Source organism: Nocardia sp. NPDC055029, from assembly GCF_053608525.1.
On sequence record NZ_JBSGVQ010000004.1, the window covers coordinates 222,038 to 278,352 of the forward strand.

At 68.2% G+C, this 56,315-nt stretch carries 52 protein-coding genes, 4 tRNA genes and 1 pseudogene (1 of these 57 cut by a window edge); 33 read left to right on the forward strand and 24 right to left on the reverse strand.

Translation table 11 applies throughout. The annotated features are described in order from the left end of the window. From ACWF9G_RS05925 to ACWF9G_RS05945, 5 genes are all read left to right on the forward strand, one after another. Nucleotides 1-662, forward strand: partial view of a PLP-dependent cysteine synthase family protein gene (locus ACWF9G_RS05925; RefSeq protein ID WP_452513962.1) — the 3' portion only. The gene continues 424 nt to the left of window position 1, outside the view; the window shows 662 of its 1,086 coding nt (coding positions 425-1,086); its start codon lies beyond the left edge, outside the window; it ends in the stop codon at nucleotides 660-662. A 57-nt stretch (nucleotides 663-719) separates the two neighbouring features. Then, complete coding sequence (locus ACWF9G_RS05930) at nucleotides 720-1,262, forward strand: dihydrofolate reductase family protein (RefSeq protein ID WP_452513964.1); 543 nt, start codon at nucleotides 720-722, stop codon at nucleotides 1,260-1,262. Nucleotides 1,263-1,318: 56 nt separating this feature from the next. Next, entirely contained in the window at nucleotides 1,319-1,540 is a 222-nt protein-coding gene (locus tag ACWF9G_RS05935; RefSeq protein WP_189025545.1) for a helix-turn-helix domain-containing protein, read from the forward strand. Further along, the gene (locus ACWF9G_RS05940) at nucleotides 1,540-2,115 is read left to right on the forward strand and encodes a Clp protease N-terminal domain-containing protein (protein WP_452513966.1); all 576 of its coding nucleotides are present in this window, start codon (nucleotides 1,540-1,542) and stop codon (nucleotides 2,113-2,115) included. The genes ACWF9G_RS05935 and ACWF9G_RS05940 overlap by 1 nt, the downstream gene beginning before the upstream one ends. 63 nt (nucleotides 2,116-2,178) lie before the next feature. Continuing rightward, on the forward strand, nucleotides 2,179-2,574 hold the full coding sequence (locus tag ACWF9G_RS05945) for a phage holin family protein (protein WP_189025549.1): 396 nt from the start codon (nucleotides 2,179-2,181) through the stop codon (nucleotides 2,572-2,574). A 39-nt stretch (nucleotides 2,575-2,613) separates the two neighbouring features. Here ACWF9G_RS05945 and ACWF9G_RS05950 read toward each other — a convergent pair whose 3' ends face one another. Together ACWF9G_RS05950 and ACWF9G_RS05955 are read right to left on the reverse strand one after the other, a co-directional pair. Next, on the reverse strand, nucleotides 2,614-3,483 hold the full coding sequence (locus tag ACWF9G_RS05950) for a 1,4-dihydroxy-2-naphthoate polyprenyltransferase (protein WP_379308958.1): 870 nt from the start codon (nucleotides 3,481-3,483) through the stop codon (nucleotides 2,614-2,616). Nucleotides 3,484-3,511: 28 nt separating this feature from the next. After that, nucleotides 3,512-3,970: an SRPBCC family protein gene (locus ACWF9G_RS05955; protein ID WP_452513968.1), complete on the reverse strand. Its 459-nt coding sequence runs from the start codon at nucleotides 3,968-3,970 to the stop codon at nucleotides 3,512-3,514. Nucleotides 3,971-4,080: 110 nt separating this feature from the next. On the opposite strand from ACWF9G_RS05955, the gene ACWF9G_RS05960 reads away from it, so the two are divergent. Then, complete coding sequence (locus ACWF9G_RS05960) at nucleotides 4,081-7,743, forward strand: AfsR/SARP family transcriptional regulator (RefSeq protein WP_452513970.1); 3,663 nt, start codon at nucleotides 4,081-4,083, stop codon at nucleotides 7,741-7,743. Between the two features lie 30 nt (nucleotides 7,744-7,773). Here the strand turns inward: ACWF9G_RS05960 and ACWF9G_RS05965 are convergent, their stop codons facing one another. The 5 genes from ACWF9G_RS05965 to ACWF9G_RS05985 form a co-directional block, all read right to left on the reverse strand. Next, nucleotides 7,774-8,598, reverse strand: coding sequence for an ABC transporter permease (locus tag ACWF9G_RS05965; protein WP_452513972.1), 825 nt, complete (start codon nucleotides 8,596-8,598; stop codon nucleotides 7,774-7,776). Then, nucleotides 8,595-9,581, reverse strand: a complete 987-nt coding sequence (locus tag ACWF9G_RS05970) for an ATP-binding cassette domain-containing protein (RefSeq protein ID WP_452513974.1) — start codon at nucleotides 9,579-9,581, stop codon at nucleotides 8,595-8,597. Before ACWF9G_RS05970 ends, ACWF9G_RS05965 begins: the two co-directional genes overlap by 4 nt. A 66-nt stretch (nucleotides 9,582-9,647) precedes the next feature. Beyond that, nucleotides 9,648-10,781: an o-succinylbenzoate--CoA ligase gene (gene menE, locus ACWF9G_RS05975; protein ID WP_452514025.1), complete on the reverse strand. Its 1,134-nt coding sequence runs from the start codon at nucleotides 10,779-10,781 to the stop codon at nucleotides 9,648-9,650. Between the two features lie 279 nt (nucleotides 10,782-11,060). Next, nucleotides 11,061-11,453: a VOC family protein gene (locus tag ACWF9G_RS05980; protein ID WP_378849927.1), complete on the reverse strand. Its 393-nt coding sequence runs from the start codon at nucleotides 11,451-11,453 to the stop codon at nucleotides 11,061-11,063. Nucleotides 11,454-11,469: 16 nt separating this feature from the next. Beyond that, nucleotides 11,470-12,363, reverse strand: a complete 894-nt coding sequence (locus tag ACWF9G_RS05985) for a 1,4-dihydroxy-2-naphthoyl-CoA synthase (RefSeq protein ID WP_316576188.1) — start codon at nucleotides 12,361-12,363, stop codon at nucleotides 11,470-11,472. Nucleotides 12,364-12,504: 141 nt separating this feature from the next. On the opposite strand from ACWF9G_RS05985, the gene ACWF9G_RS05990 reads away from it, so the two are divergent. The 3 genes from ACWF9G_RS05990 (at nucleotide 12,505) to menD (ending at nucleotide 15,476) form a co-directional block, all read left to right on the forward strand. After that, complete coding sequence (locus ACWF9G_RS05990) at nucleotides 12,505-12,951, forward strand: DUF6918 family protein (protein WP_379308952.1); 447 nt, start codon at nucleotides 12,505-12,507, stop codon at nucleotides 12,949-12,951. Nucleotides 12,952-13,340: 389 nt separating this feature from the next. Further along, on the forward strand, nucleotides 13,341-13,619 hold the full coding sequence (locus tag ACWF9G_RS05995) for a hypothetical protein (RefSeq protein WP_379309060.1): 279 nt from the start codon (nucleotides 13,341-13,343) through the stop codon (nucleotides 13,617-13,619). Nucleotides 13,620-13,844: 225 nt separating this feature from the next. Next, the gene (gene menD / locus ACWF9G_RS06000; protein WP_452513977.1) at nucleotides 13,845-15,476 is read left to right on the forward strand and encodes a 2-succinyl-5-enolpyruvyl-6-hydroxy-3-cyclohexene-1-carboxylic-acid synthase; all 1,632 of its coding nucleotides are present in this window, start codon (nucleotides 13,845-13,847) and stop codon (nucleotides 15,474-15,476) included. A 71-nt stretch (nucleotides 15,477-15,547) separates the two neighbouring features. Here menD and ACWF9G_RS06005 read toward each other — a convergent pair whose 3' ends face one another. Beyond that, on the reverse strand, nucleotides 15,548-15,793 hold the full coding sequence (locus ACWF9G_RS06005; protein WP_379309058.1) for a hypothetical protein: 246 nt from the start codon (nucleotides 15,791-15,793) through the stop codon (nucleotides 15,548-15,550). Between the two features lie 158 nt (nucleotides 15,794-15,951). Between ACWF9G_RS06005 and ACWF9G_RS06010 the strand changes: the two genes are divergently transcribed. After that, nucleotides 15,952-16,551 carry a TIGR03086 family metal-binding protein gene (locus ACWF9G_RS06010; protein ID WP_452513979.1) on the forward strand — a complete coding sequence of 200 codons (600 nt, stop codon included), beginning with the start codon at nucleotides 15,952-15,954 and terminating at the stop codon, nucleotides 16,549-16,551. Between the two features lie 70 nt (nucleotides 16,552-16,621). Here ACWF9G_RS06010 and ACWF9G_RS06015 read toward each other — a convergent pair whose 3' ends face one another. Next, the gene (locus ACWF9G_RS06015; RefSeq protein WP_452513981.1) at nucleotides 16,622-17,233 is read right to left on the reverse strand and encodes a TetR/AcrR family transcriptional regulator; all 612 of its coding nucleotides are present in this window, start codon (nucleotides 17,231-17,233) and stop codon (nucleotides 16,622-16,624) included. Between the two features lie 82 nt (nucleotides 17,234-17,315). Between ACWF9G_RS06015 and ACWF9G_RS06020 the strand changes: the two genes are divergently transcribed. Further along, a complete protein-coding gene (locus tag ACWF9G_RS06020) occupies nucleotides 17,316-18,359 on the forward strand; it encodes an aldo/keto reductase (RefSeq protein ID WP_379309055.1) in 1,044 nt (347 codons plus the stop codon). Nucleotide 18,360: 1 nt separating this feature from the next. On the opposite strand, the gene ACWF9G_RS06025 is transcribed toward ACWF9G_RS06020, so the two are convergent. From ACWF9G_RS06025 to ACWF9G_RS06040, 4 genes are all read right to left on the reverse strand, one after another. After that, nucleotides 18,361-22,602, reverse strand: a complete 4,242-nt coding sequence (locus ACWF9G_RS06025; RefSeq protein ID WP_452513984.1) for a molybdopterin-dependent oxidoreductase — start codon at nucleotides 22,600-22,602, stop codon at nucleotides 18,361-18,363. 185 nt (nucleotides 22,603-22,787) lie between these two features. After that, nucleotides 22,788-23,501, reverse strand: a complete 714-nt coding sequence (locus ACWF9G_RS06030) for a demethylmenaquinone methyltransferase (protein WP_452513986.1) — start codon at nucleotides 23,499-23,501, stop codon at nucleotides 22,788-22,790. Nucleotides 23,502-23,527: 26 nt separating this feature from the next. After that, nucleotides 23,528-24,670, reverse strand: a complete 1,143-nt coding sequence (locus tag ACWF9G_RS06035) for a glycosyltransferase family 4 protein (RefSeq protein WP_452513988.1) — start codon at nucleotides 24,668-24,670, stop codon at nucleotides 23,528-23,530. Between the two features lie 72 nt (nucleotides 24,671-24,742). After that, nucleotides 24,743-25,183 carry a DUF3592 domain-containing protein gene (locus ACWF9G_RS06040; protein ID WP_379309052.1) on the reverse strand — a complete coding sequence of 147 codons (441 nt, stop codon included), beginning with the start codon at nucleotides 25,181-25,183 and terminating at the stop codon, nucleotides 24,743-24,745. Nucleotides 25,184-25,222: 39 nt separating this feature from the next. On the opposite strand from ACWF9G_RS06040, the gene ACWF9G_RS06045 reads away from it, so the two are divergent. Further along, entirely contained in the window at nucleotides 25,223-25,720 is a 498-nt protein-coding gene (locus ACWF9G_RS06045; protein ID WP_452513990.1) for a DUF2505 domain-containing protein, read from the forward strand. Nucleotides 25,721-25,771: 51 nt separating this feature from the next. Here the strand turns inward: ACWF9G_RS06045 and ACWF9G_RS06050 are convergent, their stop codons facing one another. Next, entirely contained in the window at nucleotides 25,772-27,037 is a 1,266-nt protein-coding gene (locus ACWF9G_RS06050; RefSeq protein ID WP_379309050.1) for a geranylgeranyl reductase family protein, read from the reverse strand. 145 nt (nucleotides 27,038-27,182) lie between these two features. Here ACWF9G_RS06050 and ACWF9G_RS06055 point away from each other — a divergent pair, with 145 nt between their 5' ends. Beyond that, nucleotides 27,183-28,205, forward strand: coding sequence for a polyprenyl synthetase family protein (locus ACWF9G_RS06055; RefSeq protein WP_452513992.1), 1,023 nt, complete (start codon nucleotides 27,183-27,185; stop codon nucleotides 28,203-28,205). A 248-nt stretch (nucleotides 28,206-28,453) separates the two neighbouring features. Beyond that, complete coding sequence (gene htpX / locus ACWF9G_RS06060; RefSeq protein ID WP_452513993.1) at nucleotides 28,454-29,317, forward strand: zinc metalloprotease HtpX; 864 nt, start codon at nucleotides 28,454-28,456, stop codon at nucleotides 29,315-29,317. A gap of 15 nt (nucleotides 29,318-29,332) precedes the next feature. On the opposite strand, the gene ACWF9G_RS06065 is transcribed toward htpX, so the two are convergent. After that, nucleotides 29,333-29,824 carry a YajQ family cyclic di-GMP-binding protein gene (locus ACWF9G_RS06065; RefSeq protein ID WP_379309046.1) on the reverse strand — a complete coding sequence of 164 codons (492 nt, stop codon included), beginning with the start codon at nucleotides 29,822-29,824 and terminating at the stop codon, nucleotides 29,333-29,335. A 177-nt stretch (nucleotides 29,825-30,001) separates the two neighbouring features. On the opposite strand from ACWF9G_RS06065, the gene ACWF9G_RS06070 reads away from it, so the two are divergent. The 10 genes from ACWF9G_RS06070 to rplA all read left to right on the forward strand — a co-directional run bounded on the left by ACWF9G_RS06070 (nucleotide 30,002) and on the right by rplA (nucleotide 35,126). Next, a tRNA-Tyr gene (locus ACWF9G_RS06070) sits at nucleotides 30,002-30,084 on the forward strand. Nucleotides 30,085-30,435: 351 nt separating this feature from the next. Then, nucleotides 30,436-30,508: transfer RNA gene (locus tag ACWF9G_RS06075), tRNA-Thr, on the forward strand. 58 nt (nucleotides 30,509-30,566) lie between these two features. Then, a tRNA-Met gene (locus tag ACWF9G_RS06080) sits at nucleotides 30,567-30,642 on the forward strand. Between the two features lie 36 nt (nucleotides 30,643-30,678). Further along, on the forward strand, nucleotides 30,679-30,849 hold the full coding sequence (gene rpmG, locus ACWF9G_RS06085; RefSeq protein WP_019049401.1) for a 50S ribosomal protein L33: 171 nt from the start codon (nucleotides 30,679-30,681) through the stop codon (nucleotides 30,847-30,849). A 145-nt stretch (nucleotides 30,850-30,994) separates the two neighbouring features. Beyond that, nucleotides 30,995-32,062 (forward strand): fused (3R)-hydroxyacyl-ACP dehydratase subunits HadA/HadB, encoded by a 1,068-nt coding sequence (locus tag ACWF9G_RS06090; protein WP_452514027.1) that lies wholly within the window; start codon nucleotides 30,995-30,997, stop codon nucleotides 32,060-32,062. A gap of 197 nt (nucleotides 32,063-32,259) precedes the next feature. Next, a tRNA-Trp gene (locus ACWF9G_RS06095) sits at nucleotides 32,260-32,332 on the forward strand. Nucleotides 32,333-32,363: 31 nt separating this feature from the next. Further along, complete coding sequence (gene secE, locus ACWF9G_RS06100) at nucleotides 32,364-32,741, forward strand: preprotein translocase subunit SecE (RefSeq protein WP_379309045.1); 378 nt, start codon at nucleotides 32,364-32,366, stop codon at nucleotides 32,739-32,741. Between the two features lie 113 nt (nucleotides 32,742-32,854). Beyond that, complete coding sequence (gene nusG, locus ACWF9G_RS06105; RefSeq protein WP_379309061.1) at nucleotides 32,855-33,661, forward strand: transcription termination/antitermination protein NusG; 807 nt, start codon at nucleotides 32,855-32,857, stop codon at nucleotides 33,659-33,661. A gap of 238 nt (nucleotides 33,662-33,899) precedes the next feature. Continuing rightward, nucleotides 33,900-34,334, forward strand: a complete 435-nt coding sequence (rplK, locus tag ACWF9G_RS06110) for a 50S ribosomal protein L11 (protein ID WP_019049397.1) — start codon at nucleotides 33,900-33,902, stop codon at nucleotides 34,332-34,334. Between the two features lie 78 nt (nucleotides 34,335-34,412). Then, entirely contained in the window at nucleotides 34,413-35,126 is a 714-nt protein-coding gene (rplA, locus tag ACWF9G_RS06115) for a 50S ribosomal protein L1 (protein WP_336084266.1), read from the forward strand. A gap of 78 nt (nucleotides 35,127-35,204) precedes the next feature. Here the strand turns inward: rplA and ACWF9G_RS06120 are convergent, their stop codons facing one another. Further along, nucleotides 35,205-36,803, reverse strand: a complete 1,599-nt coding sequence (locus ACWF9G_RS06120; protein ID WP_452513996.1) for an MFS transporter — start codon at nucleotides 36,801-36,803, stop codon at nucleotides 35,205-35,207. Nucleotides 36,804-37,207: 404 nt separating this feature from the next. Here ACWF9G_RS06120 and rplJ point away from each other — a divergent pair, with 404 nt between their 5' ends. The 5 genes from rplJ to ACWF9G_RS06145 all read left to right on the forward strand — a co-directional run bounded on the left by rplJ (nucleotide 37,208) and on the right by ACWF9G_RS06145 (nucleotide 47,611). Continuing rightward, on the forward strand, nucleotides 37,208-37,738 hold the full coding sequence (gene rplJ, locus ACWF9G_RS06125; protein ID WP_189025604.1) for a 50S ribosomal protein L10: 531 nt from the start codon (nucleotides 37,208-37,210) through the stop codon (nucleotides 37,736-37,738). Between the two features lie 60 nt (nucleotides 37,739-37,798). Next, a complete protein-coding gene (gene rplL / locus ACWF9G_RS06130; RefSeq protein ID WP_379309043.1) occupies nucleotides 37,799-38,185 on the forward strand; it encodes a 50S ribosomal protein L7/L12 in 387 nt (128 codons plus the stop codon). Nucleotides 38,186-38,413: 228 nt separating this feature from the next. Continuing rightward, nucleotides 38,414-39,499: an ABC transporter ATP-binding protein gene (locus tag ACWF9G_RS06135; protein WP_379309042.1), complete on the forward strand. Its 1,086-nt coding sequence runs from the start codon at nucleotides 38,414-38,416 to the stop codon at nucleotides 39,497-39,499. A 556-nt stretch (nucleotides 39,500-40,055) separates the two neighbouring features. Then, entirely contained in the window at nucleotides 40,056-43,556 is a 3,501-nt protein-coding gene (gene rpoB, locus ACWF9G_RS06140; protein ID WP_379309041.1) for a DNA-directed RNA polymerase subunit beta, read from the forward strand. 101 nt (nucleotides 43,557-43,657) lie between these two features. After that, nucleotides 43,658-47,611 (forward strand): DNA-directed RNA polymerase subunit beta', encoded by a 3,954-nt coding sequence (locus tag ACWF9G_RS06145; protein WP_379309040.1) that lies wholly within the window; start codon nucleotides 43,658-43,660, stop codon nucleotides 47,609-47,611. A 76-nt stretch (nucleotides 47,612-47,687) separates the two neighbouring features. Here ACWF9G_RS06145 and ACWF9G_RS06150 read toward each other — a convergent pair whose 3' ends face one another. Further along, nucleotides 47,688-48,515, reverse strand: a complete 828-nt coding sequence (locus tag ACWF9G_RS06150) for a formate/nitrite transporter family protein (RefSeq protein WP_452513998.1) — start codon at nucleotides 48,513-48,515, stop codon at nucleotides 47,688-47,690. Nucleotides 48,516-48,671: 156 nt separating this feature from the next. Between ACWF9G_RS06150 and cynS the strand changes: the two genes are divergently transcribed. Then, on the forward strand, nucleotides 48,672-49,121 hold the full coding sequence (gene cynS, locus ACWF9G_RS06155; RefSeq protein WP_452514000.1) for a cyanase: 450 nt from the start codon (nucleotides 48,672-48,674) through the stop codon (nucleotides 49,119-49,121). A 1-nt stretch (nucleotide 49,122) separates the two neighbouring features. On the opposite strand, the gene ACWF9G_RS06160 is transcribed toward cynS, so the two are convergent. Next, nucleotides 49,123-50,121, reverse strand: a complete 999-nt coding sequence (locus tag ACWF9G_RS06160; RefSeq protein ID WP_452514002.1) for an EamA family transporter — start codon at nucleotides 50,119-50,121, stop codon at nucleotides 49,123-49,125. Nucleotides 50,122-50,159: 38 nt separating this feature from the next. Between ACWF9G_RS06160 and ACWF9G_RS06165 the strand changes: the two genes are divergently transcribed. Then, complete coding sequence (locus tag ACWF9G_RS06165; protein ID WP_452514004.1) at nucleotides 50,160-50,690, forward strand: CGNR zinc finger domain-containing protein; 531 nt, start codon at nucleotides 50,160-50,162, stop codon at nucleotides 50,688-50,690. Here the strand turns inward: ACWF9G_RS06165 and ACWF9G_RS06170 are convergent. The 3 genes from ACWF9G_RS06170 to ACWF9G_RS06180 form a co-directional block, all read right to left on the reverse strand. After that, nucleotides 50,687-51,373, reverse strand: a complete 687-nt coding sequence (locus tag ACWF9G_RS06170) for a hypothetical protein (RefSeq protein ID WP_452514006.1) — start codon at nucleotides 51,371-51,373, stop codon at nucleotides 50,687-50,689. The two genes, ACWF9G_RS06165 and ACWF9G_RS06170, sit on opposite strands and share 4 nt — an antisense overlap. Before the next feature lie 68 nt (nucleotides 51,374-51,441). Then, entirely contained in the window at nucleotides 51,442-52,086 is a 645-nt protein-coding gene (locus tag ACWF9G_RS06175) for a hypothetical protein (RefSeq protein ID WP_452514008.1), read from the reverse strand. A gap of 164 nt (nucleotides 52,087-52,250) precedes the next feature. Next, nucleotides 52,251-53,507, reverse strand: a complete 1,257-nt coding sequence (locus tag ACWF9G_RS06180) for an FAD-dependent oxidoreductase (protein WP_452514010.1) — start codon at nucleotides 53,505-53,507, stop codon at nucleotides 52,251-52,253. 125 nt (nucleotides 53,508-53,632) lie between these two features. Between ACWF9G_RS06180 and ACWF9G_RS06185 the strand changes: the two genes are divergently transcribed. Beyond that, entirely contained in the window at nucleotides 53,633-53,965 is a 333-nt protein-coding gene (locus ACWF9G_RS06185) for an ArsR/SmtB family transcription factor (protein ID WP_452514011.1), read from the forward strand. Then, nucleotides 53,962-54,441 (forward strand): SRPBCC family protein, encoded by a 480-nt coding sequence (locus ACWF9G_RS06190; protein ID WP_452514013.1) that lies wholly within the window; start codon nucleotides 53,962-53,964, stop codon nucleotides 54,439-54,441. The genes ACWF9G_RS06185 and ACWF9G_RS06190 overlap by 4 nt, the downstream gene beginning before the upstream one ends. A 36-nt stretch (nucleotides 54,442-54,477) precedes the next feature. On the opposite strand, the gene ACWF9G_RS06195 is transcribed toward ACWF9G_RS06190, so the two are convergent. From ACWF9G_RS06195 to ACWF9G_RS06205, 3 genes and pseudogenes are all read right to left on the reverse strand, one after another. After that, on the reverse strand, nucleotides 54,478-55,467 hold the full coding sequence (locus ACWF9G_RS06195) for a pirin family protein (protein WP_452514015.1): 990 nt from the start codon (nucleotides 55,465-55,467) through the stop codon (nucleotides 54,478-54,480). Further along, nucleotides 55,464-55,799, reverse strand: coding sequence for a GNAT family N-acetyltransferase (locus ACWF9G_RS06200; protein WP_379029928.1), 336 nt, complete (start codon nucleotides 55,797-55,799; stop codon nucleotides 55,464-55,466). Before ACWF9G_RS06200 ends, ACWF9G_RS06195 begins: the two co-directional genes overlap by 4 nt. 15 nt (nucleotides 55,800-55,814) lie before the next feature. After that, nucleotides 55,815-56,276, reverse strand: a pseudogene (locus ACWF9G_RS06205) (carboxymuconolactone decarboxylase family protein); the annotation flags it as partial. Nucleotides 56,277-56,315: the final 39 nt, after the last annotated feature.

Consider the following 56,315-nt stretch of genomic DNA (forward strand, 5'->3'; position numbering starts at 1 on the left):
AGCGCCTCGCCGCCGAGACCGGCGGGCATTTCATGGACCAGTTCACTCACGCCGAGCGCGCCACCGACTGGCGCGGCAACAACAACATCGCCGAATCCATCTTCGAGCAGCTGGCGCTGGAGACCCACCCGGTGCCGGAGTGGATCGTGGTCGGCGCAGGCACCGGCGGCACCAGCGCCACTATCGGCCGCTACATCCGTTACCGCAGGCACGCGACGCGCCTGGCCGTCGTCGACCCCGAGTACTCGGCGTTCTTCGGCGGTTACGAGACCGGTGACGCGGGCTACGAGACCGGAATGCCGTCGCGGATCGAGGGAATCGGCCGTCCGCGGGTCGAGCCGTCCTTCGTCGGGCAGGTGGTCGACCGGATGATCGTCGTGCCGGACGCGTCCTCGGTCGCCACCGCGCGCCACGCCAGTACCGTCCTCGGCCGTCGTGTCGGCGGCTCGACCGGCACCAATCTGTGGGGCGCTTTCCACCTCGTGTCCGAACTGCTGGGTGAGGGTCGCAGCGGCAGCATCGTCACCCTGCTGTGCGACGGCGGCGACCGCTACGCGGGCACCTATTTCGACGACGCCTGGGTCGACGGCCAGAACCTCGACCTGACCGGTCCGACCGCTGTCCTCACCGAATTCGCCGCGACAGGTCGCTGGAACGGCTGATTCTCGTCGGCGAAACCTGACCGGGGCTGTCAGGTTTCGCTGTCAGGATCGGTCTCCATGACGACCAGCTACTACACCGCCACCAGCCTCGACGGCTATATCGCCGACCCCGACAACTCGCTGGATTGGCTGATGGCCGTCCCCGACGCCGACCCCGCGACAGGCGATGTGGGGGAATTCCTGCTCGGCGTCGGCGCCCTGTGCCTCGGGTCGACGACCTACGAGTGGATGGCAGCCAACAATCCGCCCGAGACCTGGTACGAGAACTACGGCGACCGTCCGACCTGGGTTTTCACCCACCGTGAACTGCCCGAGTTGCCCGGGGCGAACGTGCGTTTCGTCGCGGGTGAGGTCGCGGCGGTGCACGAACAGATGGTCGCCGCCGCCGCTGGACGAGACATCTGGATCATCGGCGGCGGCGACCTCGCCGGACAGTTCGCCGATGCCGGACTGCTCGACGAGGTGATTGTCGGCATCGCCCCGGTGACTCTCGGTGGCGGCGCGCCCCTGCTGCCGCGCCGCATTCTCGCCGATCGGATGCGCCTGGTCGACGTCGGGCGCATGGGTCAATTCGCCAAACTCGTCTACCGATTGAGCTGACGTCTGGCGTCAATTTTTGTTGACAAAACCCGAAGTCGTCAACCAAAATTGACGCCATGACCGATGCAACAACGCTCGCCTCGGCGGCGGGGAATCCCGATCCGGCGGTCGGTCTGCGCGCGGTGCTCGCCCTGCGCAGGCTGGCCGACCGGCTCGAATCCATCCAGGTGGCCAATGCCAGGGCCAACGGCTGGTCGTGGCAGGCGATTGCCGAAGCGCTCGAGGTCAGCAAGCAGGCGGTGCATCAGAAACACAATCGGAAGGGCGGAACCCGCTGATGTTCGAGAAATTCACGCGCCATGCCAGAGTGGCGGTGGTGAGCGCCCAGGACGACGCCAAGGAGCTGGGCGCCAAGCAGATCGGGCCGGAGCATGTGCTGCTCGGCGTGGTGGCCAACGCCGAACCCGGCCTGCGCGCGGTGCTCGACGCCCGCGGCATCACCGCCGACGGTGTGCGCACCGCTCTCGCCGAACGCGCGAGCGTGACGCCGCTCGGCGCCGACGACGCCGAGGCGCTGCGCTCGATCGGCATCGACCTGGATGCGGTGCAGGCCAGCATCGCCGAGAACTTCGGCCCGAAGGCTTGGGATCGGGCCGAACCGGAGGTCAAGCGCGGCGTCTTCGGCCGGCTGCTCGGCGCGGGGCACATCCCGTTCACCGGCACGGCCAAGAAGACGCTCGAACTCGCCCTGCGCGAGGCGATTCACCGCAAGGATCGCGAGATCTCCACGGCCTACCTGCTGCTCGGCATTCTGCGTGCCGCCGACCCGGCCACCACCGACCTGCTCGGCGGCCGCGACGGAGCCTCCGCACTGCGCACCGACATCTACGGGATGCTCGACCGCGCGGCGTGAATTCCGTGTCGGGTGTGTGTCAGTCTCGCCGCATTGTCCGATTTCGCGCCTAGCATTGCGCGTATGCAGCTAGCAATACGGTTGGTCATCAACGCCATAGCCATCTGGGCCGCGGCCGCGTGGATCGACAAGATCGATATCTACGTGCCGCCAGAGTGGTCGTCCGAGTGGGGGAACTGGGGTAAGGCGCTGGTCCTGCTCATCGTCGCCCTCGTGTTCACGGGCGTCAACGCCGTGATCAAGCCGATCGTGAAGCTCCTGTCGCTGCCGTTCGTGATCCTCACGCTCGGCCTGTTCCTGCTGCTGGTGAACGCGGCGATGCTGTGGCTCACCGCCAAGATCACCGAGATCACCGACTACGGCCTGCGCGTCGACGGCTTCTGGGCAGCCCTGTGGGGTGGTGTGATCATCACGCTGGTCAACTGGGTACTGGGCATCCTGGTACCGGACGGCGACTAGCAGGCTCTGCTCGGGCTCCGCTGAAGTGCCGGACGGCGACTAGCCGAGTCCGACGGCCAGCGCGCTCAGTGCCGACCAGGCCAGCAGCGCCAGCCCGGAATCGCGCAGGGCGGGAATCAGTTCCAGCCCGCCCTTGCCCGTACGCACGGGGGCGTTGGCCCGGATCGCCAGCGGCAACGCCAGCAGTCCGGCCAGCGCCAACGGCGTGCGGGCGATCAGCGCGAGGCTGATCACGAACGGCGCGGCGAGCAGCACCAGATGCAGGGTACGGGTGCGCGCGTCGCCGAGTTTCACCGCCAGGGTGACCTTCCCGGCTTCGGTGTCGGTGGGGATGTCACGCAGGTTGTTGGCCACCAGCACCGCGCTGGAGAACGCGCCGACTCCGATCGCCAGCAGCAACCCGACCCAGTCGACCCGCAGTGCCTGCACGTACTGGGTGCCGAGCACCGCGATCAGACCGAAGAACACGAACACCGCGATCTCACCGAAACCGCTGTAGCCGTAAGGCTTGCTGCCGCCGGTGTAGAACCAGGCGCCCGCCAGGCACAGCGCGCCGACGAGTACCAGCCACCACGCGGTCGTGACGGCCAGCACGAGCCCGGCGACCGCGCCGATCGCCAGGCTCAGCACGGCGGCATTGCGGACAGCGGTGGGGGAGGCCAGTTTCGAGCCGACCAGCCGCAGCGGGCCGACCCGCACGTCGTCGGTGCCGCGGATGCCGTCGGAGTAATCGTTGGCGTAGTTCACCCCGACGATCAGTGCCAGCGAAACCAGCAGCGCCAGTATCGCCTTCCACCAGACGGCCCCGTCGATCGATGCGGCGGCGCCGGTACCCGCGAGTACCGGCGCGATCGCGTTGGGCAGCGTCCGCGGCCGGGCGCCCTCGATCCATTCCGCTGCTGTAGCCATGGATCGAAGCCTAGCCCCGGTGAACCTGCTAGGCGGATTCGGCGATCGTCTTGAGGCGGGCCAGGCCCTTGTCGAAGTCCTTGCCGATCAGATTGTCGATCGGGAAGACCTTGCCGAGCACGCCCATCATGCCCGAATGCTTTCCGGTCATCTGCCAGGTCACCTCGGTGCCGCCCGCCGTCGGAGCGAGGCTGAAGGTGACGAAGTTGGTGGCCTTGAACGGCTTCTCGAAGGCCAGCTCGATGCCGATCTCACGCGCGGCGTCGGCCTTGATCTCCATCGCGCCGGCACCGGCCTTGCGATTGCCGCGCCAGGTGTAGCGTGCGCCGACGCCGGATTCGGGCCCGGTGTAGGTGCGCGCGAGCTGCGGATCGGAATCCTCCCAGGGCGACCACAGTCGCCACTGGCGGAAGTTGTCGATGAAGCCGTGGATGCGTGCGGGTTCGGCGGCAATGGTTGTGCGCCGGGTCACCTCGAAGTCGCCCATGCGCGTCAGCCTAAGCCGACGTACCGACAATTTCGCGGCGTGCGTCCGTGGTGTCGCGTCCCGCGGGAAACGGGAGCTCGTCGCCGCGCTCGCCTACGATGTCTTGCGGCATGTCTGCACAGCATCTCGGCCCGGACGGGCCACCTCCCACCGTCGCGGTGGCCGCCTCCCCCCTCGTCGTGGGGGTGCTCGGCGTGATCGCGATCCGGCGTGACGGCGCCCTGCTCGCGCTGCCGGGCGCCCGGGCGCGTTTGCTGCTCGCGGCACTCGCCGTGCGACCTGGCCGGGCCCGCAGCGCGCAGTCGCTGGTCGACGAGGTCTGGGGTGATCAGCCGCCGCGCGCCCCGATGAACGCCCTGCACACGCAGGTCTCCCGGCTGCGCGCGGTGCTGCCCGACGGCGCGCTGGAGATCGGCCCCGCCGGCTATCGGCTGACCCTGCCCGCCGACAGCGTCGACCTGACCGCGGTCACCGCCCTGGCCCGCCGAGCGGACGACCTCCTCGCGACCGGGGAGACCACGGCGAGCCTCGCCGCGATCACCGCGGCCCGGGCGATGTGGCGCGGCGAACCGGGCGCCGACCTGCCCGATTCCGGCCCCGCCGACGACCTGCGCGCCGCCGCCGGTCAGCTACATCGCGATCTGGACCGCACCGAACTCGCCGCCCACACCCACCGCGGCGACTTCTCCGCCGCGATCCCACTGGCCGCCGCCGCAGCCGCGGCACACCCTTTGGACGAGTCCGCCCACACCACACTCATCCGCCTGCTCGCCGCCGCGGGCCGCTCCGGCGACGCGCTGGAAACCTTCGCCGCCTACCGACTGCGCCTGATCGAAGAACTCGGCGCCGACCCTGGCCCGACCTTGCTCGCCCTCAACACCGCTGTGCTCCGGGGCGAACCGATCGAACTCCCGGGCGTCCGATCTGCCCCGCATCGTGCGGTCGAGTCGCGCCCCTCTGCGGATCGTTCGGCCGAGGTCCACCCCTCCCCACACGGTGTCGCGGATGCATCGACCACCGATCGGGGCGTTCGCGGTGGCAACGGTCAGGGGCCGGATGCTGTCGACAGTGCGGCGTCCGGTTCCCCCGCGCTCGCGGAGCCGGCACGAGGTCCGCAGGCGAGTGTTGCGGGCCGAGCCCGTAATCCGGCGTCGGGCAGGCCGGATGCCACGACCGACGGCCGGCCCACGCCACCCGCCGCATCGGACAGCGTCGGTGATCCGTTCGATCGGCCGAATGGGCAACAGCACAACCGCCCGTCCACCGCGGTCGGTCTCCGCGCCGCGCCCAACGAATTGCTCGGTCGCGCCGCCGATCTCGACGCGATCGCCGAGCTCGTGCACCGCTCGCGGGTGACCACCGTGCTCGGCCCCGGCGGCACCGGCAAGACCAGGGTGGCCAACGCGGTCGGTGAACGGCTCACCGGCACGCTGCCGGTGGTGCTGGTCGAGCTGGCGCCGGTGCAGGCCGAAGCGGCGGGGTCGAAGACGCGCGTCGAGATCGAGGCGGCGATCGGGCACGTGATGGGGCTTGGCGAGGTGATGCGCGAGCCGGGTGGACTGCGTCTGGCCCGGCAGGTCGACGCGCGCAGACGGTTACGCGAGGCGCTCGACGCACGCCCGATGCTGCTGATCCTGGACAACTGCGAGCACGTGATCGAGTCGGCCGCCGAGCTGGTCGCCGATCTGGTCGGCAGCTGCGGCCAGCTGACCGTGCTCACCACCAGCCGGTCGCCGTTGGCGATCACCGCCGAATCGGTCTATCCGCTGGCGCCGCTGGCTGTCGACGCGGCGGGCTCGCCCGCGACGGACCTGTTCGCGGCGCGTGCGCGCGCGGTGCGGCCCGACGCGCGACTCGACCCCGACATCGTGGCCCGGCTGTGCCGCACCCTCGACGGCTTGCCGTTGGCGATCGAACTGGCCGCGGCGCGGGTCCGCACGATGAGCGTCGCCGAGATCGAGTCCAGGCTCGAACATCGGTTCGCGTTGCTGCGCAGCGGCGATCGCGCCGCGCCGCAGCGGCATCGGACGCTGCACGCGGTGATCGCCTGGAGCTGGAATCTGCTCGATCCCGACCAGCAGGTCGTGCTGCGCAGACTGTCGCGGTTCCCGGCCGGATTCACCCTGGCCGCGGCGGAAGTCGTCGCGGCGGGAGACGACGTCGCCGCGGCGATCGACGGCCTGGTCGGCCAGTCGCTGCTCACCGTCCTCGACGACCCCGACGGCACCGGCATCCGCTACCGCATGCTCGAGACGGTGCGCGAGTTCGGCGCCGAACAGCTCGCGGCCGTCGACGCCGCGACAGGGGACGCCGAGACCGCGCTGGTACGTGACCGGATGGCCAGGTGGGCACGGGAATTCGCGACCGATGCCGTCCGCGATTATCGCGCGGGCCACCAGGTGCCGATGGTGCTGGCGGTGACCGCCGAGCTCGACAATCTGGTCGCGATCCTGCGCACGGCCACCGCGCACGGCGACGCGAACACCGTGTACACGGTGTTCCCGGTGACCGCGACGGTGTGGGTGATGCGCGGCGCGCACCTGGAGTTCATCGGCTGGGCGGTGCTCGTGGTCGCGATCGCGCCCCCGGCGCCGGTGTCGAGCGAGGACGTCGACCTCCAGATGGTCACGCACATGCTGACCTGCCTGCACCTGATGTTCCACAGCGGCGGCGACATGCGACCGGTCGCGCTGGCCCGGCTGCGGGCCCGGCGGCTGCTCGCCCACCCCGGCCTCGACCCAGCTCTGCGTCTGCTCGGCAGGCTGATCACCGCGCGGCCCGACGGCTTCCGCATCGGCCGGTTGTTCGCCGACGGCGTCCGCTCGGCGGACCCGACCGAGCGGGTCGCAGCCCTGGTCGGCCGTGCCAACTTCTGGGAGAACGCGGGCAACGTGCCAGGCTCGGTCCGCGACTCGCTACGCGCGCTGGCCGATCTGGAGACCGGGGACGTCTGGGGTACATCGATGGTGTACCAGCACCTCGCCCAGCTGTCCGGCCAGTCCGCCCGCTACGACGAGGCGGTGACGTACTACCGCAGGGCGCTGGAGCAGATGCACCGCTTGCGCGTCCACGACGAGATCCTGGAGAGCCGGTGCTTCCTGGTCGCCGTCCTGCTCGGCAGCGGCCGCCGCGAAGAGGCGCGGGCGGAACTGGCGTTGGTCCTGCGTTCCGACGCTGCGGGGGTGGGCCAGGTCGACGACCCCACCGTCCGCCGCAATCACCGGCTCTCGACCGTCGCGGCCGCGGTGGCCGAACTGGAACTGGCCGACGGCGACGTCGATGCCGGGCTCCGGCATTACCACCGGGCGCTCGATCTGCTCGGCTGGCCCGAGTTCGAACTCAGTCCCGGCCCCGGCGCGATGATGGTGTCGGCCGCCGCGGTCGGCGCCCACGTGCTGCACGGGAGAGCCGACGCCGCCGCCGAACTGGTCGCCCAGATCGTCGCGACGACCGAGCAACGCTCGTCGCAGTACCTCGACCTGCCGCAGATCGGCGCGGTCGCCTGCGCTGTCGGTTCCTACCTGCTGGCGACCGATCCCGGTCGGCCGGAAGGGCTCGAACTGCTCACCCTCGCGGCCTCGTCCGTGGCCAGACAGGACTCGCCGTCGATGGAGCTGGCCCGCCACCTCGCGATGCACCGGGGCGTGGTGGGCGATGTCGCCGCGGCGCAAGCTGCGCACCGTGCCGCGGGTGTGCGCCGGCTCGCCGCCGCCACCCGCATCGTCGAGATCGTCAGCCAGCTGGACGGACACGGCAACGGCACCCGACCCTGACGGATCGGATGCCGTTGCGGTAGCGCGGGTTCAGGCCCGGCGCATGTAGGCGCGCACGGTGAGCGGCGCGAAGACCGCGACCACCACGAGCGAACCGATCAGCGACCACACCAGGTCGCTGCTGTAGACATTGGCGTTCATCAGGTCACGGCAGGTATTGACCATGTAGTACACCGGATTGGCGTGGTTGATCGCCTGCATCCAGCCCGGCATGGTGCTCACCGGGGCGAAGGCGCCGGACATGAACGTCAGCGGGAACATCACCATCATCGAGACGCCCTGCACAGAGGCTGCGCTCTTGCCGGTGACGCCGACCAGCGCCCACACCCAGCTGATCGCGAACGAGCAGACCACGACCACCAGGCAGGCCGCGATGACGCCGGCGAAACCGCCGCCGGGGCGGTAGCCGAGGCACAGTCCGACGATGATCGTCAGCGTGGAGGCGATGCCGTAGCGCACCATGTCGGCCAGCAGCGCGCCGGCCAGGGCCGAAACCCGGGCGATGGGCAGGGATTTGAAGCGGTCGAACACGCCCTTGTCCATGTCCTCGCGTAGCTGGGTGCCGGTGACCACCGAGGTGAGCACGACGGTCTGCACGAGGATGCCGGGGATGAGCACGGGCAGGTAGCTGTCGACGCTGCCCGAGATCGCGCCGCCGAAGATGTAGGTGAACAGCGCGGTGAACAGGATCGGCTGCACCGTCACGTCGAAGAGCTGCTCGGGATTGTGCTTGATCTTGAGCAGGCCGCGATAGGCCATGGTGAACGAGGTGGAGATCGTCTCGCGCAGCCCCACCCGATCGCTGACCTGGGCCATATCGTCGGTGGGCGCGGGAGCGGTGAGGACTGCGGTCATGCCGCGCTCCGTTCGGTGTCGTCGGATTCGTCGGCCGGGTGACCGGTGATGGTGAGGAAGACCTCGTCGAGGGTCGGCTTGGAGACGGTGATCTCCTCGACGCCGATCTCCCAGTCGCGCAGGCGGATCAGCAGGTCGGCGGTGAGGTTGGGGTCGGGCAGCGGCGCGGTGAGCTTGCCCGCCTCCGGGCTGATCTGGGCGGTGACGCCGAGGAAGTCGCCGACGATGCGGCGGGCCTCGTCGAGTTGCTCGCGATCGAGCAGCGTCAGGTGCACCGAGGAGCCGCCGATGGAGGCCTTGAGCTCGTCGGCGGTGCCGTCGGCGATCACCCGGCCGTGGTCGATCACCGCGATCCGGTCGGCCAGCTGGTCGGCCTCGTCGAGGTACTGGGTGGTGAGCAGCACGGTCGCGCCCTCGGCGACCAGCCTGCGGATGGTGTCCCACATCTGGGCGCGGGTGCGCGGGTCGAGGCCGGTGGTCGGTTCGTCGAGGAACAGCAGTGGCGGGGTGGAGATGAGGCTGGCCGCGAGGTCGAGGCGCCTGCGCATGCCGCCGGAGAAGTTCTTGAGCGGCTTGTTCGCCGCCTCGGTGAGGTCGAACTCTTCCAGCAGTTCGACGGCCCTGCGGCGGGCGCCGGGCCTGCTCAGCCCGAGCAGCCGCGCGAAGATGATCAGGTTCTCGGTGGCGGAGAGCATCTCGTCGACCGAGGCGTACTGTCCGGTGACGCCGATCAGCGAGCGCACCGCGTTGGGCCGCTCGACGACGTCGTGGCCGAAGATCCGCGCGCTACCCCCGTCGGGACGCAGCAGGGTCGCGAGCATCTTGATGGTCGTCGTCTTGCCCGCGCCGTTCGGTCCGAGCACCCCGTAGACCGAGCCGCGCGGCACCGCCAGGCTCACCCCGTCCACGGCGCGCTGATTGCCGAACACCTTGACCAGACCGTCCGCCTCGACGGCGAGCGCTGAAGTGGGTGTGTATGTCATGTGACCTACGGTGCCCGGCCCGCCTTGCACGGCCCTTGCGTCGCGATGGCGTGAGCCACGCAAGCGTCAGTGTGTGGTGTTGGCCAGCAGGTGTTCGCGCAGGGCGGCGCGGTCGGGCTTGCCCGGTCCACGCAGCGGGATCTCGGTCAGCACGGCCAGCTCACGCGGCGCCGCGATCGAATCGAGCTCGGCGACGACGTGGGCGCGGATCTCGTCCAGCGTCGGCGCGGCACCGGGTGCGGGCACGATCGCGACCGCGACCCGCTGACCGAGCCGCTCGTCGGGCAGGCCGAGCACGACGCACTCCCTGATCCCGGGGTGATTGGCCAGCACGGCCTCCACCACCTGCGGAATCACCAGCAGACCGCCGGTCATGATCGCCTCGTCGAGGCGGCCGGTGATCGAGAGCACGCCGTCCTCATACGTGCCGGCGTCCTCGGTACGGAACCAGCCGGGTTCGGCGAAAGCGGGGTGGTCGGGCAGGTTGCGGTAGCCGCGGGCGATCATCGCGCCGCCGAGCAGCACCCGGCCGTCCTCGATCCGCACCTCGGTGCCGTCGAGCGGCACACCCTCGTAGACGCACCCGCCGCAAGTCTCGCTCATCCCGTAGGTACGGACGACGGTGATGCCCGCGTCGAGCGCGCGTTCGTAGACGGGCAACGGCGTCGCCGCCCCGCCGACGAGCACGCCGTCGAGCTCGGCCAGCGCCTTGGCCGCCACCGGCGAATCCAGCGACTTGATCAGCTGCGTCGGCACCAGCGCGGTGTAGCGGCGCGGCCCGCGCATCGCGGCGACCGCGCCGGCCAGTGCCTCGGGCAGGAACCCGCCCGACACGTCGAGCACGGTCGGCTCGGTGCCGGCCAGGATGCTGCGCAGCAGTACCTGGATGCCCGCGATGTGGTGGGTCGGCAGCGCCAGCAGCCAGCTGCCGGGTCCGCCGAGCCGGTCGTGGGTGGCATTGCCGCTGGCCCGCAGGGCTTCGGCGCCGAGCAGCGCGCCCTTGGGGATGCCGGTGGTGCCGGAGGTGGTCACCACCAGTGCGACGTCGTCGTCGATCGGATCGCCCGGCTTCAGCGCGTCGGAGAGCCTGCGCGCCTCGCGGCGATCGGTGGTCGGAATCGGTAGCCACGCCGGGCCGTTGCCGTCGAGCGCCTGACGCAGATGGGGAAGCACTTCGCCGACACCGGAACCGGTCGGCATCTGCAGCGTCCGCAGGGTTCTGCTCACGCCACCACCTCCCGATACAGCTTGTTGCGCTCCCTCACGGCTTCGATCGTGTCATGCGACCGACAAGACCCGGCCAACGGGTCGGTTTGCCGGGAAACGGTTCGCCAAAAGGCAGGCATAGCGACTGCGATTCAGTAGATGGACGACAACTCGCACTGCGGTCCGGACGACGGCGGTCGGGCGCTTGCTCGCAGCTATCGTGCGCGGCCGGACCCGGATCGGCAACTCGGGTCCGCCGCGACAGCCACTCGCTCACTCCGCCGACCAGCGCGGATCCCGCCGGATCGGGTGTTCGGCGGGAACCTGTACCAGCACGATCGCCACACCGTCCGGGTCACGCACCCACATCTCCCACAGTCCCCATGGTTCGAGCACCGGCGCGCGCTCGATCGCAATTCCCTTCAGCGCCAACTCCGCCGCCGCGTCGGCCACATCGCGCACCTGCAGCCAGATCGCGCCGTCGAAGCGGCCCGGCTCCCCGCTGCCGCCGTGTCCGGCGACCTCGAGCAGTCCCTGCCCCGCGTAGAACACCGTGCCGCCCGGGTACTCCCGCGCGATCGCCAGCCCGAGGCCGTCCCGGTAAAACGCCAGCGTGGTGGCATAGTCGCTGGGCCGCACGATGATCCGGCTGTTGAGAATTTCCATGGACCTGCCCGTCTACTCAGAAGTACCAGGGGTAGGGAGCCCAGTCGGGCTTGCGCTTCTCCAGGAACGCGTCGCGGCCCTCGACCGCTTCATCGGTCATGTACGCCATCCTGGTCGCCTCGCCCGCGAAGAGCTGCTGGCCGACCAGGCCGTCGTCGAGCAGGTTGAACGCGTACTTCAGCATCCGTTGGGCCTGCGGCGATTTGCCGTTGATGTCGGCGGTCCACTCCAGCGCGACGTTCTCCAGCTCGTCGTGGTCGACGACCTTGTTCACCGCGCCCATCTGGTGCATCTCCTCGGCCGTGTACGGCCTGCCGAGGAAGAAGATCTCGCGGGCGAACTTCTGCCCGACCATCTTCGCCAGATACGCGCTGCCGTAACCGCCGTCGAACGAGCCGACGTCGGCGTCGGTCTGCTTGAACCGCGCGTGCTCGCGCGAGGCCAGCGTCAGATCGCAGACCACGTGCAGGCTGTGCCCGCCACCCGCCGCCCAGCCGTTGACCAGCGCGATGACGACCTTGGGCATGAACCGGATCAGCCGCTGCACCTCGAGGATGTGCAGCCTGCCCGCGCGCGCGGTGTCGACGGTGTCGGCGGTCTCGCCGTCGGCGTACTGGTAGCCGTTGCGGCCGCGAATGCGCTGGTCACCGCCGGAGCAGAAGGCCCAGCCGCCGTCCTTGGGGCTCGGTCCGTTGCCGGTGAGCAGCACCGCGCCGACATCCGGCGACATCCGCGCGTGATCGAGCGCGCGGTAGAGCTCGTCGACGGTGTGCGGGCGGAACGCGTTGCGCACCTCCGGCCGGTCGAACGCCACCCGCACCGTGCCCTGCTCGATATGTCGGTGGTAGGTGATGTCGGTCAGGTCCTCGAACCCGGGGACGGGCCGCCACAGCTTCGGATCGAAAGTCACGACCACGATTATTGCCCTATCGCCCGGCGGACCGGTACGAGGTCGTAACACCGCAGCTCGAGCCGTCATCGCGTGTTTCGCGCACCCGGTGCGTATAGTTGCGGCTGCTCGTTCAACGAACCGATCCGGAGGAACCTGAAAGTGGTTGCAGCGCTGTCTGAATCCCTGCTCGACGAGACCAAGCGTCCGGCTTTCCTTGCCGACGCCGTCGAGGTTCTCGACGCCGAGGTCTCGGACAAAGGTGGTGCGTCCGGCCTGGCGGTGAAGGGTGGCTACGCGGCGGTCAAGAAGATCAGCCCGACCATCGTTCCCGACGCGCTGGCCTCGCTGGCGCCGAAGCTGCTCGACCAGCTCCAGCCGTACTGGGCCGAATTCGCCGCCTCGGGTGCCGGCACCTTCGCCGACCTGCTGACCGCGAAGTCCGACGAGGTCGCCGAGTCGCTGCTGGCCGTGACCGACGCCCGCGCCGAGTCGTCGAGCCGTCCCGCCCTGCAGAAGGTGTACTCCTCCATGCGTGGGTCGGCCAAGAAGCACGTCGTCGAGGCTCTGCCGCGCGTGGGCGACCTGGTGCAGAAGCACGCGGGCTGAGTCCCATGGCGGGGTAGCCCCCGCGAGTTTGTCTCGTGAGGCCGGTGCGGTTCGGTGTTTACCCGAACCGCACCGGCCTTTCGCGTGCCCGTGTGACCACACTCACGTAACGGGGGTGTGGTGAGTGCGCGGCCACATCGATCCCCGGTCGCGGGTAAATTCCGCGCTGCAGAGTGTGAGCCACGGCACTCCGTACGTGAACGGCAGGGAAAGGGCGAGTGGCCGTCGATTCCCCGCCTTCCGCGTATGCAGCGAACGACTGGCTATCACAGCCCTGTATCGATTACCTTTCCAATCGAGCGGATTCGGAAATAGAAATTCCCGAAATACTCCTTCCGCTCGGTACTGACGTAAAAGACTGCATTGCGCAGGTCGAAAGGAAGTCGATCATGATCTCTCGCAAGACTCTCGCCGCCGCCGGTGTCACCGCTGCCGCCGCTGTCATGTTCTTCGGCCCGGCCGTCGCCAGCGCCGACACGGGCTCGGCCACCGGATCTGCCGAGCTCGCCGGTGTGGCCACCGGCTCGGCCGGCGTGCTCAGCGGTTCGGCCGCCGGTTCGAGCGTGCTCGAGTCGGGCAGCGGCGCGATCGACAGCGGCACCTCCGCGGTGGTCAACATCATCGAGGCGATCACCGGTATCCAGGAACTCACCGCGCCTGCCGCGTGATCTGATCGAGATAACGACCTGCTCCTCTTCGAGATGGTCTTGAAATCTGGCGACGGGCGTGAAAACCCGTCGCCAGATTCATTTCTGAATTGTTGATCTAGTTATCGGGCAGAACCGCCTGTGATGGCTCCGGCGGCGTTGACGACAGTGCGCAAATCGGCGCGGTGACGTAGCCAACGCGGGCCGGGGGCAGACGGGTGTGCCCCCGTCTGACACTCTGGGATTGTGAATCCGTCAACTGCGCAGGCACGAGTGGTCGTCGACGAGCTCGTGCGCGGCGGCGTCCGCGAGGTGGTGCTGTGCCCCGGATCGCGTAATGCCCCACTGGCCTTCGCGCTGCAGGCGGCGGACGCGGCCGGGCGGCTACGGCTGCACATGCGCATCGATGAGCGCACCGCGGGCTTCCTCGCGGTCGGGCTCGCGGTGTCGTCCGGGCGCCCGGTGCCGGTCGTGATGACCTCGGGTACCGCGGTGGCCAACCTCGGGCCCGCGGTGCTGGAAGCCAACTACGCGCGGGTGCCGTTGATCGTCGTCAGCGCGAACCGGCCCTACGAGATGCTCGGTACCGGCGCCAATCAGACGGTCGAGCAGCTCGGCCTGTTCGGCAGCCAGGTCCGCGCCACCATCAGTCTCGGGCTCGCCGAAGCCGAGGCGGGCGAGTCGGCGTATCCGCGCCAGAACAGCGTGTGGCGCTCCTCGGTGTGCCGGGTGCTGGCCGCGGCGCGCGGAACCCGTTCCGGCAACGCCGGTCCGGTGCAGTTCGACATCCCGCTGCGCGAGCCGCTGGTCCCCGAGCTGTCCGACGATCCGCTGCCCGCGGGCCGTGCCGACGAACGGCCATGGACCGCGACCCAGTACGCCACCCTCGACGTGCCGCTCGACATCGACCTCACGCCCGACACCGTCGTCATCTCCGGGCACGGCGCGCGGTTGCTGCCCGAACTCGCCGAGCTGCCGACGGTGGCCGAGCCGACGGCGCCGATGCACGGTCCCGCCCTGCACCCGCTCGCACTGTCGCTGCTGAAGCCGACGCAGGCGATCATCACCGGCCGCCCGACCCTGCACCGCCAGGTCTCGCGGGTCCTCGCCGATCCGAATGTCACCGTCTTCGCGCTGACCACCGGACCGCGCTGGCCCGATGTCTCCGGCAATGTCGTCGGCACCGGCACCCGCGCGGTGACCACCGGCGCACCGCGTCAGGAGTGGCTGGCGCGCTGCGCGGAGCTGAACCGGCAGGCGCAATCGGTGGTGCGCGACGAACTGTCGGCGCACCCGAAGGCGACCGGCCTGCATGTGGCCGCCGTCGTCATGGACTCGCTGCGCGACGGTGACCAGCTGCTGCTCGGCGCGTCGAACCCGGTTCGCGACGCGGCGCTGGTCTCGCATCCGCGGCCAGGTGTGCGGGTGCTGTCCAACCGTGGTGTCGCCGGGATCGACGGCACCGTCTCCGGCGCGGTCGGTGCCGCGCTGGCCCACCAGGGCCGCACCGTCGCGCTGATGGGCGACCTGACCTTCCTGCACGACGCGTCGGGCCTGCTGATCGGGCGCGGCGAACCGCGCCCGGACAACCTCACGATCGTCGTCGCCAATGACGACGGCGGTGGCATCTTCGAACTGCTCGAACAGGGCGACCCGCAGTACGCGGGCGTCTTCGAGCGGGTCTTCGGCACACCGCACGGAATGGATCTGGCCGCCCTGTGCGCCGCCTACCGGATCCCGCACCGCCAGGTCGACCCCGACGAGCTGGGTGTGGAGCTGGTCGGCGACGCGCACGGACTACGCGTACTCGAGGTCGCGACCGAGCGTTCCAGCCTGCGCGAACTGCACGCGACCGTCCGGGCGAAGATCGCGGGCTGAGGCGTACCTCCGCATTCGCTCCGGCCGTGCGCGGGTCGGTCGACGGCTTCGCCGACAGCGCCCATCAGGGTCTACGGCTCCTCGCCCTCGACGAACTCGTCGTCGAACGGGACGGGGATGGTCTGCTCGATCACGTCGGCGGGGTTCGCGGTGAAGGCATCGCGGTCGACATTGGCCGCCATCTGGTCGGAGTAGTCGGCGGCATCGGAGAAGGCGGGGTCGTCGGGGTCGCCGGCGGTGAAGGCCGTCTGTTCCTGTTCGATCCGATCGGCCTCGGGGACCTCGTCCAGCGGCCGGGCGGTTTCGTGGTCGATCATCGGTGCTCCTCGGTCGTCGCCTCGCACGTATGTCGCTGATCGTTGCGCCATCCAGCGTGCGCCGATTCGGGCCGCTCGGCAACCCGCGCGGCGATGAGTTTCGGGTGCTCGGTCCGTCTGTACAGGTATAGGCAGTCCGTCCTCGCTCAGGAGCGCACATGGAACCGCAGTTCGACTTCGCCCTCGCCGCCCGCACACTCGCCACCGTCGTCGCCGGCATCGCCGACGACCAGCTCACCGCGCCGACGCCGTGCGTCGACACCACCGTGGGGACGCTGCTCTCCCACGTCGTCGGGCTGACCGAGGCGTTCCGGCAGGCCGCGACCAAGGAGTCCGACGGCCGGTCGGCACCGCCCAGCCTCGACGACCCGCTGCCCGCAGGCTGGCGCGCCCTGATCCCCGCTCAGCTCGACGCGCTGACCGCCGCGTGGCGTGCGCCCGTGGCCTGGGACGGTGACGCCGAGGCCGGTGGCGTCGTGCTGCCCGCCGCGGTGATGGCGATGGTCGCCCTCGACGAGGTCACCATCCACGCCTGGGATCTGGCGGTCGCCACCGGGCAGTCCGTGACGGTCGACCCCGGCTATCTGCCGATCCTGCACGAATTCCTGCGCGACACCGACCCGTCCGGCACGCCCGGTCTGTTCGGCCCGGTGATCGCCGTTCCCGACGACGCGCCCGCGTTCGATCGCCTGCTCGGCCTCACCGGTCGCGACCCGGGGTGGCGGGCGACCGTGAGTGCAGCGGACCGCCAGGTTTGATCCGGTCGCACCACGGTCGACCTCGCCGAATACCAGCGCGTGCTGGGCGAATTCGTCTCGAAGCAGGCACTCAGCGGACGAAGGCACCGCCGATCGTGGCGAGGGCGGCTGCCTTGGCCGACTGGTCGGCGGCGGCCGCGTCGATGGGGTCGCCGCTGGCGAGCAGCCGGTAGTACAGCGGCGCGGAGACCGCGGACAGGACCGCCCGAGCGTCGGTGCCTGCGGGCGCTTCGCCGCGCGCGACGGCGGCGTCGACGCAGGGCGCCCATTCGGTGAGCCGGGTGTCGTAGAAGGTGTGCAGCGCCGCGGCGGTGCCCTCGTCGCAGGTGGCCGCGGCGATGACGGCGCGGAACAGATTGCCCTGCCGTCGGTCGGCGAGGGTCTTGGCGACCAGCCGGGCATTGGCGGTGAGGTCGTCGAGCAGGGTGCCGGTTTCGGTGCGGGGCAGCGACTGCTCGGCCATGTCGACCAGCAGGTCGGCGACCAGCCCCGCCGGGGTGCGCCAGCGGCGATAGATCGTGGTCTTGCCGACCCCGGCCGTCGCGGCGACCTCGGCCAGATCGAGGTGGGCGAAGCCGCGGTCGGCGAGCAGATCACCGGCGACCTGCAGGACGGACTCGCGGACCCGGGCAGTGCGCCCACCTGGGCGAACAGACCCAGGCCAGGCGACATCGTGATTCATAACGGAACTCCTGTTTCATTTAGCGCGCATCGGGTGTACTGTCCGAGGTGTTAACGGAACTATAGACCCTTTAGGAGTTCTCATGGAGTACCGGCGGCTCGGCGCATCGGGTCTGCTCGTTCCCGCGCTCGGTTTCGGCGCGGGCACCTTCGGCGGACGTGGCGCCCTGTTCAGCGCCTGGGGCGATACCGATGCGGCGCAGGCCAGGCGCCTGGTCGACATCAGCCTCGAGGCCGGTGTCACCCTGTTCGACACGGCCGACGTCTATTCCGACGGCGCCTCGGAGGAGGTACTCGGCGCGGCGATCAAGGGCAGGCGCGAGCAGGTGCTGCTGTCGACCAAGTCGGCCCTGCCCACCGGCCCCGGCCCGCACGAGGCCGGTGCGAGCCGGGCCAGGCTGATCCGTGCCGTCGACGCCTCCCTGCGCCGCCTCGGCACCGACTACCTCGACCTGTTCCAGCTACACGCCTTCGACGCGGGCACCCCGCTGGCGGAAACCCTCACAGCCCTGGACGATCTCGTGCGCGCAGGCAAGATCCGCTACCTCGGTGTGTCCAACTACGCCGGGTGGGAATTGATGAAGGCACTGGCCACCGCCGAGGAGCTCGGCCTGGAAAAGCCCGTCGCGCACCAGGTCTACTACTCCCTCGTCGGCCGCGACTACGAATGGGAACTGATGCCGCTCGGCGCGGACCAGGGCGTCGGCGCGGTCGTCTGGAGCCCGCTGGGCTGGGGCAGGCTCACCGGCAAAGTGCGTCGCGGCCAGCCACTTCCGGCGGGCAGCAGGCTGCACGAGACCGCGCAGGCCGGCCCGCCCGTCGACGACGAACACCTCTACGACGTCGTCGATGTCCTCGATCGCATCGCCGCCGACACCGGTCGCAGCGTCCCGCAGATCGCCCTCAACTGGCTGCTCACCAGGCCGACCGTCGCCACCGTCCTGATCGGTGCCCGCAACGAGGAACAGCTGCGCCAGAACCTGGGCGCCGTCGGCTGGCAGCTCGATCCGGAGCACCTGGCCGCCCTCGACGCGGCGAGCTCGACCACACCCCCGTACCCGTACTACCCCTATCACCGGCTGCCCGACTTCACCCGGCTGAATCCGCCTGCCGTGCGGGCGGCGTGAGTCAGTACACGTCGCGGACGTAGCGCTTTTCGGCGACGAGCTGCTTCTTGAAGGCCAGGGCGCCTGCTTCGTCCAGCTTGCCGTGGATCTGGGCGATGCGTAGCAGGGTGTCGTCGACGTCCTTGGCCATGCGAGCCGCGTCGCCGCAGACGTAGAAGTGGCCGCCGTCGCGCAGCCACGACCACAGCTCGGCGCCGTGCTCGATCATCCGGTGCTGCACGTAGATCCGCTCGCGCTGGTCGCGGGAGAAGGCCAGGTCGAGGCGGGTGAGGAAGCCGGAACGGAACATGTCCTCGAGCTCGGAGCGGTAGTAGAAGTTCTGGGCGGCGTGCTGGTCGCCGAAGAACAGCCAGTTGCGTCCGGTCGCGCCGACGGCCCGGCGCTCGTGCAGGAACCCACGGAAAGGAGCGATACCGGTGCCCGGTCCCACCATGATCATCGGGGCGTTCGGGTCCAGCGGCGGGCGGAAATGCGGTGCCCGCTGTAGGAAGATCGGGACCTCGGCGCCCGCCCGGTCGGCGAGGAAGGTCGAGCACACGCCGCCGCGCCGGGCGGAGTCGCCCACCGGATCGCCGTAGCGGACGACACCCACGGTCAGCTGCACTTCGTCGGGGGTGGTCAGCGGGCTCGACGAGATCGAATACTGGCGTGGTTGCAGCTTTTTCAGTGCGCCGAGCCAGTCGACCAGATCGGTGCGCACCGGGAAGTCACGCAGCACGTCCACGGCCTGGCGGTCCCACAGGTAGTTGGCGAGCTCGTTGCGGTTGTCGCGGCGCAGCAGCTTGGCCAGCTGCGGGTGCGGGTTGCGCTCGGCGATGAAGCCGAGCAGATCCTGGCTCACCTTGGTGATGTCGTAGTGCGTGCGCAGTGCCTCGGTGAGGGTGAGCTCGCGGTCGTCCAGCTCGATCACCCGGCGGCCGTCGAGGCCGGTGGCGGTGAGCCATTCCTCGACCAGCTCGGTGCCGTTGGCCGGCAGGACACCCAGCGAATCGCCGACCTCGTAGCTGGCGTCCAGATCGTGCAGATCGAAGCCGAAGCGCCGCACCTCTTTCGACGAGCCGGGCGCGCTGAGCGTCTCATTGCGCATCAGGGTCGCCCGGACCGGCGACTGGCGGGTGAAAGGCGCCGGGGCGGCGCGCTGGACGCGGCTCGGCGCGGCGGTGAGCGGACGGTCGAGGACGATGGCTCCACCGCGACCCGAGGGCATGGACAGGGAGGGACCGGAACCCTGGTGTAACCCAGCACCGTTCGGAACCGGGGTCGCGCCACCTCCGGTCGGGTCCGACGGTCCGGCGTCGCCTGCGGCCGAGCCGCCCAGTGCGGCGAGCACGTCGTCGAGCCACTGCTCGGCGGCATCGGTGAAGTCGGGTTCGCTGTCGACCCGCGGCACCAGCGGCTTGGCGCCGCGCTCGGCGAACAGGCGGTCGAGTTTGCGGCCGTGTCCACAGAAGTCGTCGTAGGAGGAGTCACCGAGGGCGAAGACCGCGTAGCGGACGCCGTTGAGGCGCACGATGCTGTCTTCGAGCCTGGTCCAGAAGTCGGCGCCGTTGTCGGGCGGGCCGCCGTCACCGAAGGTACTGGTGACGATGAGGATGTCGCCGGTGAGTGCCGACAGCTCACAGGAGTCCATGTCGAGCAGCGACGGCAGGAAGCCTGCCGCGGACAGCCGCGCGGCGACGGTGGCGGCGAGTTCCTCGGCGTTGCCGGTCTGGGAGGCCCACAGCACCGTCACCGGGGCGGCGGTCGCGGCATCGGCGCCCGCGACCTCGGTCGCGGCACCGGCGGTGCGCGAGTACATGCCGGCCAGCAGCCCGTCGACCCACAGCCGTGACTGCGCCGACAGCGGCGCGCTCGCGGGCAGCACCGGCTGCCCGGTCACCGGCAGCGATTGCAGTGCGGCGAGGTACCCGCCGAGGTAGATGCGCTCGGTCTCGCTGAGTGTCGGTGAGGTGGCCGCGTCCAGGCCCAGAATCCCGGCCAGGGGGTGGGTGGCAGGTTGCGCCGGCTGCCGGACCGGTTGTGCCGGGGCCTGCTCGGGTGCGGCGGCGGGGCCGACCCGGCGCAGCGCCACCGCGCACGCCTTGAACTCCGGCTGCAGCGAGGCGGGATCCACCGCGTCGTTGGTGACGGCGTTGATCGTCAGATATTCGCCCTGTTCGTCGTTCCAGTGGAAAGGAGCAAAGCAATCACCTGGCCGCACCCGATCACTGATCTGCACCGGCAGCACGGCACGGCCACGGCGCGAGGCGATTTCGAGCTGGTCGCCGGGCTTCAGGTCGAGGCGCCGGGCGTCTTCGGGGTGTACCTCGACGAACGGCGCGCCGTTGAGCTTGGTCAGCTTGGCGACCTTGCCGGTCTTGGTCATCGTGTGCCACTGATGCTGCAGGCGGCCGGTATTGAGCAGGAACGGGTAGTCGTCGTCGGGCAGTTCGGCGGCGGGCAGATGCGGGCGGGCGAAGAACACCGCGCGCCTGCTCGGGGTGGCGAACGCGAGTCGAGGGGTGGTGCCGTCGGCCTCGACATGCAGCGGCTGGTGGGTGCCGTCGTTGACGTAGCGGATCGGGTTGCGCGGGGAATCGCTGTCGCGGCACGGCCACTGCATCGGGCCTTCGCGCAGCCGCTCGTAGCTCATGCCGCTCAGGTCGTAGCCGGTCGCCGGGTTGGTGAACTGCCGCAGTTCGGCGAACACCTCGGCGCTCGAGGCGAAGTCGAAACCGGGGAAACCCATGGCCGTGGCAACCTGCGCGATCAGCAACCAGTCCGGCCGCGCGTCGCCGACCGGATCGACCGACTGCTGCAGCAGGGTGACGTTGCGCTCCGAATTCACCATCACCGCATCGGCTTCGGCCCACAGCGTGGCGGGCAGCAGCAGATCGGCGTAGGCGTTGGTGGCGGTCTCGGTGTAGGCGTCCTGTACCACGACCAGCTCGGCCGCCTCCAGTCCCGCGATCACCGTCTTGCGATTGGCCACGGTGGCGACGGGATTGGTGCAGATGATCCAGGCGGCCTTGATCTCGCCGTCGGCCAGGCCGCGGAACATGTCGATGGTGCCGGGGCCCGCCTCGGTCCGCAGGGTATCCGCGGGCAGGTCCCACGCGGTCTCGACGAAGGTCCGGTCGGCGGGGGAGAGCAGGCTGCGCTGGCCGGGCAGACCAGGTCCCATGTAGCCCATCTCGCGGCCGCCCATGGCATTGGGCTGGCCGGTCAGCGAGAACGGGCCGCTGCCGGGGCGGCAGATCGCGCCGGTCGCCAGGTGCAGGTTCACCAGCGCGTTGGTGTTCCAGGTGCCGTGGGTGGACTGGTTGAGTCCCATCGTCCACAGCGACATCCACTCGCCCGCCTCGGCGATCATCATCGCCGCGGTGCGGATGTCGGCCTCGGCCAGGCCGGTGAGCTCGGCGACCCTGGCGGGCGGGTAGTCGGCGAGGAACTCGGGCATCGCCTCCCAGCCCTCGGTGTGCTCGGCGATGAAGGCGGTGTCGATCGCGCCGTCGGCGACAAGCAGGTGCAGCAGGCCGTTGAGCAGCGCGAGGTCGGTGCCGGGCGCGATCTGCAGGAACAGGTCGGCGCGGGCCGCGGTCTCGGTGCGGCGCGGGTCGACCACGATCAGTTTGGCGCCCGCCTTGAGCCGGTCGGCCATCCGCAGGTAGAGGATCGGGTGGCAGTCGGCCATGTTCGCGCCGGAGACGAAGAACAGGTCGGCGTGCTCGAAGTCGTCGTAGGAGCCGGGCGGACCGTCGGCGCCGAGCGACTGCTTGTAGCCGGTGCCCGCGCTGGCCATGCACAGCCGGGAATTGGCTTCGATGTGCTTGGTCCGCAGGTAGCCCTTGGCCAGCTTGGTCGCCAGGTACTGGGCTTCGAGCGACATCTGCCCGGAGACGTAGAGGGCGATCGCGTCGGGCCCGTGCTCGTCGAGGATCGCGCGCAGCCGCGTGGCGGTCTCGTGGACGGCTTCGTCGACCGGCAGCGGAACGGGAACCTGACCGCGCTCAGGGCGGTGATAGGCGGACTCCATCCGGCCGGGGGCGGCCATCATCTCGGCGTGCGTCGCGCCCTTGGTGCACAGCCTGCCCGCGTTCGCCGGATGCAGCTTGTCGCCGCTGACCTTCGCGATCAACCGCGCGCCCGACTGATCAGTCTTGGTCTGGACGCTTATGCCGCAGCCGACGCCGCAGTACGAGCACTGTGTACGCACAGCGCCCGTGTCGCGGATGTCAGCTTCCCCTGTCATGTCTCCGATCATCCGCACCTGTCGTTGCGCTCGATTTACCGAACGTTATGTCCAGGTGACAATCGACCTCACACGTCAAAATTTTCACTGTGAGGTCGAGACCGGAATATCGGCCCTGATCAGGGCATGTTCCGACAGGGAAGCGCCCGCCGCGCGCTGTCCCGGAGTGACCGGATTCACCCCGGGATCGAGGGGTCTCAGCCCAGTTTGTAGCCGCGATGCAGCGCCACCACACCACCGGTGAGGTCACGCCACTGCACCGAGTCCCAGCCCGCGTCGGCGATGCGCCGGGCCAGCCTGCGCTGGTTCGGCCACGCGCGGATCGACTCGGCGAGGTACACGTACGCGTCGGGGTTGGAGCTGACCGCCCGCGCCACCCGCGGCAGCGCCTTCATCAGGTACTCCATGTAGACGGTGCGGAACGGCCCGAACACCGGGGTGGAGAACTCGCAGACCACCACGCGGCCGCCGGGCTTGGTCACCCGCAGCATCTCGCGCAGCGCCAGATCGATATCGGCGACATTGCGCAGGCCGAAGGAGATGGTCACCGCGTCGAAGGAATTGTCGGCGAACGGCAGCGCCATCGCATCGCCCGCCACCATCGGCACCTGCCGGAACCGGCCCGCGGCGAGCATGCCCTGGGAGAAGTCGGCGGCCACGCACCAGGCGCCCGACTTGCCGAGCTCCACGGTCGAGACCCCGGTGCCCGCCGCCAGGTCGAGCACCCGCTCACCCGGTCGCAGCCCGAGCGCGCGCCGCGTCGCCCACCGCCAGTACCGATCCTGGCCACCGGAGATGACCGTGTTGGTGAGGTCGTAGCGCTTCGCCACACCGTCGAACATCGACGCGACCTCGTGGGGTTGCTTGTCCAGCGAAGCCCGAATCGGTTCCCGCTGCTCTGTTGTCGCCACGAATCGAGCTTATCGGCCGCGTCCTGCTATGCCGAGCGCGGCAAGCGGTCGCGCATGCCGGTGACATCGGCGTAGTGGGTCATCAGCTCGGTGCAGATGGCGGGCCAGGTGCGATGCAGCACCGACTTGCGGGCCGCCGTCGCGAACCGGGCGCGCTGGCTCGGATCACGCAGCGCCGAGACCGCGCTGGGCAGCAGTTCGGCGAACCGGTCGACCGGCAGCAGATAGCCGTTGCGGCAGTGTGCGATCAGATCGCGCGGCCCGCCCGCATCGGGACCGATCACCGGCACACCGGAGGACAGCGCCTCCTGCACACCCTGGCAGAACGTCTCGTGCTCGCCAGGATGCACCATCACGTCCAGGCTCGCGTAATGCGTGGCCAGCTCGCTGCCGCCGAGCTCACCGGTGAACACCGCGTCCGGCATCAGCCGGCTCAGCTGTGCCCGATCCGGCCCGTCGCCCACCACGACCAGCTGGATCGAGGGATCACCGGCCAGCGCGGCGAGTCGTTCGACGTGCTTCTCCGGCGCGAGCCTGCCGACGAAACCGACGACCAGCCGGTCCTGCGAGCCAAGCCAGCTCGCCCGCAATTCGGCGCTGCGCGCGGCCGGGTTGAACCGGTCGATGTCGACCCCACGGCCCCAGCGGTGCACCCGCGGAATGCCGTGGTCGGCCAGGTCCTGCGCGGCCGCCGAGGAGGGCGCCAGCGTGCGCGTCGCGCCTTCGTGGATCCGGCGCGTCCACGCCCAGGCCGCCCGCGCGGCCAGCCCGAGACCGTAGCTCTTGGCGAAGCCGGCCACATCGGTCTGATACACCGCGATCGAGGGCAGATCGAGCCGGGTCGCGGCCGCCAGCCCACCGGCGCCGAGCAGGAACGGCGAGGCCAGATGCACCACGTCCGGATCGAAGGCGGCGATCGCGGCGGTGATCCCCGGCTGCGGCAGGCCGACCGGCAGCGAACTGACCTTGGGCACCATCATCGCCGGCACCCGGTGCACCGGGAAGCGGCCGTGAAAGCGCGGGGCGGGCGGCACACCGCGCAGGGTGTCGGGCGCCACGATCATCGCGTCGTGCCCGTGCTGGTCCAGGTGGTCCAACACCCGCAACACGGAGTTGACGACGCCGTTCATGTTCGGCAGGAAAGACTCCGAGACGATGGCTACGCGCACTCTCTCAGGGTGACCGCCACACCGCGCGGCACACCCACACCGACGTGAAGCAGGGACGAACAGCAGACGAAGTTACGCCGCGCGCTGCTTGCGCCGCACCAGCCACAGCGCAGGCAGCGCCAGCGCCCAGACCACCACGATCACCGACGCCGCCGGAATGATCGCCACCCGCGCATCGCGCCCGGCGACCCGGACCAGATCGGGGTCGCGCACGCTGTACTCCACATTGATCCGCTGACCCGCGGTCAGATTGGTCGGATACAGGATGCCGACCTTCGGATTGTGGGTCACGCTGTCGGGCGTCACGTACATCACCGCCGAACGCAACCGGCCCGCCGAGAGCACCTCGCCCGAGGTGACGCCACGATGATTCTCGATCTCGTAATCGTTGCGCCAGGCCGCGAGGACCAGCAGCACCATCAGCACGCTGATCACCGTCGCGGTACCGAGCACTCCGGTGCTCACCCGTCGCAGGCGCTTCGTCCGCCTCTCCGACTGGCTGGTTTCCGACACGCCGCCACCCTAGTCGGATGCTGCGCTAGCGTGTCGCCCATGTCCCGAAAATTCAGCTTCACCGTGCCCTACACCGTCCCGGTCGAAGAGCTTCACCGGGCACTCGTCGACGATGCGGTCTGGCAGGAGCGCTTCGCCGCCGCCGACACCGCGACCGTCGAACTGTCCCATCCCGAAGGGCCGGGTTCGATTCGCCTGCAAATGACGGAAACCCCCGGTCGGGACAAGGTTCCCGGCCTGGTGCGCAAGGTACTCAAGAGTGATCTGGTGCTCTCACGAACCGACCACTGGCAGCCGCTGGAGGGTGAGGTCGCCAAGGGCAGCTTCACCGGCAACACCGGCGGAATCACCACCGAGATGGAGGGCACCTACGAACTGCGCCCCACCGCCGAGGGCAGCGAGATCGAGGTCGTCGGCACCGTCACCGTGAAGGTGCCGCTCGTCGGCGGCGCGATCGAGCCGCTCGCCGAGCAGCTGCACCAGCGCGTCCTCAACAGCGAACGCAAGTTCTTCGAGGGCTGGTTCGCCAAGAACTGACACCCACGGCGGTGCCGTCGACCCGGGCGGCACCGCACCTGACGGGTGAGCTCAGCTGAACGGGGGTAGGTCGTCGGCGCGTAGCGAGGCGCGTCCCGCTGCCCGCCAGGCGCGCGCGGTGATGTCGAGGTCCTCGTCGGTCACCAGATTGCCCATCACCCGAACGGCCGTGCGCTGTAGGTACTTCGAGCGCATCACCGGCGGCCCGCCGAGCGGGACCATCTTCGGGTGGGTGGCCAGGCCGGCGAGCCTGCGCGCCACCGAGAACGTGCGGCCGTACCGGTCACGCAGCAGCTGCGGCCACACCCGGCTCAGATCGGGCTCGTCCAGCAGCCCGGCGAGCATGTGCCCGCCTTCCAGGCCGTAGTCGATGCCCTCACCGTTGAGCGGATTCACGCAACCCGCGGCGTCACCGACGAGCACCCAGTTCGGCCCGGCCACCCCCGACACCGCACCGCCCATCGGCAGCAGCGCCGACGCGACGGCACGCAGCTCGCCCTCGAGCTCCCATTCCTCGCGGCGCAGCCGGGTGTAGTGCTCGATCAGCGGCTTGAGCGCGATGTGCGACGGCCGCTGTTCGGTCGCCAGCGAACCGACGCCGATGTTCACCTCGCCGTTGCCGAGCGGGAAGATCCAGCCGTAGCCGGGCACCAGCTCGTCGGCCGCGTTGCGCAGCTCGAGGTGCGAGGAGATCCACTGGTCGTCGCTGCGTCCCGACTTGATGTAGGCGCGCGCCGCGGTCCCGTAGGCGAAGCGCCGATGCCAGGTGCGGCCCAACTGTTTTCCGATGGGGGAGCGCACGCCGTCGGCCACGACGAGCACCCGGCAGCGCACCGAGTGGGTGGCATCGCCGATGCGGACCGTCACGCCGGTGACCCGCTCGCCCTCGCGCAGCACCTCGGTGACCTTCGCGCCGTCGACCATCCTGGCACCGGATTTGATCGCGGTCTCGCGCAGCTTGTCGTCGAGTTCGGTTCGGGGAACAGCGCTTCCGTACGTCGGGAACGACCCGTTCGGCCACGGCAGCAACGCCTCCCTGCCGAAACCGGCCATCCGCAGGCCGTGGTTCACCGTGTGCGCGCGCAGCCACTCGCCGAGGCCGAGGTGCTCGAGCTCGGCGGTCGCGCGCGGCGTCAGCCCGTCGCCACAGGTCTTGTCCCGCGGGAAGACCGCGGAATCGAGCAGCAGCACATCGCGTCCGGCGCGCGCGGCCCAGGCCGCCGACGCCGAACCGGCGGGCCCGGCACCGACGACCAGCACCTCGACGGCGGCAGGCAGGACAGCGCGGTCGGCGGGGGTGAAGTCCGGTGAACCCATGGCTCAATACTGGCACCCCAGGGCGCTGTGCGAGAGTGTCGGGTACACCGGGAATAGTCACTGTGTGACGGTGTTCATCGGCGTGGGCGCCGGAACACGCTAGGTTGCTACCCGTCGGGGTCGGACGCATCGCTGGGAGAAGATAATGAGCACATCGGCTGTGAGCGACGAGAGCACCGTGGTTGCCGGGGTAGATCTCGTCGATCCCGAACTCGCCGCCACCGTGCGCGACGGCCTGGCCGCGGTCGAGAAACTGCTCGTCGACGAACTCTCCGACGGCGAGGAATTCCTCCAGGAAGCCGCACTGCACCTGGCCAGGGCAGGCGGCAAGCGGTTCCGCCCGCTGTTCACCGTGCTGACCGGTCAGCTCGGCCCCAATCCCACCGACCCGGCGCTGGTCACCGCGGGCACCGTCGTGGAGCTGGTGCACCTGGCCACGCTGTACCACGACGACGTGATGGACGAGGCCACGCAGCGGCGCGGCGCGGTCAGCGTCAACGCGCGCTGGGGCAACAACATCGCGATCCTGGCAGGCGACTACCTGTTCGCGCACGCCTCCCGGCTCACCTCGACGCTCGGCCCCGACGCGGTCCGGATCATCGCCGAGACCTTCGCCGAGCTGGTCACCGGCCAGATGCGGGAAACCATGGGCGCCAAGCAGTCCCAGGATCCGGTCGAGCACTACCTGCGCGTGGTCTGGGAGAAGACCGGCTCGCTCATCGCCGCGGCGGGCCGTTTCGGCGGCACCTTCTCCGGCGCCGGGTCCGAGCACGTCGAGCGGCTGGCCCGCCTCGGTGACGCCGTCGGCACCGCCTTCCAGATCTCCGACGACATCATCGACATCTCCTCGTCGGCCGAACAGTCCGGCAAGACCCCCGGCACCGACCTGCGCGAGGGCGTGCACACCCTGCCCGTCCTCTACGCCCTGCGCGAGTCCGGCGCCGACAGCGACCGCTTGCGCACCCTGCTCGATCACCCGCTGGAAACCGACGCCGAGGTCGAGGAGGCGCTGGAATTGCTGCGTCGCTCACCCGGCATGGCCAAGGCCAAGGCCAAGCTCCAGGAATACGCCGACCTCGCCGACGCCGAACTGGCTGCCCTCCCGGCAGGCCCGGCCAACGAGGCCCTCACCCGCCTGGTCCGTTACACCATCGAACGTGTCGGCTGACCCGGAACTATCGCTGACGCGCACTCGTTGACCTGACGCGAAGCAACGACAGATTTCGATAGAACATCGGTAACTCGCCGGGTACGCCCAAGACCGTTCACATGGTGAACCGCAAGCCCGGTGCATGACGAATCCCGCGCCTGACGACCGGCAAAAGGCGCGGAGAGGCGGAATTGTCGACCGCAGGCCCGATGCTTGACGAACCACGCGCCCGACGACCGGCAAAAGGCGCGGGGAGGCGGAACTGCATGCCCAATGGGATCAAGACGTTTGGATTGATGGTCGGGCTGTCGGCGTTGATCGTCGCCATCGGGGCGATGTTCCGCAGCCCGACGATCCTGATCATCTCGATCGTGCTGGCCGTCGGCATGAACGCCTACGCGTACTTCAACAGCGACAAACTGGCGCTGAAGGCGATGCACGCGCAACCGGTCAGCGAACTGGAAGCGCCGGTCATGTACCGGATCGTGCGCGAGCTCGCGACCACGGCCCGCCAGCCGATGCCGCGGCTCTACATCAGCCCCACCAACGCGCCCAACGCGTTCGCGACCGGTCGCAACCCCCGGCACGCGGCGGTCTGCTGCACCAGCGGCATCTTGCAGTTGCTCGACGAGCGGGAGTTACGCGCGGTTCTCGGCCACGAGCTGTCGCACGTCTACAACCGCGACATCCTGATCTCGTCGGTGGCGGGCGCGATGGCCTCGATCATCACCGGACTCGCGAACATGGCCTTCTTCGCCAGCTCGTTCGGCAGCAGGGACGGTCAGGGCCCGAACGTCATCGCGGTGCTGCTCGTCTCGCTGCTCGGCCCGATCGCCGCCGGCCTGATCAAGATGGCGGTATCGCGATCGCGCGAGTTCCAGGCCGATCAGTCCGGCGCCGAACTCACCGGTGACCCGCTGGCACTGGCCTCGGCCCTGCGCAAGATCGAACGCGGCGTCCAGGTGGCCCCGCTGCCGCCGGATCCCAAGCTCACCAGCGAATCGCACCTGATGATCGCCAACCCGTTCCGCGCGGGCGACCGCATCGCCCGCTGGTACTCGACACACCCGCCGATGGACGAGCGCATCAGGCGGCTGGAGGAAATGGCGGGCGGCACCCACCGGCACTGAGCGCCGCCCCGCCCGCTACCTGTAGTTCACGAACTGCAGGGCGATGCCGAAGTCCTCGCCCTTGAGCAGGGAGATCACGGCCTGCAGGTCGTCGCGCTTCTTGCTGCTGACCCGCAGCTCCTCGCCCTGGATCTGCGCCTTCACGCCCTTGGGGCCCTCGTCGCGGATCTTCTTGGAGATCTTCTTCGCCTTCTCGGTATCGATGCCCTGCACCAGCGTGCCGGTGATCTTGAACACCTTGCCGGAGGCCTGCGGCTCGCCGGCGTCGAACGCCTTCAGCGAGATGTCACGGCGGATCAGCTTCTCCTTGAACACCTCGAGCGCGGCCTTGACCCGCTCCTCGGCGTTCGCGGTCAGCACGATGGCCTCCTCGCCCGACCACGCGATCGACGCGTCGGTGCCCTTGAAGTCGTAGCGGGAGTTCAGCTCCTTCTCCGCCTGGTGCAGCGCGTTGTCGACCTCCTGGCGATCGACCTTGCTCACCACGTCGAATGACGAATCGGCCACACTGCGCTCCTGTCCCTCACGGTCTGACAATGGGTGCGCCGACAGGTGTGCCGGCCACCGAGACAGTTGTACCCGCATGCCTGGTCCGACCGTGCTCGCAGGGTCGTTGTGCAGGCGGTTTGCATTGGGGGTGTGGGTTCGTTGTAAGCTGCTCAGCGCACCGGAAACGGCGCACAAGGCAGATTGCCCGAGCGGCCAATGGGAGCAGACTGTAAATCTGTCGGTGAAAGCCTACGTAGGTTCGAATCCTACATCTGCCACATCGAACCCCGTCGATCATCAGATCGGCGGGGTTCTTTGGTTTGGTGAAGCAACCCGCTGATCACCCGAGGACATGGGTAACTCCCGCGCCACCTCCGCCCCGAGCGACCACGTGGTGAGCCCGAGGACAAGCAGCTGACCTACCGGACGACCCGCTGAAGTCGCGGGGAGGCGGGGGAGTTGGGGAGTTACCCATGTTCTCGGGTGATCAGTGGGTTGCCTGGGGAAAAAGTGCGTCCTAGCTGGCGATTTGGTAGTGCTGGCGGGTAGTGTGTAATCTTCTTCAGGACGCCGGAGCACGGGGTCGCGCTGATCGGCCCGCCGATACAGACTCTGTGCCACGTAGTCATGCCCCCTTAGCTCAGTCGGCAGAGCGTTTCCATGGTAAGGAAAAGGTCAACGGTTCGATTCCGTTAGGGGGCTCGCCGGATTGCCGGTGGTGACCGACTTTCCCGCCGGCCCACCGTAACAGGTCCGCCGTGGCGGTGTAGCTCAGTCGGTAGAGCAAACGACTCATAATCGTTGTGTCGCCGGTTCAAGTCCGGCCATCGCTACCAATAACGACTCAGCCCAGACCGGAAAGAAGGCATATCGTGGCCGCGAAGTCCACCGATGTCCGGCCAAAGATCACCTTGGCCTGCGAAGAGTGCAAGCATCGCAACTACATCACCAAGAAGAACCGGCGCAACGACCCGGACCGCCTCGAGCTGAAGAAGTTCTGCCCGAACTGCGGAACCCACCGGGCGCACCGCGAGTCGCGCTGATTCACCAGAACATTTGCCGAAGGCCGGACGAAAGTCCGGCCTTTGTGCTTTTTCCGGGGTCGAAACAGTACCCCGGGTGGGCGGTGTTTACACCCCCGGACGGCTTGTGAGCGGTCTACGTGTGAGTAAGGTCCAGGTGGTGACACTGAACACCGGAACTGACGAAGCGGTCACCGCCGCAGCCGCCGAACCGTTCGATCCCGCCGCACACGCGGCGGCGATGGTCGGCCACCACTACCGTGTCGACGACTTCTACGAGGTCGGCCGCGAGAAGGTGCGCGAATACGCCCGTGCCGTGCAGGACTACCACCCGGTGCACTGGGAGGAAGACATCGCGCGCGAGTACGGCCACCAGGGCCTGCTCGCCCCGCTCACCTTCATCTCGCTGGTCGGCATCCTCGCCCAGCGCAAGCTGTTCGAGCGGATCGTCACCGGCTACGACCTGAGCCAGATCATGCAGACCGACCAGATCCTGGAGTTCCACCGCCCGATCCGGGTGGGCGACCAGCTGACCTGTGATGTGTACCTGCATTCCTTCCGGCAGGCCTTCGGCGGCGACATCATCGTCACCAAGAACATCGTCACCGCCCAGGACGACGAGCTGGTGCTCACCACCTACACCACGCTGATCGGCCGCAGCGGCGCCGACATCGATCCGGCGATGTCGGACGCGGTCCGCAACATCCTCATGCACGGCCTCGAGGAGCCCGACCATCACGCGCCGGCCGAGCTCCCCGCCGAGCTCACCCCCGATCCGGTCACCAGGCAGCCGGAGCCTGCCGTCCCCACACACGCCCTGTCCTTCGACAGCGTGGCCGCGGGCGATGAACTGCCGCCGCGCACCGTCCGGCTCACCCGTGGCGATCTGGTGAACTACGCGGGCGTGTCCGGCGACGCCAACCCGATCCACTGGAGCGACGAGATCGTGAAGATGGTCGGCCTGGACGACGTGGTCGCGCACGGCATGCTCACGATGGGCCTCGGCGGCGGTTTCGTCACCTCGTGGCTCGGTGATCCCGGCGCGGTGAAGGAGTACAACGTCCGGTTCACCAGCCCGGTCTTCGTCGGCGCCGAGTCCCCGGCCGAGGTCGAGTTCACCGGTAAGGTGAAGTCGGTCGATCCGGATACCAGGACCGCGGTCGTCGCCATCACGGCGAAGTCGGCGGGCAAGAAGATCTTCGGACGCGCCACGGCAACCGTTCAGCTGTCCTGACCTGGTCGGCTGTACCGGATTGGCGAATACCGCACGCGGTAACGTACACTCGGGACTCTGGGGTCACCGGCTGCTGCGCGCTGATCTTCCCGGGGAGTAGATCCCCACGGAAGCGGCGCGCATGTTGTGTGACACCAGAGCTCGATAATCGAATATCGACTGTGGTTGGACAACGCAGCTCAGGCTGGTTCAACCGAAGGGGCGTAGCTCAATTGGCAGAGCAGCGGTCTCCAAAACCGCAGGTTGCAGGTTCAAGTCCTGTCGCCCCTGCCCTGAATGCCAGCGACGAGGAAGGATCGACGTGAGCGACGAGCGGGATACTCGCGCCGAAGACGGCGACGACACCGCCGCTGCCACTCGGCCGAGCGGCAAGCGGACAGCTCGTCGTGCGCGCACGTCGGATGCTCCGGCGGACACCGGTTCGGTGGCCACGCTGGACCGGCCCTCCTTGCGCAAGGCAGACAAGACTGCCGGGAAGGCCAAATCGGGCAACCCGTTCAAGCGGCTGCTCAAGTTCCTGCGAGAGGTCATCGCGGAACTGCGCAAGGTGATCTGGCCCAACCGGAAGCAGATGGTCACCTATACGGCCGTCGTTCTGGTGTTCGTGGTCTTCATGGTCGCGTTCATCTACGGGATCGATATTGCGTTCATCACGGGTGTCGACTGGCTGTTCGGCTGATCGCCGACACCCCACGCCGGTAGCCGATCGCGGGCCGGAACGGCGGAGTGTGCCTCCGCGCACCTGACCCGGCCCAGACGATGTACGTGACGACACAGGAAGCGAGTGCCGAAGTGAGCACCCCGGAGAACGAAACAAACGCCGAGTTCCCGGTTGACGACACTGTCGTGGCGGAGACCGCCGCCGACGAGGTCGAGGCCACCACCGAGCTCGCTGACGCCGACGCGGCCGACGAGGCCGTCGTCGAGGCCGTCGCCACCGAGGAAGACCCCGAAGCCGACCCCGTCGAGTCGATGAAGGCCAAGCTGCGCCGCGTCCCCGGCGACTGGTACGTCGTGCACTCCTACGCCGGCTACGAGAACAAGGTCAAGACCAACCTCGAGACCCGCGTGCAGAACCTCGGCCTCGAGGACTACATCTTCCAGGTCGAGGTGCCGACCGAAGAGGTCACCGAGATCAAGAACGGGCAGAAGAAGAACGTCAACCGCAAGGTGCTGCCCGGCTACATCCTGGTCCGGATGGAACTGAACAACGAGTCGTGGGGCGCGGTCCGCAACACCCCCGGCGTCACCGGTTTCGTCGGCATGACCGGCGGTGGCCCCGGCGCCAAGCCGACCCCGCTGACCATCAACGAGGTCGTGAAGTTCCTGGTCCCGGCCGGTGCGCAGGCTCAGAAGAAGGCGGCCGCCGCCGCTGCCGCGTCCGGTGCGGACACCGGTGCCGCTGCCGCGGGCAAGCCGGTCATCGAGGTCGACTTCGAGGTCGGCGAGTCGGTCACCGTCATGGACGGCCCGTTCGCGACGCTGCCCGCCAGCATCAGCGAGGTCAACGCCGAGCAGCAGAAGCTCAAGGTGCTCGTCTCGATCTTCGGTCGCGAGACCCCGGTCGAGCTGAACTTCACCCAGGTTTCCAAGATCTAGCTCGAACCAGCTTCGCAACGGCACCGCCTCGGCGGTGCCGTTGTCGTTGATCGACCCTCCCGGCTGCGGCCGCCGCGGCGCGGTTCGGTAGAGTGTGACAGTTCGTGTGTAGACCCGCGCCAGGCGGTTTCCGCCCGGTGTGACGGTCGTGCGCGAATGCCGGGCTTGGACCCGGCGTGGGAGCGATCCCGCAACAGGCTTACGGCAACCGTAAGGAACCGAAACCCAAGGAAGAAAGATGCCCCCCAAGAAGAAGAAGCTCGCCGGGATCATCAAGCTGCAGATCCAGGCCGGTGCCGCGAACCCGGCTCCTCCGGTCGGCCCCGCGCTCGGTCAGCACGGCGTCAACATCATGGAGTTCTGCAAGGCGTACAACGCCGCGACCGAGTCGCAGCGTGGCAACGTCATCCCGGTCGAGATCTCGGTGTACGAGGACCGGACGTTCGACTTCAAGCTGAAGACCCCGCCCGCCGCGCGTCTGCTGCTCAAGGCCGCCGGTGTGCAGAAGGGCTCGGCCGAGCCGCACAAGACCAAGGTCGCCAAGGTCACCATGGACCAGGTCCGGGAGATCGCCAAGACCAAGGCCGAGGATCTCAACGCCACCGATCTCGATCAGGCCGCGAAGATCATCGCCGGTACCGCCCGCTCGATGGGTATCACCGTCGAAGGCTGAGCGAATCTCGCTCCATGTGGGAGGGCCGGCCAGGCCCGGAAACCACATCTGAACTCGCAACTTTAAGGACAGAGAAACATGGCAAAGCGAAGCAAGGCGTATCTCGCCGCTGCTGAGAAGGTCGATCGCGACAAGCTGTACTCCCCGCTGGCCGCTGCGCGCCTGGCGAAGGAGACCTCCACCACCAAGACCGACGCGACCGTCGAGGTCGCCGTTCGTCTCGGCGTGGACCCCCGTAAGGCCGACCAGATGGTCCGTGGCACCGTCAACCTGCCGCACGGCACCGGTAAGACCGCCCGCGTCATCGTGTTCGCCGCAGGCGAGAAGGCCGCCGAGGCCGAGGCCGCCGGTGCCGACGCCGTCGGCGCCGAGGACCTGATCGAGCGGATCCAGGGCGGCTGGCTGGACTTCGACGCCGCGATCGCCACCCCGGACCAGATGGCCAAGGTCGGCCGCATCGCGCGTGTCCTCGGCCCGCGTGGTCTGATGCCGAACCCGAAGACGGGCACCGTCACCAACGATGTGACCAAGGCCGTCAACGACATCAAGGGCGGCAAGATCAACTTCCGCGTCGACAAGCAGGCCAACCTGCACTTCGTCATCGGCAAGGCGTCCTTCGACGACGCCAAGCTGGTGGAGAACTACGGCGCCGCGCTGGACGAGATCCTGCGTGTGAAGCCGTCGACCGCCAAGGGCCGCTACGTCAAGAAGATCACGGTTTCGACCAACACCGGACCGGGCATCCCGGTGGACCCGAACCGCACCCGCAACCTCCTCGACGAGGATGCGTGAGCTTCTCCTGACAGGTAGCTCCTGATCGACCACGAGGGTGGGAACGCACTGCGTTCCCACCCTCGCGGTTTTCCGGGGTCAGTCTTTCTTGCGCCAGCCGAGCAGGACCGATTCGCCACCCTGCGGCTTCCACGGCAGGAAGACCGCCACGATCAGCGCGCAGACGAGAACCGCGCCGGTCGCGACCAGGGACGCGGCGTGCGCGCCCTGGAGCGTCGCCGTCTTCATGGCGACGATGAGGTTCTCGCGCTGTGACTCGAGGAACGGGGTCAGTTCGCGTTTACGCAGTTCCAGCACGCTGAGCGGACTGGCCTTGACCAGGCTCTTCTCGTTGTCGTTCATGATGCCGACGGGGATGGCGTCGATCCGGGCGCCGATCCGGCTGGTGTAATACGACGCGACGATCGAGCCGAGCACCGCGACGCCGAGGGTGCCGCCGATCTCGCGGGTGGTGTCGTTGACGGCCGAGCCGGCGCCTGCCTCGTCGAGGGGCAGTGCGGACATGATCGACTCCGTCGCCGGTCCCTGCACGATGCCGAGGCCGAGCGCCATCGACACCATCGAGGGCAGCACGCCGATCAGATAGCTGCTGTCGACGGTGACCTGCCCGCCCAGGTAGAGGCCGAGACCGGTGAGCAGGAGTCCGATCACCAGCACCGCGGTGGTGCCGACCCGTTGCGCCAGCAGCGTCGCGACCGGAGCGCCGATGGCCACCGAGAACGCGAATGGCAAAGACGCGATGCCGAATTCGAGCGGGGTGTATTCACGCACGCCCTGGAAATACTGCGTGATGAGAAACAGGAATCCGAACATCGAGAAGTAACCGATGGCAATTGCCAAGGCGGGCAACGAGAATCGCCGGTTCCGGAACAGCCGCATATCGAGAATCGGTGCGGCCGTGCGCAATTCCCAGGTGACGAAAGCGGCGAGCAGTACGACGCCGAGTGCCGCGGTGCACAGTGTGGTGAGCGAGAGCCAGCCGTTGTGCGGTGCTTCGATGATGGCCCACACCACCAGCGTGATGCCCGCGATCGACAGGAAGATGCCGGGCAGATCCAGCTTGCCGACCTGGTCGGCGCGCGATTCCGGCACCCAGATCAGCGTCGCGACCAGCGCGGCCAGCGCCACCGGCACATTGATCCAGAACACCGAGTGCCAGCTGAAGTGCTCGAGCAGCCAGCCGCCCGAGATCGGGCCGATGGCGATGGCGAAACCGGCCATCGCGGTCCAGGCGGCGATGGCCAGCGCGCGTTCGCGCTTGTCGGTGAAGATGTTGATGATCAGGGCCAGGGTGGCGGGAAAGACGGCGGCGGCGAAGACGCCCATCGCCGCGCGGGCCGCGATGACCTGGGTCATCGATTCGGCGAGCGCGCCGCCGACCGACATCACGGCGATGCCGACCAGGCCGATCGTCATGATCCGCCTGCGTCCGTAGCGGTCGCCGAGATTGCCCGCCGCGAGCAGCAGGCCGGCGAAGGTGAGGGTGTAGGCGTCGACGACCCATTGCAGGCCGGAGACGCCGGTCTGCAGCTGGACGCCGATGGAGGGGAGCGCGACGTTGACGATGGTGTTGTCGAGGACGACCAGCAGTTCGGCCAGACAGATCACGGCGAGTGCGAGGAATCGCTGTGAACGTCGGTCCAGCAGCGGTGGTGGAGCGACTATGGAGGTTGCCATAGGTGAGGAGTGAACCAGGTTACTGTCACCTTGCGTAACACCTTTTTGGTGCGATTGCTACCACATTGCAGGAACGAAAGTGACCTGCGCCACAGTAGATTCGGCCGAATCGGGCGGCCGTCGAACCCGTTTTGGCAGATGGGGGTAGGTGCCGGTACAGTGGACTCCGGTCATCGACATGTTCGATGACTACCCATTCGTTCTACCGAAGACCGTTGGTCGTCGATGCCGCTTGCGTGGTGTCGATCGAAGGTCCGGCGACATTGCCGGCGGCCCACGCAGGGAGAGCTGAGGCCGATACTTTCGCGCCCCGGTACGCCTTGCGTCCGGGGCGTTAGTTTTGTCGCCGGCCCCTGAATTCGGTAGTGCGCGTTCACGAACCGACATCAGAGAGGAGGCGAAGTATGGCGAAGCCTGAAAAGGTCACCGCTGTCGCGGAGATCGCGGAGCAGTTCAAGAACTCCACGGCCACTGTTGTCACGGAATACCGTGGTCTTTCGGTCGGCAAGCTCACCGAGCTGCGTCGTGCGCTCGGCGCCGAGGCCACGTACTCCGTCGCCAAGAACACCCTGGTCAAGCTCGCGGCCGCGGAAGCGGGCGTCGAGGGCCTGGACGACTTGTTCGTCGGACCGACCGCCATCACCTTCATCCAGGGTGAGCCGGTCAACGCCGCGAAGGCGCTCAAGACCTTCGCCAAGGACAACAAGGCGCTCGTCATCAAGGGCGGCTACATGGACGGCGCTGCGCTGTCCGTGTCCGAGGTCGAGAAGATCGCCGACCTGGAGACCCGCGAGGTCCTGCTGGCCAAGCTGGCCGGTGCGATGAAGGGCAACATGTCCAAGGCTGCCGGGCTGTTCTCGGCTCCCGCAGGTCAGGTGGCCCGTCTGGCCGCCGCGCTGCAGGAGAAGAAGCAGGCCGAAGGCGCTGCCGAGTAATACCCCCGCACGGGTATTACGCCCGCGCGCACAAGACATTCACCACCGAAAGGAACAATCATGGCCAAGCTGTCCACCGAAGAGCTGCTCGAGGTTTTCTCGGAGATGACCCTCCTGGAGCTGTCCGGCTTCGTGAAGGCGTTCGAGGAGAAGTTCGAGGTCACCGCCGCTGCCCCCGTCGCCGTTGCCGCTGCCGGTGGCGCCGCTGCTCCGGCCGAGGCCGCTGAGGAGCAGGACGAGTTCGACGTCATCCTCGAGGGTGCGGGCGACAAGAAGATCCAGGTCATCAAGGTGGTCCGTGAGATCGTCTCCGGCCTGGGCCTGAAGGAAGCCAAGGACCTGGTCGAGGGTGCCCCGAAGCCGATCCTGGAGAAGGTCGCCAAGGAGGCCGCCGAGGCTGCCAAGGCGAAGCTGGAAGAGGCCGGCGCCAAGGTGTCCGTCAAGTAATTCAGCGCTTCGCGTTTGCGAACGGGCGGTCCTTTCGAGGGCCGCCCGTTTGTCATTTATCCCGACATGGGAAGGTGATACGCGCTGTAGCACTGGGCGGGTTACTCTTCAGTCATGTAAGGGTGTGCCCCGTCTCACTCATGGGTTACAGTGACCGGACCCACAGTGTCGTGACGCACCGCCGTGATGTGAGCGCGCGGTCAGCGGGTGGGGTGCTCGCAGGGAACAATGGAGGTAGGCGTGGGCGTCGAGGTCAGGACCGAGGGTGTTACCAAGTCCTTCGGTTCGCAGCGAATTTGGCAGGACGTGTCGATCACGCTCCCTTCGGGTGAGGTGAGCGCCCTGCTCGGCCCTTCGGGTACGGGTAAGTCGGTGTTCCTGAAGTCGCTCATCGGTCTGTTGCGGCCGGAGCGCGGGTCCATCTTCATCGATGGCACCGATATCACCACCTGCTCCAACAAGGAGCTCTACGAGATCCGCAAACTGTTCGGCGTCCTCTTCCAGGACGGCGCGCTGTTCGGCTCGATGAACCTGTTCGACAACATCGCTTTCCCCCTTCGTGAGCACACGAAGAAGTCGGAAACCGAGATCAAGCGCATCGTCATGGAGAAGCTCGAGCTGACCGGTCTGCTCGGCGCCGAGAACAAGCTCCCCGGCGAGATCTCCGGCGGTATGCGCAAGCGTGCCGGCCTGGCCCGCGCGCTGGTCCTCGACCCGCAGATCATCCTGGTCGACGAGCCCGACTCCGGTCTCGACCCCGTGCGTACCTCGTACCTGGCGCAGCTGCTGCTCAACATCAACGCCCAGATCGACGCCACGATCCTCATCGTGACGCACAACATCAACCTGGCCCGTACCGTGCCGGACAACATCGGCATGCTCTTCCGCCGCCAGCTGGTCATGTTCGGCCCGCGCGAGGTGCTGCTGACCAGCGAGGAGCCGGTCGTCAAGCAGTTCCTCAACGGCCGCATGATCGGCCCGATCGGCATGTCCGAGGAGAAGGACGAGGCGCAGATGGCGCGCGAGCAGGCGCTCGTCGACGCCGGTCACCACCACGGTGGCGCCGAGGAGATCGAGGGCATCATCCCGCAGATGAAGGCCGAGCCGGGCATGCCCGCTCGCCAGGCCGTCTTCCGCCGCCAGGCGCGGGTGCGTGAGATCATGCACACCCTGCCGCACGCGGCCCAGGTGGCGATCCGCGAGTCGCTCGACGAGTCCGCTGACGACACCCAGGTGATGGCCGCCTACGGCAGCGAGCACCCCACCGCCCAGTTCGACACCAAGACGATTCCGCACGGCCAGATCAACAGCTGAGCGACTTTCACTCCCCCTACGAGCCCCGGCCACTCGGCCGGGGCTCGTAGTGCGTTCAGGGGCGGTCGCAGCAATGGCACGACCGGAAAAACGGGCGCTGAGCGGCGGTTACGCGAGTTGGCGCACACGGCGTGTCGCGAGTAAAATGGCCGCGGTTCCGGACGGGGATGCGCAGCGCGCCAGTCGATCTCACTTCTCGGACAGACCGCGCCGCGCCACTTGACGAGGCGGGCGCGAACCGTCACCCTATTCACAGCAGCGTCAGCTGTTACAGGGGCTTCAGCGCCCAGAACACCCGACGCGGCCAGCGTCACGGGAGTTCGGCGCGTTTGCCGTGTGAGCGGTCGCACGGATGGTACGTTGACACCCCCGTGTATGTGGGTGTAAGTTTGGACGTTGCGCTGGCTGCCTCCTGTCCACACCTTGATTCGCACTCGTAAGTTCCACCTTCCGGTGTTACTTCCGCTGCTGCCTGTTCGGGTTTCGTTCGGGTTGTAACCAGCGGAATTCGTAGCAGACAAGCGACGGTCGCGGACCACCACGCGACGCGCGTGAGGTGCTGGAAGGACGCATCTTGGCAGTCTCCACCCAGACCAAGGCTGGAATCCCCGGAGCCCCGTTGAGGGTTTCGTTCGCGAAGATCCGTGAGCCCTTGGAGGTGCCCGGACTTCTCGACCTACAAACGGACTCGTTCGCCTGGTTGGTCGGTACCCCCGACTGGCGTGAGAAGGCGGCCGCACGCGGCGACGTCGGTCTCGCAGGCGGCTTGGAGGAGGTGCTCGAGGAGCTCTCGCCGATCGAGGACTTCTCCGGTTCGATGTCCCTGTCGTTCTCCGATCCGCGCTTCGAAGAGGTCAAGGCCTCTATCGATGAGTGCAAAGAGAAGGACATGACCTACGCGGCGCCGTTGTTCGTCACCGCGGAGTTCATCAACAACAACACCGGCGAGATCAAGAGCCAGACGGTCTTCATGGGTGATTTCCCCATGATGACCAACAAGGGCACCTTCATCATCAACGGCACCGAGCGCGTCGTCGTCTCGCAGCTGGTCCGCTCCCCGGGCGTCTACTTCGATCACAGCATCGACAAGGGCACCGAGAAGGACCTGCACAGCGTGCGCGTGATCCCGTCGCGCGGCGCGTGGCTGGAGTTCGACGTCGACAAGCGCGACACCGTCGGTGTCCGCATCGACCGCAAGCGCCGTCAGCCGGTCACCGTGCTGCTCAAGGCGCTGGGCTGGACCACCGAGGAGATCGTCGAGCGTTTCGGCTTCTCCGAGATCATGATGTCCACCCTGGAGAAGGACAGCACGCCCGGCCAGGACGAGGCGCTGCTCGACATCTACCGCAAGCTGCGTCCGGGCGAGCCGCCGACCAAGGAGTCCGCGCAGACCCTGCTGGAGAACCTGTTCTTCAAGGAGAAGCGCTACGACCTGGCGCGCGTCGGTCGCTACAAGATCAACAAGAAGCTCGGCATCCACGTGCACGAGCCGGTGACCTCCTCGGTGCTGACCAAGGAAGACATCGTCACCACCATCGAGTACCTGGTGCGTCTGCACGCCGGTGACCGCTCGATGACCGCCCCCGGTGGCGAAGAGGTCCCCGTCGAGATCGACGACATCGACCACTTCGGCAACCGTCGTCTGCGCACCGTCGGCGAGCTGATCCAGAACCAGATCCGCGTCGGCCTGTCCCGCATGGAGCGCGTGGTCCGCGAGCGGATGACGACTCAGGACGTCGAGGCGATCACGCCGCAGACCCTGATCAACATCCGTCCGGTCGTCGCCGCGATCAAGGAGTTCTTCGGAACCTCCCAGCTGTCGCAGTTCATGGACCAGAACAACCCGCTGTCGGGTCTGACCCACAAGCGCCGCCTGTCGGCGCTGGGCCCCGGTGGTCTGTCCCGTGAGCGCGCGGGCCTGGAAGTCCGTGACGTCCACCCGTCGCACTACGGCCGCATGTGCCCGATCGAGACCCCGGAAGGCCCGAACATCGGCCTGATCGGTTCGCTGTCGGTGTACGCGCGGGTCAACCCGTTCGGCTTCATCGAGACGCCGTACCAGAAGGTCGTCGACGGCAAGGTCACCGATGAGGTCAAGTACCTGACCGCCGACGAGGAAGACCGCTACGTTCGCGCGCAGGCCAACTCCCCGGTCGACGCCGATGGCCGCTTCCTCGAGGAGAAGGTCCTCGTCCGCCGTGCGGGCGAAGAGGTCGAGTTCGTGACGCCGGCTCAGGTCGACTACATGGACATCTCGCCGCGCCAGATGGTGTCGGTCGCGACGGCCATGATCCCGTTCCTCGAGCACGACGACGCCAACCGTGCCCTCATGGGCGCGAACATGCAGCGTCAGGCCGTGCCGCTGATCCGTTCCGAGTCCCCGATCGTGGGCACCGGCATGGAGCTGCGCGCCGCGGTCGACGCGGGCGATGTCGTGGTGAACGAGAAGCCGGGTGTTGTCGAGGAGGTCTCGGCCGACTACGTCACCGTGATGGCCGACGACGGCAGCCGCAAGTCCTACCGGATGCGCAAGTTCAACCGCTCGAACCAGGGCACCTGCTCCAACCAGCGTCCGATCGTGGACGAGGGTCAGCGGGTGGAGAAGGGCCAGGTTCTGGCCGACGGCCCCTGCACCGAGAACGGTGAGATGGCGCTGGGCAAGAACCTGCTCGTCGCCGTCATGCCGTGGGAAGGCCACAACTACGAGGACGCGATCATCCTGTCGCAGCGCCTCGTGGAAGAGGACGTTCTCACCTCGATCCACATCGAAGAGCACGAGATCGACGCCCGCGACACCAAGCTGGGCGCCGAGGAGATCACCCGGGACATCCCGAACGTCTCCGACGAGGTGCTGGCCGACCTGGACGAGCGCGGCATCATCCGCATCGGCGCCGAGGTCCGTGACGGCGACATCCTGGTCGGCAAGGTCACCCCGAAGGGCGAGACCGAGCTGACCCCCGAGGAGCGCCTGCTCCGCGCGATCTTCGGTGAGAAGGCGCGCGAGGTGCGCGACACCTCGCTGAAGGTGCCCCACGGTGAGTCCGGCAAGGTCATCGGCATCCGCGTGTTCTCGCGCGAGGACGACGACGATCTGCCTCCCGGTGTCAACGAACTGGTCCGGGTCTACGTGGCCCAGAAGCGCAAGATCCAGGACGGCGACAAGCTCGCGGGCCGCCACGGCAACAAGGGCGTCATCGGCAAGATCCTCCCCGTCGAGGACATGCCGTTCATGCCCGACGGCACCCCGATCGACATCATCCTGAACACCCACGGTGTTCCGCGGCGTATGAACATCGGCCAGATCCTGGAAACCCACCTCGGGTGGATCGGTAAGGCCGGCTGGAATATCGACGTGGCCACGGACGGTACCCGTCCCGAGTGGGCGGCCACGCTGCCCGAGGAGATGCTGGCCGCGCCGGCCGACTCGAACATCGCGACGCCCGTCTTCGACGGTGCCAAGGATGACGAGCTGACCGGTCTGCTTGCTTCGACTCTGCCGAACCGTGACGGTGAGCGCATGGTCGACGAGAACGGCAAGGCGACCCTGTTCGACGGCCGCTCCGGCGAGCCGTTCCCGTACCCGGTCGCGGTCGGTTACATGTACATCCTGAAGCTGCACCACCTGGTCGACGACAAGATCCACGCCCGTTCGACCGGTCCGTACTCGATGATCACGCAGCAGCCGCTGGGTGGTAAGGCGCAGTTCGGTGGTCAGCGTTTCGGTGAGATGGAGTGCTGGGCCATGCAGGCCTACGGCGCGGCGTACACGCTGCAGGAACTCCTGACCATCAAGTCCGACGACGTGGTGGGCCGTGTGAAGGTCTACGAGGCGATCGTCAAGGGCGAGAACATTCCGGAGCCGGGCATTCCGGAGTCGTTCAAGGTGCTCCTCAAGGAACTCCAGTCGCTGTGCCTCAACGTGGAAGTGCTGTCTTCGGACGGCGCCGCGATCGAGATGCGCGACGGCGACGACGAGGATCTGGAGCGCGCCGCGGCGAACCTGGGCATCAACCTGTCCAGGAACGAAGCGGCCACCGTCGACGATTTGGCGAACTAGGTGGTGACGCGGGTGGCTGTTGCAACAGCCACCCGCACACCGCGATCGATAACTAGTGAACTTTTGCTCGAATTCGACCCGAACAGGGGAAAGGAAGTTACGTGCTAGACGTCAACTTCTTCGATGAACTCCGGATCGGCCTGGCCACCGCCGAAGACATCCGCCAGTGGAGCTATGGCGAGGTCAAGAAGCCGGAGACCATCAACTACCGCACGCTCAAGCCGGAGAAGGACGGGCTCTTCTGCGAGAAGATCTTCGGCCCCACCCGGGACTGGGAGTGCTACTGCGGCAAGTACAAGCGCGTCCGCTTCAAGGGCATCATCTGTGAGCGCTGTGGCGTCGAGGTGACTCGCGCCAAGGTGCGTCGTGAGCGGATGGGCCACATCGAGCTGGCCGCACCGGTCACCCACATCTGGTACTTCAAGGGCGTTCCGTCGCGCTTGGGTTACCTGCTGGATCTGGCGCCGAAGGATCTCGAGAAGATCATCTACTTCGCCGCCTACGTCATCGTCGGTGTCGACGAGGAGCTGCGCCACAACGAGCTCAGCACTCTCGAGGCCGAGATGGAGGTCGAGAAGAAGGCTGTCGCCGATCAGCGCGACGCCGATCTCGAGGCCCGCGCGCAGAAGCTCGAGGCCGACCTGGCCGAGCTGGAAGCCGAGGGCGCCAAGTCCGACGTGCGTCGCAAGGTCAAGGACGGCGGCGAGCGCGAAATGCGTCAGCTGCGCGACCGGTCCCAGCGTGAGCTGGACCGCCTCGACGAGATCTGGACGACCTTCACCAAGCTGTCGGTCAAGCAGCTCATCGTCGACGAGGTGCTCTACCGCGAGCTCGTCGACCGCTACGGCGAGTACTTCACCGGCGCCATGGGTGCGGAGTCCATCCAGAAGCTGATGGAGAACTTCGACATCGACGCCGAGGCCGAGAACCTGCGCGAGACCATTCGCTCGGGCAAGGGCCAGAAGAAGCTGCGCGCGCTCAAGCGCCTCAAGGTCGTCGCGGCCTTCCAGGCCAACGGCAACTCGCCCATGGGCATGGTGCTCGACGCTGTTCCGGTGATCCCGCCGGAGCTGCGCCCGATGGTTCAGCTCGACGGTGGCCGCTTCGCCACCTCCGACCTGAACGACCTGTACCGCCGCGTGATCAACCGCAACAACCGCCTCAAGCGACTGATCGATCTGGGTGCGCCCGAGATCATCGTCAACAACGAGAAGCGGATGCTGCAGGAGTCCGTCGACGCGCTGTTCGACAACGGCCGTCGCGGCCGTCCGGTCACCGGACCGGGTAACCGCCCGCTGAAGTCGCTGAGCGATCTGCTCAAGGGCAAGCAGGGTCGTTTCCGTCAGAACCTGCTCGGCAAGCGTGTCGACTACTCGGGCCGTTCGGTCATCGTGGTCGGTCCGCAGCTCAAGCTGCACCAGTGTGGTCTGCCGAAGCTGATGGCGCTCGAGCTGTTCAAGCCGTTCGTCATGAAGCGTCTGGTCGACCTGAACCACGCGCAGAACATCAAGTCCGCCAAGCGGATGGTCGAGCGTCAGCGTCCCCAGGTGTGGGATGTCCTCGAAGAGGTCATCGCCGAGCACCCGGTGCTGCTCAACCGCGCGCCCACCCTGCACCGCCTGGGTATCCAGGCCTTCGAGCCGCAGCTGGTCGAAGGCAAGGCCATCCAGCTGCACCCGCTGGTGTGTGAGGCGTTCAACGCCGACTTCGACGGTGACCAGATGGCCGTGCACCTGCCGCTGTCGGCGGAGGCGCAGGCCGAGGCGCGCATCCTGATGCTGTCGTCGAACAACATCCTGTCCCCGGCGTCGGGTCGCCCGCTGGCGATGCCGCGTCTGGACATGGTGACCGGCCTGTTCTACCTGACTCGTCTCGACGAGAAGGGCGTCGGCACCTACCGGGCCGGCGGCAAGGACGAGCCGGAGTACGGCGTGTACTCCTCGCCCGCCGAGGCCCAGATGGCCGTCGACCGCGGTGAGCTCACCGTGCGTTCGATGATCAAGGTGCGTCTCACCGAGCAGCGCCCGCCGCGCGAGATCGAGGCGGAGCTCTTCCCGGAGGGCTGGCACCGCGGTGACGCGTGGCTGGCCGAGACCACCCTGGGTCGCGTGCTGTTCAACGATCTGCTCCCGGCGGATTACGCGTTCATCAACGAGCCGATGCCGAAGAAGCGGCAGGCCACGATCATCAACGATCTGGCCGAGCGCTACCCGATGATCGTCGTCGCGCAGACCGTCGACAAGCTCAAGGACGCCGGCTTCTACTGGGCCACGCGTTCGGGTGTCACCGTCTCCATGTCGGACGTGCTCGTTCCGCCGGAGAAGGCCGACATCATGGAGCGGTACGAGGCCATGGCGGATCAGATCGAGAAGAAGTACCAGCGTGGTGCGCTCGATCACCAGGAGCGCAACAACGCCCTGGTCAAGATCTGGCAGGAAGCGACCGAAGAGGTCGGTACGGCGCTGCGTTCGCACTACCCGGCCGACAACCCGATCATCACGATCGTCGACTCGGGTGCGACCGGTAACTTCACCCAGACTCGTACCCTCGCCGGTATGAAGGGTCTGGTGACGAACCCCAAGGGTGAGTTCATCCCGCGCCCGATCAAGTCCTCCTTCCGTGAGGGCCTGACCGTGCTCGAGTACTTCATCAACACCCACGGTGCTCGTAAGGGTCTGGCCGACACCGCGCTGCGTACCGCCGACTCGGGTTACCTGACCCGTCGTCTGGTCGACGTCTCGCAGGACGTCATCGTGCGCGAGCACGACTGTGGCACCGAGCGCGGCATCGTCGTGCCGATCGCGGAGAAGCAGGCCGACGGCTCGCTCATCCGGGACGCGCACGTCGAGACCTCGACCTACGCTCGCACCCTGGCGACCGACGCGGTCGACGCGAACGGCAACGTCGTCGTGGCCAAGGGCGCCGATCTCGGCGACCCGGCCCTGGAGGCGCTGCTCGAGGCCGGTATCACCGAGGTGAAGGTCCGCTCCGTGCTGACCTGCACCACCGGCACCGGCGTCTGCGCCACCTGCTACGGCCGCTCGATGGCCACCGGCAAGCTGGTCGACATCGGCGAGGCCGTCGGCATCGTCGCCGCCCAGTCCATCGGTGAGCCGGGTACCCAGCTGACCATGCGTACCTTCCACCAGGGTGGTGTCGCTGGTGACGACATCACCGGTGGTCTGCCGCGTGTTCAGGAGCTCTTCGAGGCCCGTGTCCCCAAGGGCAAGGCGCCGATCGCTGAGGTCTCGGGCCGGGTGCGCCTCGAGGACGACGACCGCTTCTACAAGATCACGATCATCCCCGATGACGGGTCGGAAGAAGTCGTCTACGACAAGCTCTCGAAGCGTCAGCGTCTGCGTGTGTTCAAGCACGACGACGGCACCGAGCGCCTGCTGGCCGACGGTGACCACGTGGAGGTGGGTCAGCAGCTGCTCGAGGGCGCTGCCGATCCGCACGAGGTGCTGCGCGTGATGGGTCCCCGTCAGGTGCAGGTCCACCTGGTCCACGAGGTCCAGGAGGTCTACCGCTCGCAGGGTGTGTCGATCCACGACAAGCACATCGAGGTCATCGTGCGCCAGATGCTGCGTCGCGTGACGATCATCGATTCGGGTGCGACCGAGTTCCTGCCCGGTTCGCTCACCGAGCGCGCCGAGTTCGAGAACTCGAACCGTCGCGTGGTGGCCGAGGGTGGCGAGCCCGCCTCCGGCCGTCCGGTGCTGATGGGTATCACCAAGGCGTCGCTGGCCACCGATTCGTGGCTGTCGGCGGCCTCCTTCCAGGAGACCACCCGAGTGCTGACGGACGCGGCCATCAACTGCCGCTCCGACAAGCTGATCGGCCTGAAGGAGAACGTGATCATCGGTAAGCTCATCCCGGCCGGTACCGGTATCAACCGCTACCGCAACATCCAGGTGCAGCCGACCGAAGAAGCCCGCGCCGCCGCGTACGCGGTGCCGTCCTACGACGACACCTACTACTCGCCGGACAGCTTCGGTACCTCCACCGGCGCCGCAGTGCCGCTGGACGACTACGGCTTCAGCGACTACCGCTAAGTTGTAGCCAGGCAACAGATTTCGGCCCCCGCTCGTCATGAGCGGGGGCCGTTTTCGTGCCCAACGCGGGTGGCGGCTAGTCGGTCGTCGACTCGGTGGGTTGGCGGGAGGGGGCGGTGCGGGCGTGGGTGGCGTAGAGGGTTAGGCCTACGAAGGTGAGGCCGCCTACGAGGTTGCCTACCACGGTGGGGATTTCGTTCCAGATGAGGTAGTCGGTGAGGGAGAAGTCGCCGCCGAGGAGGAGGCCGGAGGGGAAGAGGAACATGTTGACGATGGAGTGTTCGAAGCCCATGTAGAAGAAGAGCATGATGGGCATCCACATGGCGATCACCTTGCCGGAGACCGAGGTGGACATCATGGCGGCGACCACGCCGGTGGAGACCATCCAGTTGCACAGGACGGCGCGAATGAAGAGGGTGAGCATGCCCGCGGCGCCATACTCGGCGTATCCGAGGGTGCGGGCCTCGCCGATCTCACCGAGTTTCTGGCCGACGGCGCTGGGATCCATGGCGAAGCCCATGGTCAGGATGATCGCCATCATCACGGCGACGGTGAACGCGCCGGCGAAATTGCCGACGAAGACCAGGCCCCAGTTGCGCAGCATCGAGCGCATGGTGACGCCGCGGCGCTTGTCGAGCAGGGCCAGCGGTACCAGCGTGAAAACGCCGGTGAGCAGGTCGAATCCGAGCAGGTACAGCATGCAGAAGCCGACCGGGAAGAGCACGGCGCCCAGCAGCGGCTGGCCGGTGTTGACGGTGATGGTGACCGCGAACGCCGCGGCGAGGGCGAGGATCGCGCCCGCCATATAGGCGCGGATCACGGTGTCCCGGGTGGACATGAATGCCTTGGCTTCGCCCGCGTCGATCATCTTCTCGACGAAGTCCGCTGGTTTGAGATACGACATGCGACCCCTTCGTAGTGATTCCAGCACAGTAGTTTTCGCCGTCGAGGTTGCCTCGCGATCACTGGAAGTTGCCTCCGGGTAAATAGTGGTATTCCACTATGGCGGGCGAGGGTGCGCGGATGGCAGGCTGGCGAGGTCCCCGACCGAGGAGCCCGTATGCAACCGATCATGAGCAAGTCCGCCGCCGCCGATCTCGTCGTCGCTGCCCGCATCCGCGCAGGTCTGACCTGGGCCGCCATCGCGGAATCGCTGGGTGCGCCACTGGTCTGGACGACCGCCGCCCTGCTCGGTCAGCACCCGATGACCGAGGAGCAGGCGGCCGCGGTCTGCGCGCTCCTCGATCTCGACGAGACTGTCGCCGAGAGCCTGCGCCTGCAGCCCTCGCGCGGCGCCGACCCGGCGCAACTGGCCGATCCCACCATCTATCGCCTCGTCGAGGCCGTCTCGGTCTACGGACCGGCGCTCAAGGCGCTGATCCACGAGGAGTTCGGCGACGGCATCATGAGCGCGATCAACTTCAACATCGACATCGCCCGCCGCCCACATCCTGACGGCGACCGCGTCGTCATCACCCTCGACGGCAAGTTCCTCGACTACCGCTGGTAGTTCACGCCTCCGGCCGGGCTGCCGTCGGGACCTCGGCGGCGGCCCGCGCCTCGGGATCGCCGACGGGCGGTGATGCGGGCTCCCCGAGGCGGACGATGATCACGCCGAGGAGAATCAGTGCCCCGCCGAGCAATTGGATCGGCCGGGGCGCCTCGCCGAGCAGGGCCCAGGCGAACAGCAGCGCGGCCAGTACCTCGGTGAGCGCGACGAACGAGGCCAGCCGGGAGCCGAGGCGACGGGTGGCGGCGATGCCGGTGACGTAGGCGATGGCGGCGGTGACGATGCCGATCACCAGGATCGGAACCCACCATGGCGTACTGAAATCGTCGAACTCGACCGTCGCGGTGGTGGCGTGCAGCGGCACGATGCCGACCACTCCTGCCAGTACCAGCGTGACCCCGCCGATCAGCAGACCGCCGGCGGCCAGGACCGTGCCGGGCAGCTCGCCACCCTGGGCGGAGAGCACGAAATACGCCGCGGCGCCGATCATCGCGGCCAGCGCCCAGGTGATGCCGATCGGATCGGTCGACACGCCGGCGAGAATGTCGAGCACGAGCAGCAGTCCGGTGATGCCGAGTGCGGCGCCGGCGAGGGTGGCCGCGCCGGGCTGCTGGCGGTGCCGCGCCCACATCCAGCCGACGACGGCGATCGGCGCGGTGTACTCGATCAGCAGCGCGGCGCCGACCTCCATGTGCGCGACGGCGTTGAAATAGGCCAGCTGGGTGCCTGCGACGGCGAGCAGTCCGTACAGCACGATCAGGGTCGTGTTGGCGCGCACCAGGTTCCAGTTGCCGCGTATCTGCGGGAGGGCGACGGGGAGCAGGACGACTCCGGCGAGCAGAACGCGCGCGGCGACCACGGCGGCCGCGCTCCAGCCCGCGTTCATCAGGCCGCGGGCGAGCGGACCGGACAGGCCGAACGAGGTGGCGGAGGCCAGCGCGAAGAGCAGGCCGGTGCGGATTCGGCTGCTCGCCAATCCGTCATGAGTCAAAGTCGCCATGACTAATGACGGTAAGCAGGTTGCGGTAATATGTCAACGTGGTTTTCGCTCATGACACCGAGGCGGCGCTGCTGGCGGCGGTCGAACTGGTCAATTCCGCGGAGTACCCCGACACCCTCACCGGCACCGACCAGCTCGACGAGTTCTTCGTGCGGCACGTCTACACGGGTGTGCACACCGGCGACGCCGCGGAACTGGCCGCGGTGCGAGCCCTACGCGCGCCGCTGCGCCGGATGCTCACCAGCGACCGGGACAGCGCGGTGGTCCTGGTGAACGAGACCCTCGCCGAGCATCGCGCTGTCCCGCAATTGGTCCGGCACGGCGACGTCGACTACCACGTCCACGCCGTGCCGCCCGAGGCCGCGCTCCCGGTCCGCATCGCCGTCGAGACAGCCATGGCGATGATCGACCTGATCCGCGCCGACGATCTGAGCCGTCTGTCGATCTGTGCCGACGACACCTGCGAAGGACTGGTTCTCGACCTGTCCCGCAACCGATCCCGCCGCTACTGCAGCACCGCCTGCGGCAACCGCAATGCCGTCGCGGCCTACCGGGCGCGGCAACGCTAGAGCCTGCGCACCTTCGGGCACTTCTTGCCCGCGAGATGACACTTGTCCTCGAAACCGGCGGGCAGCCACGTCCCGGTCCGCAGCAGCGGATGATGCGGAAAGTGCTGTAGCGCCGCGGTGACGAAGATCAGCGGCGCCCACGCACTACGGATCTGTAGTTGCTGCATGGTGCCGCTGCGGTCAGGGAACCGGCAGCCGACCAGGTCGGGCGCGGTGAGGTCGACACTCTCCAGCGCCGACCAGTACAGCGAGAACGACCGCTCCGGATTCGCCAGGTGGATCCGCCGGTTCGAGACCATCGCCGACCCCGGCCGCTCGGCCACCCACCGCGGCTGCGCCGCCGCCTCGGCGCGCGACCGCCTGGTCTCGTTGCGCACCCCATTGCCCAGGTGCGCGACAGCGCCGAGCGGCGTCTGCCCGTCGGCGCGCACCCGGCCACGCGACCACCGGCCGTCCCCGACGCCACGCCAGGTGAACCACTGGACCCCGCCGTCGGCCAGGCACGTCTCGCCGGGCTCGAGCCGGACCCGCGTCGCGGTCGACGGTATCTGTGCGACCCGCCCGCTCGCGATCAGCTCGGCCACCCCGCACGTGTACAGCAGGTAGTCGTCGAACCACGTCCATCCGGCCTGCTCGGCCAGGGCCCGATCGATATCGGCCAGCGGGTCGAACACGTCTCTCACCACCCACTCACAACGCGCGGAGTCTCCTCCTGTCCACGGTAGCGGAGGGTGCCGGTGCTACCCGGCGCTCAGGGCGCCCCGGTGACGTAGGCGAGCGCGGTATCGATCGCGGGCTGCCCGCCCGCCATCGCGTACCCGGCCATCGCGCCGATCGCGGCGCCGGCCACGGTCGCGACCGGGACGGTGATGAAGTCGAGAACGAACAGCCCGAGCGGGAATCCGAGAACGAAGCCGATGGCGGCCCCGATCGCCGCTCCCTGGATGATCTGCGGCTGCAGGCGCTGCGTCTCGGCGTAGAACTGCTCCTGGGCGCTGATCTCGCGCACCGGCGCATCGGCCTCGCCGACCGCGGTGAGCGTGAGGCGGGTGCCCGACTCGTCGATCGCGGGGGTGAGCGGCACGGAGTGCTCACCGAGGCGCACGACCATCGGCAGCGCGGCGATCACCGCGCCGGAGGCATCGGTGACCGTGACGACCTTCGCGTCGTGCACGAGCTGGAACTGTCCCGCGTCGAGCGTCGTCACCGCGGCACGCCGATCCTCGGACACGCCGACCTGGTAGTTCACGCCCCTGTCGACACTGCGCAGGGCGGGCAGCGGCGTGCTGCCGGGCTGGGTGCCGACGGGTCCGGGCTCGGCGGCGCCTGCGCCCGTGCCGGCCAAGGTAACTCCCACTGCCAGCAAAGCCGCGCCAACCACAGTGCCGAACTTCATCCCGCAAGCCTCCCGCTGAAATCACCCGGGACCGATTCGTCCCGTTCATCGCGGCAAACCTAACCGCTGGAAGGGTTTTCGGGAAGTTGTCGCGAGGCCGCTCGGTCCCGGCGTCGCGAGGATCACAAGGGCGCGGGTCCGATCGCCGAGGCGGTTCCGCGCGGTCAGCGGGCCGCAGCGGGCCGGTCTGCCCCGCTCGGTGGGCGGCGGGCGAAATCCGGTGCGTGTTCCGGGCGGATGCCGATCCCGCCGAGGTAGGCGACGAGTCCGGCGAGGATCGGCACGGCGTCGACCGCCCGCAGCGGCAGCGGGGCGGTGCGCAGTTCACCGCGGAGCGCGGGCGCGATGAGCATGTCGTGCTCGCCGCGCTGGGAGCGCTGGGTGAAGCTGGCCGGCAGCATCCGCCTGCGCTGCACTTTCTCCAGGTCGGCGGTCCGCACCGTGCCGTCGAGCAGCGGCTTGGCGAGGATGCGCGCGGCCGCGACGGCATCCTGCACGGCGAGATTGACGCCGACACCGCCGACCGGCGACATCGTGTGCGCGGCATCGCCGATGCACAGCAGGCCGGGCACGTACCAGCGGTCGAGCATGCCGACGGTCACCTCGAGCAGCTTGACGTCGTCCCAGGACCGGATCGCCGCGGTCGCCTCGGCGGGCCAGCCGAACAGTTTGCCGACCCGATCGCGCAGCCACCGCACGTCGTTGGCGGCCCGCAGCGTTGCGTCGCAACCCTTCTCGATGATGTAGCCGGTCTGGTAGTAGTCGCCCCGATCGATCGCCACTGCCGAGTTCCCGCTGGTGAAGCGGGCCTGCACGGCACCGCCCTCGGTGTCGTCAGCGGCCTTCGGGATGCGGAAGAACCACATGTCCATCGGCACCTCCTCCCGCTGCTGGCGCAGGCCTGCGGCCTCGCGGGACACGGAATCACGTCCGTCGCAGGCGATCACGAGATCGGCGCGCAGTTCGTGCTCGGCGCCGTCGGCATCGCGGTAGCGCACGCCGGTGACCGTGTCGGACTCGTGGAGCAGCCCGGTGACGGTCGATCGCATCCGCAGGGTGAACGTCGGTTCCACGGCGGCGGCGCTCACCAGCAGATCGAGGAAGTCCCACTGCGGCACCATCGCGATGTGGCGGTACCGGCCCGGGATCCGGGTGAGATCGGCGGCGACGACCATGCGATCGCCCGCGTACATGCACATTCTGGTCAGCGCGGACTGCGGCAGCCGGGCGAAGTCGTCACCGAGTCCGAGTTCGTCGAGCAGCCGCACGGTCGACGGGTGGACCGTGTCACCGCGGAAATCGCGCAGGAAGTCGGGATGCTTCTCCAGCACGGTGACCTGCACGCCCGCCCTGGCCAGCAGCAGGCCCACCATCGTTCCAGCCGGTCCGCCGCCGACGATGCAGCACGTGGTCTTGTCCATGAGATCCCCCTCGAACGCCGTTGTCTACGACAAAGCGTAGTAGTGAATCCTGGAGTGAGTCCGGGGTTTTCGGAAATCTCCGGCGACCCTTGACGCCCGCCGCGGCGCGCGCAATACTGAACTAGATGGTTCAGTATGACTTCCTGGATGCCTCGTTCGGGGCGCTCGCGGACCCCACCCGGCGGGGGATACTCGAGCACCTCGGTCGTGGGCCCGCGAGTATCAGCGAGTTGGCCGAGCGGTTCGAGATGACCCTGACCGGCATCAAGAAGCACATCGGGTTGCTCGAGGACGCGGGCATGGTGGTCACCGAGAAGCGTGGGCGGGTCCGGTACTGCCGGATCGGCGAGCACGTCTTCGATCGGGAGGTGGCCTGGATGCAGGGTTATCGGCAGATGCTCGAAGCCCGGATGGACCGTCTCGGTGAATTCCTGCAACGAACGGAGTCAGAGCAATGAGCACCACCACCAACGACGCGGTCATCACCTCGACATCGGACCGCGAAGTCCACATCGAACGCGATTTCGACGCACCGCTGGACCGGGTGTGGAACGCCTACAGCCGGATCGAGCAGCTCTCGCGCTGGTGGGGCCGCGGCCACGTGGTCGACGTCGAGCGCTGGGAATTCCGCAAGGGCGGGCACTGGCGCTTCGTCGAGCACGAGGGCGAGGAGTCCTACGGCTTCGAGGGCCGCTTCCGGGAGATCACCCCGAAGGAGAGGATCGTGCAGTCCTTCGAGTGGGACGGCATGCCCGCGCACATCTCGATCGACTCGACGACCTTCGTCGACCTGGGCAACGGCCGCACCCGCGTGGTCACCGACAGCATCTTCCACACCGCCGACGAATGCGCGGGCATGCTCGCCTCCGGGATGGAAGTCGGCCTCAACGACAGCTACCGCGCCCTCGACGCGCTGCTGGCCGAAGCTCGCTGAGCACCGATCCGGCGCCGCGGGGAAGGCGGTGCCGGATCAGCGGTGGGTGCAGCCGGTGGCTCGCTTGCGTGGCTTCAAGCGCAGCGGCGGCAGCGGCGGCGCGGGAATCCGTTCCGCCGGGCCGTGCCCGGGGACCTCGCCGAAACGGCTGGTGTCGTGGGCTTCCCAGGCCTCGCGGGCCGCGATGATCTCGTCGTGGCTGCGGCCGACGAAGTTCCACCACATCACCAGTTCCTCGGCGAACGGCTCGCCGCCGATCAGCGCGAAGTGCGCGCCGTCGGTGCTCTCCAGGAGCAGCTCGGCGCGGTCGGTGCCCAGATACAGCAGCGGGCCGGCGGTGAGCTCGGCGCCGTCCACCCGCACCGTGCCCTCGATCACCAGCACCGCGTGCTCGAAGGCCCGTTCCAGCGGCAGCCGTACCTCGGCACCGGGATCGAGCGCGATGTCGGCTCCCACGATCGGGGTGTAGGCCTTCGCCGGTGAGGTGACCCCGCCCAGCGAGCCGATCAGGACGATGGCCCGCACCCCCGGCTCCTCGTACACGGGCAGCTCGCGATGCTGCTCGAAGTGCGGTTCGACACCGGTCGCGGTGCCGGGCAGGGCGATCCACAGTTGCAGGCCGTTGCCCGCGTGCGCGCCGGGAACGCCGAACTCCGAATGCGCGATGCCGCGACCCGAGGTCATCAGGTTCAGCTGCCCCGGTTCGATCTCGACGTCGGAGCCGACCGAATCCCGGTGCCGGATCCGGCCGTCGAACGGCCAGGTCACCGTCTGCAACCCGATATGCGGGTGGGGCAGGATATCGGGGGAGGCCCCGGTCCGCGTGACGGTCGGCGAGCCGAACCGGTCGAGAAAACACCACGCGCCGACGGTCGGCAGATCACGTTGCGGCAGTGTGCGTTCCACGTACACGCCGCGGACGCCGCCGAGCGGTACCTCCCTGGCGGGGTACAACTCGGTGATCGGTCCCGGACTCGGCGACGGCTCACACAGCGCCTCGGCGGGATCGGCCTCCAGGTCACTCACTTCGCGATGCCCTTGCCGACCACATGCGCGTCGTACTCGGGGTGCTTGTCCAGCCAGCCGCGGATGAACGGGCAGTGCGCGGTGATGGTGCGCCCGCGCGCGATCACGTCCTCGACGGCCTGGCGGGCGAGCACGCTGCCCAGGCCCTTGCCCGCGAAGGCGCCGTCGATCTCGGTGTGGATGAAATCGGTGTCGTTGTCGCGCTCGACGTACTCGGCGAAGCCGGCCAGTTCGCCGTCGTAGAACACGTCGTAGCGGTTCTTGTCCGCGTTGCGCGCGACCCGGCGCTGCGGCTCGGTCGAGGCGGGCTGGGCGGGGGTGGTCTCGGGCATCTTCTTGCGCTCCTTCCGCACCGGAACAGGGTGCGCGCTCAGGATCGATACGCGGTTGAACGCACCGATCGCGACGGCGATCCAGACGATCACCGAGATCTGTTCATCGGACCAATGCTCGCGCGCGATCTCGTATTCCCGATCGGTGCGCTCCTCGTCGGGCAGGGTGGTGACCGCCTCGGCCAGCCCGAGCGCGGCCCGGTCGGCCGCGCAATAGGTGCCGCCACGCCGCCACGCGGGCAGCACCGCGATCTCCTGCGCGGACAATCCGGCGCCCAGGCCCGCGTGTTCGTGGACGTCGAGGCAGTACGGGCAGCCGTTGATCTGGGAGACCCGCAGATTGATCAGCTCGATCAGCCTGCGCTCGATGCCCGCGGCCGCGGCGGCGGCACGGATCTCGGCGGCGGTCGCGCTGAGTGCTTTGAAGATCGCAGGGTGCTGCTTGTCGATCCACACGCGTTGGGGGCGTTCGGTCACCCTCGCGATGCTAGCTCCGCGCGCCGCGGCCTGTCGGAC

Coding starts and splice junctions, on each gene's coding strand:
- ACWF9G_RS05930 (WP_452513964.1), top strand. CDS start 720: ATGACGACCAGCTACTACACCGCCACCAGCCTCGACGGCTATATCGCC.
- ACWF9G_RS05935 (WP_189025545.1), top strand. CDS start 1,319: ATGACCGATGCAACAACGCTCGCCTCGGCGGCGGGGAATCCCGATCCG.
- ACWF9G_RS05940 (WP_452513966.1), top strand. CDS start 1,540: ATGTTCGAGAAATTCACGCGCCATGCCAGAGTGGCGGTGGTGAGCGCC.
- ACWF9G_RS05945 (WP_189025549.1), top strand. CDS start 2,179: ATGCAGCTAGCAATACGGTTGGTCATCAACGCCATAGCCATCTGGGCC.
- ACWF9G_RS05950 (WP_379308958.1), bottom strand. CDS start 3,483: ATGGCTACAGCAGCGGAATGGATCGAGGGCGCCCGGCCGCGGACGCTG.
- ACWF9G_RS05955 (WP_452513968.1), bottom strand. CDS start 3,970: ATGGGCGACTTCGAGGTGACCCGGCGCACAACCATTGCCGCCGAACCC.
- ACWF9G_RS05960 (WP_452513970.1), top strand. CDS start 4,081: ATGTCTGCACAGCATCTCGGCCCGGACGGGCCACCTCCCACCGTCGCG.
- ACWF9G_RS05965 (WP_452513972.1), bottom strand. CDS start 8,598: ATGACCGCAGTCCTCACCGCTCCCGCGCCCACCGACGATATGGCCCAG.
- ACWF9G_RS05970 (WP_452513974.1), bottom strand. CDS start 9,581: ATGACATACACACCCACTTCAGCGCTCGCCGTCGAGGCGGACGGTCTG.
- menE (WP_452514025.1), bottom strand. CDS start 10,781: ATGCCGACCGGTTCCGGTGTCGGCGAAGTGCTTCCCCATCTGCGTCAG.
- ACWF9G_RS05980 (WP_378849927.1), bottom strand. CDS start 11,453: ATGGAAATTCTCAACAGCCGGATCATCGTGCGGCCCAGCGACTATGCC.
- ACWF9G_RS05995 (WP_379309060.1), top strand. CDS start 13,341: ATGATCTCTCGCAAGACTCTCGCCGCCGCCGGTGTCACCGCTGCCGCC.
- ACWF9G_RS06005 (WP_379309058.1), bottom strand. CDS start 15,793: ATGATCGACCACGAAACCGCCCGGCCGCTGGACGAGGTCCCCGAGGCC.
- ACWF9G_RS06010 (WP_452513979.1), top strand. CDS start 15,952: ATGGAACCGCAGTTCGACTTCGCCCTCGCCGCCCGCACACTCGCCACC.
- ACWF9G_RS06015 (WP_452513981.1), bottom strand. CDS start 17,233: ATGAATCACGATGTCGCCTGGCCTGGGTCTGTTCGCCCAGGTGGGCGC.
- ACWF9G_RS06020 (WP_379309055.1), top strand. CDS start 17,316: ATGGAGTACCGGCGGCTCGGCGCATCGGGTCTGCTCGTTCCCGCGCTC.
- ACWF9G_RS06025 (WP_452513984.1), bottom strand. CDS start 22,602: ATGATCGGAGACATGACAGGGGAAGCTGACATCCGCGACACGGGCGCT.
- ACWF9G_RS06045 (WP_452513990.1), top strand. CDS start 25,223: ATGTCCCGAAAATTCAGCTTCACCGTGCCCTACACCGTCCCGGTCGAA.
- ACWF9G_RS06050 (WP_379309050.1), bottom strand. CDS start 27,037: ATGGGTTCACCGGACTTCACCCCCGCCGACCGCGCTGTCCTGCCTGCC.
- ACWF9G_RS06055 (WP_452513992.1), top strand. CDS start 27,183: ATGAGCACATCGGCTGTGAGCGACGAGAGCACCGTGGTTGCCGGGGTA.
- htpX (WP_452513993.1), top strand. CDS start 28,454: ATGCCCAATGGGATCAAGACGTTTGGATTGATGGTCGGGCTGTCGGCG.
- rplK (WP_019049397.1), top strand. CDS start 33,900: ATGCCCCCCAAGAAGAAGAAGCTCGCCGGGATCATCAAGCTGCAGATC.
- rplA (WP_336084266.1), top strand. CDS start 34,413: ATGGCAAAGCGAAGCAAGGCGTATCTCGCCGCTGCTGAGAAGGTCGAT.
- ACWF9G_RS06120 (WP_452513996.1), bottom strand. CDS start 36,803: ATGGCAACCTCCATAGTCGCTCCACCACCGCTGCTGGACCGACGTTCA.
- rplJ (WP_189025604.1), top strand. CDS start 37,208: ATGGCGAAGCCTGAAAAGGTCACCGCTGTCGCGGAGATCGCGGAGCAG.
- rplL (WP_379309043.1), top strand. CDS start 37,799: ATGGCCAAGCTGTCCACCGAAGAGCTGCTCGAGGTTTTCTCGGAGATG.
- ACWF9G_RS06135 (WP_379309042.1), top strand. CDS start 38,414: ATGGAGGTAGGCGTGGGCGTCGAGGTCAGGACCGAGGGTGTTACCAAG.
- ACWF9G_RS06150 (WP_452513998.1), bottom strand. CDS start 48,515: ATGTCGTATCTCAAACCAGCGGACTTCGTCGAGAAGATGATCGACGCG.
- cynS (WP_452514000.1), top strand. CDS start 48,672: ATGCAACCGATCATGAGCAAGTCCGCCGCCGCCGATCTCGTCGTCGCT.
- ACWF9G_RS06160 (WP_452514002.1), bottom strand. CDS start 50,121: ATGGCGACTTTGACTCATGACGGATTGGCGAGCAGCCGAATCCGCACC.
- ACWF9G_RS06175 (WP_452514008.1), bottom strand. CDS start 52,086: ATGAAGTTCGGCACTGTGGTTGGCGCGGCTTTGCTGGCAGTGGGAGTT.
- ACWF9G_RS06180 (WP_452514010.1), bottom strand. CDS start 53,507: ATGGACAAGACCACGTGCTGCATCGTCGGCGGCGGACCGGCTGGAACG.
- ACWF9G_RS06185 (WP_452514011.1), top strand. CDS start 53,633: ATGGTTCAGTATGACTTCCTGGATGCCTCGTTCGGGGCGCTCGCGGAC.
- ACWF9G_RS06190 (WP_452514013.1), top strand. CDS start 53,962: ATGAGCACCACCACCAACGACGCGGTCATCACCTCGACATCGGACCGC.
- ACWF9G_RS06200 (WP_379029928.1), bottom strand. CDS start 55,799: ATGCCCGAGACCACCCCCGCCCAGCCCGCCTCGACCGAGCCGCAGCGC.